Below are 57,038 nucleotides of genomic sequence, written 5' to 3' on the forward strand. Positions count from 1 at the left end.
GACCGCCGTGGAGGGTGCGGTTGACGCGACGCAGGCTGCAGTCGAAGCAAGGAGGAGCGCCGACGAGCTGAAAAAGCGCCTGCGCGAACGGTATTTCGCGGACTACACGGCAGCCTGGGCGACCATGCTCAACAGCTTCCAGTGGCTCGCGGCGACCAGCTTCTCGGGGGTGATCGACCAGCTCACGCGTCTGACCGATGCGCAGACCTCGCCGCTGCTCGCGGTCATGAAGTCGGTGCAGTACCAGGGTGAGGCGGGCCGCCCTTCGCAGGCACTGACCGATACGCTCGTACGTAAGGCGCAGGGGTTGCTCAGTGGGAGCGATAGCGACCAGACCCAGGCTCCCGTTGTGAATCCGCTCGACCGCTCGTTCGGCCCGCTGCTCGCGCTGATGGGGGACACGAGTCCGGCTGCGGCCAGCGGCAGTGCGGGTAAAGCTGCAGGCGCCAATGCCGCCGCGTTCAACGGCGTCAGCCTCTCCCGGGTGCTGACCGCCGATACGACCGTGCGGCTCAAGCTCCAGCAGATCCAGGCGAGTCCGGATGCGCAGGCCATGGCGCGCAGTCTCGCGCAGGCGGTATTCCAGGGCAAGCTCTCGGATCTCTCGCAGGCGCGCGACGACGCGGCGCTGACCGCCGCGAGCCTGGGCGCACAGTGGGCAGGCTTCGGCCAGACGCTGTTCGTGCAACCGCTCGACGCGGCGTGGCAGGCCGTACTCCAGCCCGCCGCCGCGAGCCTGAACGAGGCATGGCGGGCGGGCGTCGCGGCCCCCTTCGCCTCGTCGTTCACCTCGCGCTATCCGTTCTCGCCGACGAGCGCCGACGCGTCCTTTGCCGAGTTTGGCCGTTACGTGCGGCCCGAGACGGGGCTGATCAACCGCTTTATCGAGCTTGAGCTGTCCGGTGTGCTCAAGCGCCAGGGCGACCAGTGGGTCCCGAACGAACTCGCGCCGCAGTCGCTCCAGTTCGATCCGAAGTTCCTCGCCATGCTGCGACTCATCGGGCCGCTCGGCGCGCGTCTCTATGCGCAGGGCGAGGCGGGTTATCACTTCGGGATCATGCCGCAGCCGACGCCGGACGTAACACGCACGGAGCTGACGGTGGATGGCCAGCAGATCGTCTATTTCAACCAGCGCGAAACGTGGACGCCGCTGGCATGGCCGGGCAACGGTCTGAACGGCCATGCGTCGTTGAACTGGCAGACGCTCAACGCAGGAGTGCGGATCGCGTTCGATGCGACAGGCGACTGGGCCCTTCTGCGGATGCTAGAAAAAGCGCAGGTCAAACCGCTCGACGATACGCGCTACGAAATCGTCTGGAATGGAGGAACGGCTGGCGATGCCGCGAAGGCTGCTTCTACGGCCTCCGGTGACGTTACGGACGGCAAGGTAGCGCCCTTGCATTACGTCCTGCGCGCGCAGGCGGGAGCAGGCCCCCTCGATCTCCTCAAGCTGCGCGGCTTCCGCATGCCCGGGCGCATTTTCGTGACGGGCCGCGCCGGACAGATATCCGGGCTGCCATCACTGCCGCCCTTACCCCCGGAGTTGCAACCATGACGGCACCGTGGAAATCCACGCAAGAGGAAGGCGGAAACCCCTTCCTGAGATATTTCGACGCCGAGATGCGTTATCTGCGCGAGGCGGGTCGCGAGTTTGCACGCGATCAGCCCGAAGCGGCGCGACGCCTCGGTATGCAGTACGGCCAGGAGAACGACCAGGTCCGCGCGGTCAACGAAGGCTTTGCGTTCATGATCGCGCGGCTGCGCATGAAGCTCGACGACGGCATGCAGGAGCTGACCGATCCGCTTCTCGACAATATGTTCGAACACATGGCGCGGGCGATTCCGTCGCTGTCGATCATCGAGTGCGCGCCCCTGAACCGGGGCGCGAAGGTGGCGCAGATTCCCGCCGGGGCGGTGGTGCGCTCGGCGCCCGTCGGTCCTGATGCGGTGCAGTGCCCGTTCCGTACGACGCAGGCCGTCGATCTGCTGCCGCTCTCGGTCGAGGACTCGGTCCTCGCGGTACGCCCTGACGGGCGGACGGTCATCCGCCTGATGTTCGGCCTCTGGTTCGGCGACCAGCGCGAGCGTACCGACCTGTCGCGCATCCGCCTGTACCTGCACGGAGACCGCCCCGCTGCCGCCTCGCTATACGCTGCACTGACGCGCCAGATCGCCGCCATTGGCCTGCGCCTGCCCTCGGTACGCGACGGTGCGCTGGTACCGCTCGACGGCGTGCATTTCACGCCTGCGGGGTTCGGTCCGTCGACGCGGCTGTGGCCGGTCCTGGACCCGAAACGAGACCAGGAACTCGACCGCGAACAGACGCTGCTGGAGTATTTCGTATTCCCGCAGAAATTCCACTTCGTTGACCTGTGCGGCTTCGATAGCGCGATGGTGCCGGCGGGCGAAACGCGCATGACCTTCGAGATCGAACTCGAAGGACGCATGCCAGGCGATCAGCCGGTGGGGCGCGAGAGCTTCCGGCTATTCTGCACGCCCGTCATCAACCTGTTCGAAGTCGATGCGCTGCCATTGCAGCCCGCCGACTGGCATGACAAGGAACACCGCGTACGTGTGCAGTCCGCCATGGAGAGGTATGTCCAGCCCTACGACCTGCTTGAGGTGACTGCCGCCGACCCGGAGGGCAGCGCACGGCACGCCTACAAGGCGTTCAAGAGCTTCAAGCATCGCGGCTGGGCACTGTTCTATGAAAAGCCCGAGCGGTACTTTCATACCGCGACCCGCTACGGCGTGGTGGGGCGGGAACTGTGGGCCAACCTGTCGGGGCAGCTCTGGGAAGGGGTGCACCGATACGCGCCGGACGACGAGGAGCGCCCCCCGCACGACCGCCACGTTACGATTCGGGCGCTCGCAAACAACGGACGCCTGCCGCGCATGGCGCTCGCGGAGGCAACGATCAAGGAGACGGTCTCCGGCTTTACCGGTATCGCGTCGGTGCGCAACTTGGCTTCGCCGAGCCTGCCGCAGTATCCACCGCGCTACTACCCGGGCTACGACTGGCGCGTGCTGGGCCACTACGCCGCGAACGGCGCGAACGAACTCAACCGGATGGTCATGGAGGGCGCTCCGGTCCTGCGCGAGGTACTCGAACTCTACGACTGGACGCCGGACGATGCGGTACCGCAGCGCATTGACGCGATCAGGACCGTGCATTTCTCCCAGGACCAGGAAATCCTGCGAAGCGGCTATGTGTTGCGGATTGCATGTATCCACGTTGAGCTTGATCCGGGCGGCTTCGATGGACCCGGCGACGCGGTGCTGTTCGGCGACGTGCTGAGCTATTTCCTCCGGCGCTACGCAAGTATTCAGTGTTCCATGCAACTGGTGCTCACCATCGACGGCAAGCAGACGGTCTATCCGCGCACCGATTTCACAGGGGCGCCATTCTGATGCGTAGCAGGATCATACGGGCCGCGCTCGGCGTCGGCCTCGCGCTCGCCGTCTCGGCGTGCGGCATGTGGCAGTCCGTCAAGGACGGAACGGTCTCGGCGACGCAGGCCGTATTCGAGACGAAGGTCAAACAGATGAACCTCACCGTTGCGGCGCGTACCGCGCTGAATCAGGATACGCGCGGCGTATCGCTGCCGGTCGTGCTGCGCATCTACCAGCTCAAGGACGACAAACCCTTTGCGACAGCGACCTATGCGCAACTGCTGGATGGCAACGATGCCCTCAAGGCCGCGACGCTCTGGAGCCGCGACCTGACGCTCGGACCGGGGCAGACGTTGAAGGTATCCGAGCCGATGGACGACGCGGCGAATTACGTGGGCGTCGCAGCGTTCTTTCGCGATACGGGCAACACTGAGTGGTCGGTCCTGATACCGAAAGCGCAGTGGAAAAAGACCGACCCGGTCAGGCTGGTCGCCGCCGAGCGCAATCTCGAACTCGACACGGAGCGCGGAAAGAAATGAGGAAGCCGTATCAATCTATCGTCGCTTTCGCGTTGCCCGTTCTGTTCGCCGCGCAGCCTGCCGTCGCATCCGGGGTGCCCGATGCCGGTACATCGGTCGACGCGGCGCGTCTCTGCGGGCAACTCCGGGCGACCGGTGCGACCGGCATCGCGAAAGCGGTGGGTGCTCGAGCACGCGTGCCGCCAGGCCGCGCAGTGGCGGTGCCGCTTCGCGCCCGACTTCGTCATGGCGGTCAACTTCTCGCCGCGCCAGATCGCGGACGGCCTGGTCGAACAGGTGGAGGGCTGCCTCGCGCGAACGGGCCTCGCGCCCGACGCGCTCGAAGTGGAGATCACCGAAGGCATTCTCATGAGCGACAGCCAGCGCGTGCTGCCTCTCCTGCACGCGCTGAACGACATTGGCGTACGCATTTCGGTGGACGACTTCGGCACCGGCTATTCGTCGCTTTCGTATCTGCAGCGTTTTCCGCTGCACCACCTGAAGGTCGATCGCACGTTCGTGGCGGGCCTGCCCGACAACCGCGACTCCGTGGCGATCACCCAGGCCGTCGTGGCGATGGCGCATTCGCTCGGCATGCGCGTGACGGCCGAAGGCGTGGAGACGCCCGAGCAGGCGTCGTTTCTGCGCTCGCTACGCTGCGAGCGCCAGCAGGGCTACCTGTTCGGCAGGCCGGTGAGCGCCCAGGCCTGCGCGGCGCTGCTGCGCGGGCATACCGCTGGCCGCGTGCGCGAGGGCGCATGAGTACGGCCTGATCCGGCACGGTCGTGCGGGATCAGCGGGCTCAAAACAGTGGGCTCAAGATTTTCCGCGCCAGGCCGTAGACGAGGGCAGGAAGCGGATGCCGGACGCATCACGCCAGAGGAAAAGGACACGAGAGAATCATGGAAAGCGGCTTCGCAATCGACGAACGAACCCGCCTGACGAGCACAAACCAGTTCGAGCTGCTGCTTTTCCGTCTCGGCGCGGCGCCGGGCAGCGAGGTTGGCGAAGCCTTCGGCATCAACGTTTTCAAGGTACGGGAAATCCTGAGCATGCCGGCGATCACGCCGATCGCGGCGTCGTCCCCCTACGTGCTGGGCGCGGCGAACATCCGCGGGCAGGTGATGCCCGTGATCGATCTGCCGCGGCTCATGGGCTGCGAGCCGGCCACGGGCCTGAATATCCTGCTCGTGACCGAATTCGCGCGCTCCACCCAGGGTTTCGCACTCGAAAGCGTGGACGAGATCGTGCGGCTCGAATGGAGCCAGGTGCTGACCGCCGACGTCACGATGGGCAACCGCGTGACGAGCATCGCGAGGCTCGAAAACGACCCCGAGAGCAAAAAGCTCGTGCAGGTGGTGGACGTGGAGCAGGTGCTGCGCGACGTGTTCCCGGCGCAGCACGGCGCGGTCGTGGCGGAGGACGTGGGCGAGCCCGCGATGATTCCGCCGGGCGCGAAGGTGCTGGCCGCCGACGACTCGGGTTTCGCGCGCGAGCTGATCGGCCAGAGCCTCAAGGCGCTCGGCGTGGAATACACGATGGCGAAGACGGGCCTCGAAGCGTGGAAGCAGCTCGATGCGATTGCGACGGGCGCGGAACGCGACGGCGTGCGCGCGAAAGATCGCATTGCGCTCGTGCTGACCGACCTCGAAATGCCGGAAATGGACGGCTTCACGTTGACGCGCAAGATCAAGGCGGACCCGCGCACCGTGGATATTCCCGTGGTGATTCATTCATCGCTCACGGGCACCGCGAACGAAGCGCACGTGAAGAATGCGGGCGCGAGCGGCTATGTGGCGAAATTCGCCGCTGGCGACCTCGCGGGCGCGATTCGCAGCGCGCTAGCTGGAAAGCCCATTTACGCGTAATTTCATCAGCTGATGTTCGTGCCGGTGCGCAATGTGCCGGCGCGCCGCTGCTCTCTCGCTATTCTCTTATTGCTAGCGCGCGAACAACCGCCCCAACTGCGGCTCGCTATCCTGCACCCCCGCGAGCCGCAGCGCGTGCCACGCCATCGCGAAGTTGCTCGACAGCACGGGCTTTCCGGTCTGCGCTTCGATCTGCGGCACGAGCGCGGCCACGCGCAGGCTGGTGCACGACACGAACACCGCATCGGCATCGTCGTGGCGCGCCAGCGTTTCTATCGCACTGCGAATCGAACTCGCGTCGATGCGCGCCACCTCGTTGTCGTCCGCATGCTCGAACGATGCCATGCGCGTGACGGCCACGCCGCGTGCCTCGATGTAATCGCGCATGAAGTCGTTGATGGTGCGCACGTAGGGCGTAAGCAGCGCCACGCGGCGCACGTCGAGCGCCTTTAACGCGGCGAGCGCCGCCGTGATCGGCGTGGTGCAGGCAATCTCCGGCCGGGCCTCGCGGATGCGCGCCGCGACCTTTTCTTCTCCTATTACCATCGAAGCCGACGTGCAGCCGAACGCCACTACGTCGAGGCGCTCGCCGGGCAGCATCAGGCTCACCGCGGGTGCGATGCGCGCCTCGATTTCCGCGAGGCGGGGCGGCGTGATGTCTGGCGAATTCTCGAGGCGGCTCTCGTAGAACGCCACGCCTGGCTGGCGCAACAGGTCGCGCCATTCGTATTCGATCGTATGATCGGTGGCCAGCACGACGAGGCCGATCGCGGCGCGGCGGGCAATGCCGCCGTCGAGCGCGAAATCGAGCTTTGTGTAGGCATCCTCGTGACTTTGCGACGGTGCGGTAATGGTCATCTCAGCGTCAATCCCGTCATGTCGAGTTCAGGCTCGCGCCCGGCCATGATGTCGGCGAGCAGTTTTGCGGTGCCGCACGACATGGTCCAGCCCATGTGCCCGTGACCCGTGTTCAGAAAGAAGTTGCGATGGCGCGTGCGCCCGATCAGCGGTGTGCCTTCCGGTGTCATCGGGCGCAGCCCGGCCCAGTACGCGGGCTGCGTGTAGTCGGCGCCCTCGGGAAAGAGTTCGTGCGCCGCCTGCATCATGGAAGTGAAATCGGCGGGCGTGTGGCGCGTGTCGTAGCCCGCGAAATCCGCGGTGGCCGTGAAGCGCAGGCGCGCGCCAAAACGCGCCCATGCCACGAGGTGATTCTCGTCTACCCCGCCCAGCTCGGGCGGGCGATGCCCGGGCCCGCAGGGGAACGTGGCCGAATAGCCCTTCACAGGATAGACCGCGATGCGATAGCCGAGTGGCCGCGCGAGGATCGGCGACCAGGAGCCGAGTGCGAGCACGTAGTCGTCGCCCTGGATCACGCCCGCGCTCGTGCGCACGCCGGCAATGCGGTCGCCGGCGGCTTCGATGGCCTCGATGGGGGCGTCGAACACGAAGCGCACGCCCATACGTTCGCAAACTTCCTTAAGCCCACGAGTGAAGCGGTGGGCGTCGCCGCTTGCGTCGCTAGGGCAGTAGATCGCGCCCGCAATGCGCTCGCGCGCGTGGGCGAGCGCGGGCTCGCGTGCCGCGACCGCGGCGGCGTCGAGCGTTTCGAGCGGCAGTCCGTTTTCCACGAGGATCGACATGTGGGCGCGGCCGCGCTCGAACGAGGCGGCGTCGCGATAGAGATAGAGCAGGCCGCGGCTGATGAGGTCGTATTCGAGCTGCTCGCGCGCCGTGACCTCCTGCAGTTGATGCTGCGAATAGCGGCACAGCCTCACCTTGCGCGAGGTGTTTTCGCGCGAGCGCGCCTCGGTGCAGTTGAGCAGGAATTGCGCGCACCATGCCCACATGTGCGGATCGGCTTTCAGGCGCAGGCGCAGCGCCTGGCCCTCGACGAACAGCGATTTGAGCAGGATTATCGGCGCACGGGGCGAGGCCCACGTGTACGAGTGGCCCGGCGCGACGAGCCCCGCGTTGGCGAAACTGGTTTCGAGCGCAACGCCTGCACGTCGCTCGATAACGGTGACGTCGCGGCCGTCGCGCGCGAGGTAATACGCGCTCGTGACGCCTGCTATGCCGCCGCCCAGTACGATGGTCTTCATTCGCGCCCCTCCCTGCGTGTATACAAAGTACCTTCACGCTGCCGCGAGCGCACGCAATTTGTATACGCGCATACCCTATGGCTGCTAAATGGTGGCATGCATCTATCATGGATAAGTCGTTATGCGCCGGTACCCATGCAAGCTGCGCGCCATGAGCGGGCAAGACCTGCTGGGCATCGCACCGGACGAATTATTTCGTTTCGCTAACTGACCGCGCGGGCTCGCCTGCGTTGCGGCATCGCCCGGTCGGGTCCACGCTCAGGAGCCGCTCATATGAATCCTCAGAACAATGGCGCGCTGCACGCAACCCTCGCGCTCACTCTCTTTTCGCTTGCCGCGCTGGCGCCTGGATTCGCACAAGCGCAGACCATCAAGATCGGCGTGCCGGTGCCGCTTTCGGGCAGCAGCGCCGCTGCGGGTACCGATATCCTGAACGGCGCAAAGCTCGCGGCCGCCAAGATCAACGCGGCGGGCGGCGTGCTCGGCAAGCAGATCGAACTCGTGCCCGAAGACGACGCGTGCGACGCACAAACGGCGGTTCAGGCCGCGCAGAAACTCGTGGACGCGGGCGTGGTTGCCGTGGCGGGCGGCTACTGCTCGAGCGCGGCTTTGCCCGAGTTGACCGCCTTCCACCGCGCCGGCATTCCCTACGTGCTCGATGCCTCGACCAATCCGAAGCTCACGGAAATGGGCTACGACAACGTGTTTCGCACGATTGGCCGTGACGACGAGCAAGGGCCATTCGCGGCCAGCTTCATGAAAAATTCGCTGCACGTGAAGCGCGCGGCGGTGATCGACGACAACACGACCTATGCCAAGGGTCTCGCGCAGAACACCGTGGAATCGCTCAAGAAGATGGGCGTGGATGTCGTCTACGCCGACTCGATCACGCCGGGCCAGATGGATTATTCGCCTACGCTCACCAAGGTTTCCTCGCTCAAGCCGGACGTGATCTATTACACGGGCTATTTCTCCGAAGCGGGCCTGCTCGTGAAGGAAGCGCGCCAGGTGGGTCTGAAGATGACCTTCATGGGCGGCGACGGCACCAATGACCCCACGCTCATGAAGACGGCAGGGCCGGCCGCCGACGGCATGATCATCACGACTGCGCCGCTCGCGCAGTTCCTGCCTGGCGCGCACGACTACCTGGATCAGTACAACAAGTCCTATGGCCAGGGGCCGGGGCCGTACTCGGTGTACGAGTACGACGCGGTGGGCGTGACCGCCAAGGCCATCGCCGACGGCAAGTCGGCAAAGCCCGCCGACATCAGCGCCGCGCTGCACAAGATCACGAACTACCAGGGCGCCACGGGGACGATCGGCTTCAATCCGAAGGGCGACCGCAGCCGCGCCGTGTACATCACGGTCGTCGTGCATAACGATCAGTTCGAGCCTTACCAACGCCAGGATGCAAACGGCAAGTGGGTGGCAATGAAGTAAGCGCGCCGGGCCGCTCATGAGCACCTTTTTCCAGTTCGTCATCGAGGGGCTGACGATCGGCTCGTTCTACGCGCTCGTCGCCCTCGGCTACACGATGGTCTACGGCATCATCCGGCTCATCAACTTCGCACACGGGGATCTCTTCATGGTGGGCGCGTTCGTGGGCTGGACCGCGCTCTCCGCGCTCGCGGCCGCTCGCCTGCCGCTCGTGCTCGCGCTGTTCGTGGCCTTCGCGGCGGCCCTGCTCGCGACCGGCGTGCTCGGCGTGGCGATCGCGCGCGTGGCCTATCAGCCGTTGCTGCGCGCGCCGCGCCTGTCCATTCTCATTACGGCGCTGGCCGTTTCACTGCTGCTGGAGAATGGCGTGCTGATCGCTTACGGCGCGGGCTTTCGCACATATCCGCACCTGCTCACGCATACCGGCTTCGACATCGCGCAAGTGCACATCACGTTTGCGCAGATCGGCATAATCGCGGCCAGCTTCGCGCTGATGATCGCGCTGTATTTGTTCGTACACCATACGTTCGTCGGCACGGCCATGCGCGCGCTCGCCATCGACCAGGATGCGGCGCGGCTCATGGGCATCGACGTCGAGCGGCTCATCCAGCTTACGTTCTTCATCGGCTCGGCGCTCGCCGCGGTCGCGGGCGTGATGGAAGGGCTCTTCTACACGCAGATCAACTTCTTCATGGGTTTCGTGCTCGGGCTGCGCGCGTTCACGGCGGCCGTGCTCGGCGGTATCGGCAATATTCCGGGGGCGATGGTGGGCGGCTTCCTGATCGGCTTGCTGGAGGCGTTCGGCGCGGGGTATGTGTCTTCGCAGTGGACCGACGTGTTCGTGTTCGGTGTGCTGATCGCCGTGCTCGTGGTGAAGCCTACCGGGCTGTTCGGCGAACGCGTGGTCGAGAGGATGTGAGATATGCGCGCGCGGGCCACGGACACCTCATGGGTCGTTTCCGGCGTGCTGATCGCGTTGGCGATCGCGCTGCCCAAGTTTGCGAGCGGCTATATCGTCGACGTCGGGCTCACTATCATCACCTACGCGATTCTGGGCCTCGGGTTGAACATCGTCGTGGGCTATGCCGGGTTGCTCGATCTCGGCTACGCGGCCTTTTTCGCCATCGGCGCCTATACCACGGCGCTGCTCGAGACGCTGCTGCATTTCTCGTTCTGGGCGACGCTGCCGTTCAGCCTGGTGTTCGCGGGCGCTTCCGGTGTCGTGATCGGCTATCCCACGCTGCGCCTGCGCAGCGACTATCTCGCCATCGTCACGCTCGGCTTCGGCGAGATCACGCGCATCGTCGCCACCAATCTCGACATTACCGGTGGGCCGAACGGCATCTACGGCATCGAGCCGCCGAACCTGTTCGGCTTCGAGTTCAGCTCGCCGCGCTCGGTGTACGTGCTGGGCATGGCGTTCTTCATCGCCGTGCTGGTGTTCGCGGTGCGGCTCGGACGCTCGCGGCTCGGGCGTGCGTGGACCAGCATCCGCGAGGACGAAGCCGCCGCCGAGGCGGTGGGTGTCGCGACCTTGCGCGTGAAGATGCTCGCGTACGTGATCGGCGCGCTGATCGGCGGCCTCGCGGGCAGTCTGTTCGCCGCACGCTTCGGCACGATCGACCCCACGGCGTTCACGTATCTGCAGTCGGTGACGATCCTTATCGTCGTCGTGATGGGCGGACGCGGCAGCATCCCCGGCGTGATACTCGGCGCGCTGATCGTCGCGGGGCTGCCGGAAATGCTGCGCTTCCTGAACCTGTGGCGTATTTTCGGCTTTGCCGTGGCGCTCGTCGTGCTCATGTTGTTGCGCCCGCAAGGACTGTGGCCCGCGCGCGTGAGGCGTGCCGCGCCGCGGCCCGAAGAAGAGACGGTAGCGCACGAAGCGGAAGCGGCGGAAGCGGCGGGCAAGGAAACCGGGGCGGCCGTTTCTCTCGCCGATAGCGGCGGCCTCGAAGCCGCCGCCGCGCGCGAAACCCTGCTCGAGGTGCATGGCCTCGAGCGCCGCTTTGGCGGCGTGCGCGCGATCGGTGGCATTACCTTCCAGGTGCGCAGCGGCGAGATTCTCGCGTTGATCGGCCCGAACGGCGCGGGCAAGACCACGGTGTTCAACTGCCTGACGGGCGTGATCCGCGCGAGCGGCGGCCGCCTCGTCTGGCGCGGCGAGCCGCTTGGCGGCGGTGCGCCCCATCGCAACGTGCATCGCGGCATTGCGCGCACGTTTCAGGGCATCCGCCTGTTCAACCATATGAGCGCCTTCGAGAACGTGCTGATCGGCATGGATCATCGCCTGCACACGGCCCTCGTGGCGGAACTGGTGGGCACGCGCGCCGCGCGCGCCGAAGCCGCCGAGCATGGCGCGCTCGGGCAGCGCTGGCTCGATCTCGTGGGGCTCGGCGCGCGCGCGAGCGAATATGCCTCGGACCTGCCGTATGGCGATCAGCGCAGGCTGGAAATCGCCCGCGCGCTGGCTAGCCAGCCACGCCTCTTGCTGCTCGACGAGCCCGCCGCCGGCATGAACCCAACCGAAAAGCACGCGTTGATGGCGCAGATCCGCCGCATCCGCGACCTGGGCGTGACGGTGCTGCTGATCGAGCACGACATGGCGCTCGTAATGGGCGTGTCCGACCGCATCATCGTGATGGATCATGGCGAGATCATTGCTGAGGGCACGCCCGCGCAGATCCAGAACGACCCGGTGGTGATCGACGCCTACCTGGGCACGGCCGAGGAAAACGACGGACCCGACGCCACGGACGGGGAGAAGTCGCTATGGAGTTAGACACGACCGGCAAACTCCTCGACGTTCGCGACCTGCGCGTGAATTACGGCAACATCGAAGCGCTGCACGGCGTTTCGCTCGACGTCGGGCCGGGCGAGATCGTCGCGCTGCTCGGGGCCAACGGCGCGGGCAAGACCACGACGCTGCGCACCATCTCTGGACTGCTGCGTCCGCGCGGCGGCAGCATTGCGTTCGAGGGGCAGGCGCTCGCCGGGCTGCCGTCGCATCGCATCGTCGCGCTTGGGATTGGGCACGTGCCGGAAGGGCGGCGCATTTTCGGCGGGTTGACGGTCGAGGAAAACTTGCGCCTGGGCGGCTACCTCTTGCGGCGCGACGCCGGCGCGCTCGACCAGGGCATTGATAAGGCATACGAAACGTTTAGCCGGCTACGCGAGCGCAAGGATCAACTCGCCGGCACGCTGAGCGGCGGCGAGCAGCAAATGCTCGCGATTGCGCGTGCGCTCATGCTCAAGCCAAAGCTCGTGCTGCTCGACGAGCCTTCCATGGGGCTCGCGCCCAAGCTCGTGCGCGCGATCTTCGAAGTGATTGCGCGCATCAGCCACGCGGGCACGGCGGTGCTGCTCGTGGAGCAGAACGCGCGCCAGGCGCTGCGGATCGCGAACCGGGCCTATGTGCTGGAGGGCGGCCGTGTGGCGCTCGCGGGTTCGGCCCACGAACTGGCCGACGACAACCGCGTGCGCGCCACGTATCTCGGCGGCAGTGCCGCGGCGCAGGAGGGAGGGGCCGTCTAGGTCGCCAAATCGGCTCTCTGGAATATCCATTCCTAATATAGAGAATCATTATCGTTTGCATTAGCAATTAATCGCCATTCGATGCAAAATAAGAGACACGGCGACCCGGCGCGCGACGTGCCGGGCATAAATTGCGCAAACAGCTATTTTTCTGGAAAATCAGCGAAGGAATTTCCGATCGTGGATCAGATCTGGCGGCAACGGCCCGAAATCACGCACCGCAAGCGCGAACGGCCAATCATGGCGACAAGCTATGAATACGACGCCGCCCATAGGGGAACGTGGCATTTGCACGATCAGGGGCGGTTCGTCTTCACGATGAGCGGGGTGCTGCGCGTGATGACGCCCATCGGCATGTGGACGCTCGGGCCGCAGCGCGGACTGTGGATCGCGCCGCGCCTGGGCCACGAGTGGATCGCGACGAGCGCGGTGTGCATGCATAGCGTGTCGTTCGAGCCGGAGGCGTCGCCGTGGCCGGAATCCGCGTGCCACGCGGTGCGGGTTTCGCCGCTGTTGCGCGAACTGGTAGCGGCGCTGGTCGAAGACCGCGAGCACGACCCGGAGAGCCGCCACGCGCTCATTACGCCGCTGTTGCTCAGTGAAATGCGCGCTTCGCGCGAGGCCTCGGGCGGCGGGTTGCCGCTGCCGCTCGACCGGCGTTTGCGGCAGATTTGCGATTTCCTGCTGGCGGCGCCGGCCAATGGCGACTCGCTCGCGATCTGGGGCGAGCGCGTGGGGGCGAGCGAGCGCACGCTCGCAAGGCGCTTCAAGGACGAGACCGGGTTGACGTTCGGCCACTGGCGCCAGCAGCTGCGCATCGTCGAGGCCGTGTCGAAGCTCGCCCAGGGCGTGCGCGTGGCGGAGATCGCGGCCGAACTCGGCTATGCGAATTCGAGTGCGTTCATCTCGATGTTCCGCAAGACGATGGGCGAGCCGCCCCAGCGGTATTTGAAGAGCGAGCCGCGTTGAAGGCGTTTGCCGTTGTCGCGGCGCGCGTCACATCTGCTTGAACAGGTGGGCGTATTGGCGGCTCACGTCGAGGGCGCCCGCGTGGCCGCGCAGTCTCAACGTCATCTTCCCGATCGCGCTGACCGAGGCGCATTCCACCTGGTCCACGTTGACCACCGTGCCGCGGTGAACCTGCCAGAAGCGCGCCGGGTCCAGTTGCGCGCATAACTCCCGCAGGCTCGTGCGGATCAGCAGTTCGCCGCTGCGCGTCGTGACCACGACATATTTGTCGGCTGCTTCGAAGTACAAAACATCTTCCACCGGCACCATGCGGATGTCATTGCCGCTGGAGGCGCGCAGATAACGCAGCGGCGTCCCGCGCGGTGCGCTCTCGGGATTGCCCGCTCGCGCACCGGCACGCGCTTCGCGGACGTCCTGGGTGATCGTTTCCAGCTGGCGCAGCACGCGTTGCAGATCGGCCTGCATCTGCGGCGCCTCGGCGTCGTTCGCCGACGATCGCGCGAGCCGGACGCGCAGGCGCTCCACCGTGCGCGCGAGGCGCGCCGTCTCCACGGGCTTGAGCAGATAGTCGATGGCCGCGGCCTCGAAGGCTTCGAGCGCGTAGGCGTCGTAGGCGGTCACGAACACGATCTGCGGCGGCGCGGCGAGATTCGCGCACGCGCGCGCGACATCGAGGCCGGTCGCGCCCGGCATGGCGATGTCGAGGAACGCGATGTCGGGCGCGAGCGCGCCGATGCGCTCGATGGCGTCGTGGCCGTTGCCGGCCGTCGCCACGATGCGCAGTTCCGGCCAGACGGTGGCGAGTTCGCGCTCCAGGGCGGCGGCGATCAGCGGCTCGTCCTCGGCGATCAGCGCGGTCGGGGCGTCGGGCGACCGGTGCGCGGCGTCGCTATGCTGCGCGGTATCGGCGGGCGTGTGGCGTTTCATGATCTGGACTCCTGCACGCTTGCGCCAACGGTATCGCGCAGCGGTAGCCGGACCCGCGCAACGAGGCCATGCGGAACGTTCTCGATCAGCGTGAGCGACGCTTGCTCGCCATAGAGCGCCGCAAGCCGCTCGCGCACGTTCACGAGCCCGACGCCCGCGCCCTGGGTGCCCGGCGTCGCGCCGAAGCCCGGGCCCGTATCGGTCACGCTCAGCTCGACATGCTCACCGTCGCGGCGTGCGAGGACGTCGATTCTGCCGCCCTCGAGCGCACCCTGAATGCCATGCTTGAGCGCGTTCTCCACGAGCGGCTGCAACAGCATGGGCGGCACCGGAAGTTCTGCGCAATCGCGCGGCAGGTCGAGCGCGTAGGCGAGGCGCGGGCCGATGCGCATGGCGTGCACGGCGAGCATCGATTCGAGCACCTTGAACTGCACCGCGAGCGTTTCGCTTTGCGCGCGCGAGGCCTCCAGCGTCGCGCGCAGGAAGCGGTTGAGGCTCGCGAGCAGGTCGCGCGCACGCGGCGGGTCGGACGCGATCAGGCTGTCGAGCGTCGCCAGCGTGTTGAAGAGAAAGTGCGGCTCGATCTGCGCCTGCAGCGCCTGCAGACGCGCGCTGAGCGCCGTGCGCTCGGCGGCTTCCTTTTGCCATGCCGTGTGCGCGACCTGCTCGCTCAGCTCGGCAATGCGCGTGCGCGACCAGCCGTACCAGGTGACGAGCAGCGTGGCGGTCAGCGCGATCCAGCCGGTGAGCGCGAGGTCCTTTGTCGCGAACGCGTTGTGCAAGCCGATCCCGAGCACCACGCTCGCGATGCCGCGCCCGAGCGACGCGCCGAGCACGATGGCGAGCACCATCGCGAGGGCGAGCCGCGGGCCCGTGAGCGCATTGTGGCGTTGCAGGAAAAAGCGACCGACGTCGAGCAGCAGCATGATCGAAAGCCCGATCGCCTGGCTGAAGACGAGGTTGTCGATGAATCGCTCGTGCACGCCCGCCGCGGTGAGCGCGACCGCAATCAGCGCGTTGCCGATCACGACGATCACGCCCTCGCGCGCGAATCCGGCGATCAGGACATTGGCCGCCGGCGCGGGGAGGCGCGCGGCGGCGTTCGGAAACTCGACGTGCATGCCAGGAATCATGCGATCCAGCTCGTGACGATGAGGTTGAGCAACCGGTGCGGCGTCGCAACGGCGGCGAGACCGGCAGCGATGAGACCGAAGAACGAACCGCGCATGGCGAGGCGATGGCCGCGGACGTTGCCGTGGCGGATCGCCCAGATGGCGCGCCCGACGCTCGCGAACGTCAGCAGCGACAGGCCGTGCACCCAGGACAGATGCCCCGGATGCAGCTCGCGGATGTCGAACGAACTGAGCGCGGCGGCGAACATCGTCAGCGCCCAGAGGCGGCCGAGCCACTTGTGACGTGCGCTGCCCTTTTCGGCCAGCATGACGGCGGTTCCGAGTATGACAGAAAGCGTCGCGGCGACGATGTGCGCAGCAATGATGGCAGACATGCTGGCTCTCCTTGGCGGGTCGAGCGGGTGCGATGTCTGCAGTGTGGTGAGCGGGGGCGGGGCGAGCGAGGGGGATGCGACGAAGCGTGCGGATCCGGGCGCGAACGGGGATTGGGTGGCGCGAACGGTGCGCAAGCGGACCGCGCAGCGTCGCTCAACCCGGCGGCGCGCTTTCGATTTCCCGCAGGATCTCGCCGAGCGGCGCTGGCTTGACCAGATGCCGGTCGAAGCCAGCCTCGCTCGCAGCCTGGCGGTCGCGCTCCTGGCCGTAGCCCGTGAGCGCGATCAATTGCACGTGCGCAGTGGCCGGCTCGGCACGCAGCGCCTTCGCCAGCGCGTGCCCATCCATGCCGGGCAAACCGATGTCGAGGATCGCCACGTGAGGCAGGAAGCTCTGCGCGAGCGCGAGCGCGCTCGGGCCGTCGTGCGCCACACGCACCTCGTGGCCTTCGAGTTCCAGCAGCATGAGCAGCGAGGATGCGGAGTCGACGTTGTCGTCGGCGATCAGGACGCGGCGGCGCGCCCGCGCAGTGTGTTCCCCAGCGTCTTGCGTCTGCTCGTGCGGCGCTTCGCACTGCGCCGCCCGCGCGAGCGGCAGACGCACGACGAATTCCGAGCCGTGCCCAAGCCCATCCGAATTCGCGCTCGCCGAGCCGCCATGCAATTCCGCGAGTTCGCGCACGAGTGCGAGGCCGATGCCGAGGCCGCCGTCGGCGCGCTTCACGGCTTCGCGTGACTGCATGAAGAGCTCGAACACGTAGGGCAGTTCGTCGGGCGCGATGCCGATGCCATTGTCGCGCACGCGAATCAGGATCTCGTAGACGTCCGCTTCAAGCCGCAATGCGATCTGGCCGCCCGCGGCCGTGTACTTCGCGGCGTTGGAGAGCAGGTTGCTGATGATCTGCGCCACGCGTATCGCGTCGCCGGTCACATGGCACGGCTCGCAGTCGATCTCGACTGTGAGCGTTTGCGATTTCGCGTCGAGGAAGGGCCGGCTCGTTTCCACGGCGATCTGGACGATCTCGCGCAGGTCGAGCGTGCCCATCTGCAGCGCGATCTTGCCGTGCGAGATGCGCGAGACGTCGAGCAGGTCGTCGACGAGGCGGCCGAGATGCTCGACCTGGCGGCTCGCGATTTGCCGCGCGTCGGCGCGCATGGCGTCGTTCGCGCCGTGGCGCGGATCGAGCAGTTCGATGGCGTTGCGAATCGGCGCGAGCGGATTGCGCAGTTCGTGCGCGAGCGTCGCGAGAAAGCGGTCCTTGCGGCGGTCGGCGTCGCGCAGCGCCTTTTCGGCAGCGTAGAGGCGCAGGAGCGCGCGCACGTTCGCCACCAGCTCGGCGGGCTCGACGGGCTCGGTGAGGTAGCTGTCGGCGCCGCCGTCAAGCGCGAGAATCTTGTCGCGCGTTTGCACCGCGGCGGCGGAGGTTTGCAGCACGAGCGTGGAGTTCGTCTCCGGGTCCGCCTTGATGAGGCGGCACACCTCGATACCGCTGATGTCGGGCAGCTTCACGTCGAGCAGCACGATCGCAGGCGCCTGCGCGCGCACGGCTTCGAGCGCGGCCTGGCCCGTCGCGGCTTCGATCACGGGGTAGCCGGCGTGGCGCAGCACGCGCGACTTCACGTAACGCGCGCCTTCGTTGTCGTCGACGTTGAGGATGAGCGTGGCGTGCGCGTTCATGGCGACGCGTTCCCCAAGGTCTCGGGTTCGTCCTCGATGGACGTCGCGAGGCGCACCGGCACGTTCAGACGGAACGTCGAGCCCACGCCGGGCTCGCTTTCCACGCCCACTTCTCCGCCCAGCAGCGCCGCGAGCTTGCGGCACAGCGGCAGGCCAAGACCCGTTCCCTTCACGCGCTGCTGCAGGCGGTTCTGCACCTGGCTGAACTCCTCGAAAATGATCTGGTGGTGTTCGGGAGCAATTCCGATGCCCGTGTCCGCGACGAAGAAGGTGATGCGTGCCTCGTCGCCGTCGCCGGGCATGCACTGGGCGCCCACGCGAATCTGCCCGCGCTCGGTGTACTTGAGCGCATTCGAAACGAAATTGCGCAGGATCTGCGTGAGTTTGGGCTCGTCGGTGTAAAGCTGCGGCAGGCCTGCCGTGGAGCCGAATTCGAGCGTGACGTCCGGCGTATCGAGCAGCGGCGCGAGCATCGTGCGCAGCGCGGCGAAGAGGTCGGCGGCCGCGAACCACGCGGGCACGACCTCGGTTTTGCCGGCTTCGATCTTCGCGAGGTCGAGCAGGTCGTTGACGGTCTCGCCCAGGCTTTCCGCTGACGAAAGAATCAGCTTGACCTGGCGCTCCTGCTCCACGCTCAGGTCGCCGTCGAGGCGGTTGAGCAGCAGGTTGGCGAGCGCGCGGATCGAACTGAGCGGCGTGCGCAGTTCGTGGCTCATGTTCGAGAGAAAGCGCGTCTTCATCATGTCGGCGCGGCGCAGTTCTTCGGCGCGCTCGTCGAGTTCGGCGTAGAGCGCCACCACGCCGCGGTTGGTCGCCTCCAGTTCCTGCGTGAGGCGCGAGAGTTCTTCCTGGCGTTCGCGCAGTTCGTCGAGCGCGGTGACGAGTTCGCGGTTCTGCTGCTGCAGCTCTTCGAGCGAGTCGCCATGCGCGCCTTCCTGCGGACTGCGTGCGGCCAGTTCGCGCACGATGCGCTCGAGTTCCGGGCCGCTCGCCTCGCTGCGCTCGTGCGGCAGGTCGCGCGCCATGGTGACGGTCGTGCCGCGAGCCGACGAGTGAATTTCGAAGCGGTCCATGAGGCGGCGGCTGCCCGTGATGCCGAGACCCATGCCGCCGGGCGAGCGATAAGTACCGTCGAGCACGGCTTCGAGATCGCGCACTTGCACGGCGAGCGCTTCGCGTGGCCGCTCGCCTTCCAGCGCGAAGGCGACCTCGCCGCCGCCCGCATATTCGAACGCGTTGCGGGCGATTTCGGAGACGGCGCTCGCAATGCGCGTCTGGTCGAGCGGCGAGAAGCCGAGCCCGGCGGCCAGCTCGCGCGCGCGGCGGCGCGCGGCGACGACGTCCTGGGCGGTTTCCAGCCGGATGCGCAGCAGGGGCTTATTCATGGTTCAACTGTACTCCGGGGCGGGCGCGCACGACGACGACGGTGGCGTCGTCGCGTCGGCGCGCGAAGTCTCGGTAGAGGACGGCCGCGATCACGACAGCGGGCTGGTTGGCGAGTCCGGGCCAGGCGGCGAGGTCCCAGCGGGTGCCGATGCCGTCCGAATGCAGGACGAGGAGCGCGTTCTCGCCCCACGTCAGCTCGAACTCCTGGATGCCGCGCATCGTGTGGCCCACGATGCCGTTGCGCGAGACGAGCTGGTAGCACTCGCGCGCGGAAGGTGCGCCTGCACTGGCGGGCCAGTGCGCGCGGCCGGCTGGGCTGCGGCTATCGAGCGTGCGGCTGTCCGGCGGCCGGCGTTGCGCGGGGCGGCCCGCGCCATACGCGACAGCCGAGATGTTGCCCGTGCCGCAGAACGCGAGCGCGCCGCGCGCGAGATCGATGCGCACGAGCGCGAGCGCCGCGCCGCGCGTGTGGCGCAGGGCCGCGTGCGAGAGTTCCATGAGCGCGGCGGGCGCGAGGCCGGCGCGGCGGCGCAGCACGTCGAGCGCGGCCACCGCGGCCACGTGCGCTTCGGCGCCGTGGCCGAGGCCGTCGGCGAGTGCGAGCGTGAGGCCGCTCTGGTCGACCTGCGCCTGCCAGCCGTCGCCGCAGACTTCCTCGCCGGGGTGAGGCACGCAGACCCCGCCGATCTCGGGTCTGGTGAATGCCGCGCGCGCGGCGTTGCCGCCGCTTTTCTGCACGAGCACGCGCAGCACGGTGCCCGCGCCCGGCTGCGAGTAAATGGCGAACTGGTTCGAGAGCCGCCGGATCGCGCCGAGCCCGGTGCCGGGCGTGCCGGTGGTGGAGTGGCCGTCGGCTAGCGCGATGCCCACGTCGGTCATACCGGGGCCGCTGTCGAGCGCGATCAGCTCCACCGCGCCCTCCAGCGCGCCCACGAGCAACTCGCCGTGGCCGGCATGCTTGAGGATGTTGGTGGCCGCTTCCGTGAGCACGATCGCGAGGCGTCCGGCATCGGTCTCGCTGAGCGCGGCAATGCGCGCGGCTTCGGCGGCGCCGCGCCGTGCATAGGCGACGCCGCTGGCGTCGCCTATCTCGAAGGATCGGTGGCTGCCGCCGGCGGAACCGGCCGCGCCGTCTAGCGTATTTTCCATTTCGTGATGGTGACCGTCGTGCCCGCACCCGGAGTCGATTCGATCGTGAATTCGTCGCACAGGCGCCGCGAGCCGCCAAGGCCCAAGCCCAAGCCATTGCCGCTCGTGAAGCCGTCCTGCAGCGCGCGCTCGATGTCAGCAATCCCCGGACCCTGATCGACGAACGAGAGCCGCAGGCCCACGCGCACGCCTCTTTCCAGCACGTCGAGGCGCGCATCGCCGCCGCCGCCATGCTGCAGCGTGTTGCGTGCGAGTTCGCTCGCCGCCGTCACGAACTTGGTCTGCTCGATGAGCGAGAATCCCTGCGCGATGGCGGCGTCGCGCACGATCTGTCGCAGCCGGACGATTTCCTCGTCCGAACGCAGGCTCACCTGGGCCGCAAGCCTTCCGGTCGTGTCGTTGCTATTCATGGCCGAACGCAAGAGACGTGCTAGCTAACGGAATAATGGGACTTAACGGAGCTGGCGCTGCTTGAGCAGCGCCATGCCTTTTTCGACGTTCAGCGCGGTGCGCACGCCCGAAAGCGTGAGGCCGAGCTCGACCAGCGTGATCGCCACGGACGGCTGCATGCCGACCACCACGGTCTGCGCGTCGAGCACCATCGCCATGGCGGCCGTGTTGCTGATCATGCGGCCGATGAACGAGTCGACCACGTCGAGGGTCGAGATGTCGATCAGCACGCCTTTGGCCGACTCCTTCACGATGCGCTCGGTGAGGTCGTCCTGCAGTGTGATCGCGAGGCGGTCGTGCATGTCCACCTGGATCGTGACGATCAGGCAGTCGCCGAGGCGCAGAATCGGAATGCGTTCCATCGTGTGCCGTTCCCGTGCGTCGAGGTTGCTCAGTGGCTCTCAGGCCGTGGCCTTCGGCGAGATGATGGTCGCGCCAATGCGCTGCAGCGCGATGACGAAGGCGTCGGCGAGCGTGGACTTGGTCGTGACGTTGGTGAGATCGACGCCCAGGTGCACAATGGTCTGCGCGATCTGCGGGCGGATGCCGCTGATGATGCAGTCCGCGCCCATCAGGCGCGCGGCGGCTACGGTCTTGAGCAGATGCTGCGCGACGAGCGTGTCGACGGTGGGCACACCCGTGATGTCGATGATCGCGAGGCCCGCGCCCGTGTCGACGATCTTCTGCAGCAGGCTCTCCATGACGACCTGAGTGCGCGCGGAGTCGAGCGTGCCGATGAGCGGCAGCGCAAGGATGCCTTCCCAAAGCTGCACGACCGGCGTGGAAAGCTCCAGCAGCTCTTCCTGCTGGCGCGCGATGATCGCTTCGCGGCTCTTCTGGAAAATGTCGGTGGTGTAGATGCCGAAACCGTCGAGCAGCAGGTTGACCTGCCAGCTCACCTGGGCAAGCTCGGCGGCGTCGCTCGCATACGCCTGGCGCAGCCGCGCGTAGAGCGGTTCCTTGAACGAGAACACGAAGGTGGCCGTCTCGACCGGCGTGTAGCCCTGACGCGCGCGGTGCGCCGACATTTCCGACAGGAACGCGCGTACCGGCTCCCACTCCGGGCGGCCCGAATCGAAGGTTTCGGTATTCGGCAGCGTGTCGAGAAAGACATTGAGGAACCCGGAGAACTGCTCGCGAATTTCCCCTTCCATCGCGAGGCCGCGGCGCAGCGCGATCGGCAGATGCAGGCGCAGCCATTCGGCAAGCAGCGTGTCGCGATGCTGGCCGAGGATGTCCGCAATGCGAACCTGTTCCGGTGTGTTCATGCGATCTCCTGAGCGATGGGGCGCGCCTCGTCATCGAGACGAACCGCTGAACCTTACATCATCGTATCGATTCGATCCCAATCGAACGGTAATTGAACCGATTACGCGGGCAGGCAAGGCGAGCGAACGGGCGGGCGTGCGGCTGCATGCGTTTTTCGTGCCTGCTTGCCCGCGCAACCACTGCTGGGCCGGGTGCGCGCGGGACGCTCCACTTTGCCATGACGCGCTTGTAGTTTTTACAGGGCGGAGATTGCGTGCAGATGCTCGAGCGTTGCTGCGAGCGGGGCTCTCCGTGATGTCATCGCTTGGTATGTGTCTTGCTTCCCAGTAGCGCCAATCACAATCCGGTCCGCACCGAGGAGCACCGCAGCCATGGAGCCCGAAGCCATTTCCCGCCAGCAATCGTCGTTATCGACGACCTCCGTGCCACTGGGAGCCGCGCTCGCTTCTGGCGAGAGCGCGTCGGAGGAAGGCGCCGACGACAGCGAAGGCGACCCGATGCCGGCCATGCTCTCGCGTCTCTCGTTCTTTGTTGCCTGGCTTTTCGGGCTCGAGGCATTCCTCGCGGAGTCCGATGCGCGGGCGCGCACGCCGCGCGCGTGAAGGCATGAGCGCACGAGCGGCACAACGATCCGACCTGTGTGCGCCCGACCCGTTAGACTGAGCGCTGGCGTGCGCTCGCGCGATGCGTGAGGCCTGTTGATTTCGCGCCCGTTCGCCGCTCCCGCCATTGCCCAGAGATATCGATGACCAGGTTATTCCGCATGACCGCGCTGCTTGCGTGGTGTCTGTCGTTCCTGCCCGCTACGGCGGCGTTTGCTCAATCGGTCCCGGTGGACCAGTCGGACCCCCAGGCGCTCATCAAGACCGCCACGCAGCAGATCCTCGACGAAGTCCGCACGAAGGCCATCGCGCCCGACGATATCGCGCGCATCCAGGATATCGTCAACCGCGACATTCTTCCCTACGTCGATTTTCGCCGCACCACGCGCCTCGCCATGGGGCCGCACTGGCGCACCACGACGCCCGGGCAGCAAGCGCAGATCGAGCAGCAGTTCCAGCTGCTGCTGATCCATCTCTACTCGGGCGCCATCGCGCAACTGAAGCCTGACCAGAAGATCGAGTACCCGCCCATGCGCAGCTCGCCGGGCGACACCGACGTCGTCGTGCGCACGCTCGCGCAAACCAGCAGCAATCCGGTTGAAATCGATTACCGGCTGTACAAGACGCCGCAGGGCTGGCGCCTGTACGACCTGAATGTGCTCGGCGCATGGCTGATCCAGACCTATCGCCAGCAGTTCAACGAGAAGATCCAACAGGGTGGCGTGGACGGGCTCATCCAGTTCCTCACCGCGCGCAACCAGGAGCTCGTCACGGGCAAGACGCAGACGCAGTGACGCGTGGTTTTTGCGTCTGCCTCTCGCGACCTGCGAAAATCTGGACGGCTGCGCCTCACGTGTGGAGGCGCTGTACCATTTCGAGGCGCGCCTCGTGCGTATAGATGGGCCGTGCGCCTGCCCGAGCCGGCGCGGCCCCGATGTTTCTTTTTTTGCCGATCCGATCCGACATGAATTTCCCGCTGCCGCCGCAGGGCCGCCGCAACCGGGTGTTTCCGCCAAGCCCGCCGACGCTGCATAGCCTCGCCTCCGTCATTACCGGCGTGGTCGTGGTGTGCGGCCTGTACTTCGGGCGCGCGGTGCTGATTCCCATTACGCTCTCGGTGCTGCTGAGCTTTCTGCTGGCGCCGCTCGTGACCACGCTGCGGCGCTTTCATGTGCCGCAGTTCCTCGCCATTCTCGTTGCGGTGCTCTCCACCGTGCTCGCGCTTGCCGGCGTGGGCGCGCTGATCGCCGCACAGGTGTACCAGCTTTCCGCCTCCCTGCCGCAGTACCAGGAAGAGATCGAGCAGAAAGTGAAAACGGTGCAGGAAAAAACCGTGGGCCGCGCCGATTCGCTGATGTCGCGGGCCGCCACCGCGCTGCAGCGCGTGACGCCCACGCCGCCGCCCGCGCCGCCGCAGCCGCGCGGGCGTGCGGCGCGCAACCAGCCGCAGCAGCCGATGCCCGTGGAGGTCCATACGCCCGCGCCCACGCCGCTTACGCTCGCGCAAAAGGCGCTCGCCCCGGCTATCGCACCGCTCGAAACGACCTTCATCGTGCTCGTGGTGACGATCTTCATCCTGTTCCAGCGCGAGGACCTGCGCGACCGGCTCATCAGCGTGTTCGGCTCCGACGACCTGCACCGCACCACGACCGCCATCAACGACGCCTCACAGCGGCTCTCGCGCTACTTCGTCGCGCAGGTCGGCGTGAACGTCACGGTGGGCGGGGTGATCGCGCTGGGGCTGGCCGGCATCGGCGTACCGGGCGCGCTGCTGTTCGGCGCGGTGGCGGCGCTCATGCGCTTCGTGCCGTACATCGGTATCTGGATCGCTGCGATCATGGCGACGATCGTCGCCGCGGCCACGCAGCCGCAATGGACCATGGGCGTGACGACACTGATCTTCTTCATCGTCGTGGACGTGGTGGCGGGGCAGTTCGCCGAGCCGATGCTCTATGGCAAGCGCTCGGGTCTCTCGCCGCTTGCGGTGGTGGTGGCGGCGATCTTCTGGAGCTGGCTGTGGGGGCCCGTGGGGCTCGTGCTTTCCACCCCGCTCACGTTGTGCATCGTCACGCTGGGCCGCTACGTGGACCGACTGAACTTCCTCACGATCCTGCTTGGTGACCAGCCCGCACTCACGCCCGGGCAAATGTGCTACCAGCGCCTGCTCGCCGACGATCCCCACGAGGCACTGCTGCAGGCGGACCGGCTGCTCACCGGCATGCCGCTCATCGACTATTACGAGCAGGTGGCGTTCGAGGGCCTGCGCTTCGCGCGCAACGACGCCTTGCGCGGCGTGCTGCCCGCCGAGCAGGTCGCACGCATCAACCAGGCGCTGCTCGATATCGTCGAGGACCTCGAATCCGTGGACGATTCGCGTCACGCCGCACCCGAGGGGGAGAGCGCCAAGAAGTCCGTTGAAGGCGCGGACGAAGGCGCGAGGGTGATCGAGTTCACGCTCTCGCCGGACGCGGGCGAGGTGCTGTGCGTGCCCGGACGCGGCGCGTTCGACGACGTGGCGGTGGCGATCGTCGGCCAGTTGCTCATGCGGCGCAATATTCCCTGCACGGCCACCACCTACGACGAAGTGCGCGCCACGCGCGGGGCCATGATCGACGAGCGCTCCCCGGCCATCTGCGTGGTGTCGCTCGATGCGCCCGAGTCGGCGCCGTACCTGCGCAATCTCGTGCGCCGCCTGCGCGAGCGCGCCCCCGACGCGACCATCGTGGTGGGCATCGGCGCGGCGCTGCGCGACGACGGCGCGGGCATTGCCGACGACCCCGGCACGCTCTTCCCGACCTCGCTGCGCAACCTCGTGGAGGAATGCGGCGTGGCGCTCGTACCGGCACAGACGCCGCCGACAGAAAAGAGGGCAGCAACGCCGGATATGCAGGGTCAATATAGTGCGGGAGCGAAATTGTGACAGTCATGCCCGTGTCACATTGAGGCTCGAATATATGCGGCCCTGTGCCCCTGGTTGCGGCATGAAAGTTACTGGGAGACAACGTTGCTGAGCCCGAAAGAATTCGCCACGCTGATGCTGGTCCGCCATTCGCCGGACCAGATCGACATGAACCGTCAGGAACTGGACACGCTGCTCGAGCGTCAGCTGGTTGCGCTCGAGCAATGGACGGAAGGCCACCGCCGGCTGTCGCTCACGATTGCCGGCCGCTCGCTGCTCGAAGCAGTGGGGCGGCTGGAATACGTGACGGGTTTGCCCGAGGGGCATGGCAACGAGCGCCTCGCTGCCGGCCTTTGATGCTTGTTTGATTCTTACGCAGTGAGCCTGCGTGCGGCCCGGTCTCGAATGGAGCCGGGCCGTGTCTTTATGCAAAACACATTTTCCACGCATGCATTTATTGAGGCATGCCAGGTAATTGTGTGCTTTTGCGCACGCCCGAGGGCGTGACCGTCTTGTGTCCCCCAAAGGACGCTGCTACGCTGATCCGGTTTTCCGGCGGCATCGAGCGAAGGCCGGCAGACGCTGTCTTACGGAAGGATTGCGGCAGGCGTTTTCCTGTACGGGTATTTCCCCATCGCCCGGCTTGGTGGCGCTCGTCAAACTGACTCCATCCTCCAGAGTCTTTCCCAACTCACCTACCCCCTAAAGCAAAGGAGGATCTATGGCAAAGCGTATTGCCTACGTGACCGGCGGCATGGGCGGCATCGGAACGGCCATCTGCCAGCGTCTGCACAAGGATGGCTACACGGTGGTCGCGGGCTGCGGCCCGAACTCGCAGCGCAAAACACGCTGGCTCGACGAGCAGAAGGCGCTTGGCTACGAGTTCGTCGCGTCTGAAGGCAACGTGGCCGACTGGGACTCCACGGCTGTCGCGTTCGAGAAGGTGAAGAAGGACGTCGGCGAAATCGACATCCTGGTCAACAACGCCGGCATCACGCGCGACGTCGTCTTCCGCAAGATGACGCACGAAGACTGGATCGCGGTGATCGACACCAACCTCACGAGCCTCTTCAACGTGACCAAGCAGGTGATCGACGGCATGATCGAGCGGGGCTTTGGGCGGGTGATCAACATTTCGTCGGTGAACGGGCAGAAAGGCCAGTTCGGTCAGACGAATTACTCCACGGCCAAGGCCGGCATTCACGGCTTCACCATGGCGCTGGCGCAGGAAGTGGCGACCAAGGGCGTGACCGTCAACACCGTTTCGCCCGGCTATATCGGCACGGACATGGTGAAGGCGGTGAAGCCCGAAGTGCTCTCGAAGATCGTCGACAGCATTCCGGTGCGGCGCCTCGGCGAACCGATGGAGATCGCCTCAATCGTGGCATGGCTCGCGTCCGACGAAGCGGGCTTCTCAACCGGCGCGGACTTCTCGCTCAATGGCGGTCTGCACATGAGTTGAGCTTTGCCGCGGCTTCTTGCGCGGTGCTTGTGAGCACAACGAAGTGATCTGGCGGGAGCGGCGAAATGCCGGCTCCCGCTTTGTATTTTGGGGCGCCGGTTTTGTGTTGGGTCTGGAAGCGGCTGCCGGAAACCGCAGCGCAGGCACATGAGGTTGGCGCGCTCGCGCATTTACGCCACGCGTTCCGTTTGCGACGCACGAGGCGATAGTTCTTCCTAGACTATCGTCATGGCCTCAACCCGCGACCGCAATCCGTCATCACCGCCGCTTTCCCGCTATGGAAAAAAGCGGGACTTCCGGGTCACGCCGGAACCGGCGCCGTCGGCTGCCAGCCCGCCCGTTGAAAATGGACATCTGGGCTTCGTTGTGCAGAAGCACTGGGCGAGCCGACTGCACTACGACTTCCGGCTCGAACTCGACGGGGTGCTTCTGTCCTGGGCCGTACCCAAAGGCCCGTGCTACGACCCGAAGGAAAAGCGGATGGCCATTCACGTGGAGGACCATCCGGTCGACTACGCGGGCTTTGAAGGAACGATTCCGGCAAAACAATACGGCGCCGGCGACGTGATTGCCTGGGACCGTGGCACCTGGGAACCCGTCGGTGATCCGCGGGAGGGAATGACTGCGGGCAAGCTGGTTTTCCGTCTCCACGGCGAAAAGCTTGCCGGGCTCTGGGAGCTGGTTCGCATATCGGAGCCCGACGACAGGCAAGACCAGTGGATGTTGTTCAAGAAGCGCGATGCCTGGGCGCAGCCGCTTGCCGAATACGATGTCATCAAGGCGCTTCCCGACAGCGTTACCGCGAAGCCGCTCGGGCTCATCGAGGAACGCGAGCCACGGCAGACGACCCCTGTACATGGCGCCGCGTCTGAAATAGACCTTTCCGCTGCGGTGGCTGCTCCGTTGCCTGCCAGACTCGAGCCGCAACTCGCGACCCTGGCGCCTTCACTTCCTGCAAGTGGCGACTGGATAACCGAAGCCAAGCTCGACGGCTATCGCATGCTGTCCCGCGTCGCCAAAGGACGAGTGCGACTCATCACACGAGGCGGTCATGACTGGACAGCCAGTTTTCCCGCGCTTGCAGCAGAGGTCGAAGCGCTTGCGCTCAACAGTGCGTGGCTGGATGGCGAAATCACCGTCCTCAAAAATGGCCTTCCCAGTTTCGCTGCGCTGCAAGATGCGATAGACGGCAACGCGAATCAGGACATCGTCTACTTCCTGTTCGACCTGGTGTATCTCAACGGGCAAGACCTCAGGAAGGTGCCGCTGTGGTCGAGGCGCATGCTGCTCGCGCAGCTTCTTGTAAATGCCGGTGAGCACATCCGGTTCAGTCAGGACTTTGAGGCGCCTCCTGCCCAACTGTTCGAGGCCGCCTCCGGCCTGGGCCTGGAAGGCCTCATGCTCAAACGCCGCGACGCGCCTTATGAATCGGGGCGCACGCAGACGTGGCTCAAGGCGAAGTCCCGACTCCGGCAGGAACTGGTCATTTGCGGCTTCACGGGCCGAGGCGGCAAAGACGGGGAGGTCGGCAGCCTGCTGCTTGGTTATTACGCAGCGGGCAAGCTTCACGACGCAGGAAGCGTCGGCACCGGCTGGGACGCCAGGACCGCACGGGACCTTTGGGCCCGGCTGACGCCGCTCGAAGTCGATGCGGCACCATTTGATGTCGACGTCGCCAGGCGGCGCCGCTGGTCCAGGCGCTCGGCCGGCAGCGAACGATGGGTTCGCCCTGAACTCGTCGCAGAGGTCGAATTCGCGGACTGGACGGCCGATGGCGTCATCCGCCAGGCCTCGTTCAGAGGCCTGCGCATCGACAAGCCGCCGACCGGCGTCGTCCGGGAGGGTGGAAAGACGCAGGCGCCGGAGTCGCAACCGAAGCTGAAAATCACGCATCCGGAACGCGTCGTCGACCCATCGACCGGTATGACGAAGGCGGACCTGGTCCGCTACTACGCGAGTATTGCGGAGCGGATGCTGCCTCACCTGAAGGCCCGGCCCATTACGATGGTCCGGGCGCCCGCAGGCATTGCTGAAGAACTGTTCTTTCAGAAGCATGCCGAGAGAACAGGCATGCCCGGATTGACGGCTCACGACCGCAGTCTCTGGCCGAATCATCCGCCCCTGCTGACCGTCGACACGGTCGACGCGCTGCTGTCGGCGGCACAGATGAACACCGTCGAATTTCACACCTGGAATTCGACGGTTCGACGACTCGACAAGCCCGACAGGGTCATCTTCGACCTGGACCCAGGCGAGGGCGTGAAATGGGGGCGCGTTCAGGAAGCGGCGCTCCTGGTTCAGACGTTGTTGTCGGAACTGGGTCTGCAAGCCTGGCTAAAGACGAGCGGCGGAAAGGGCTTGCACGTCGTCGTGCCGCTTGCCCCGCGGCTGGACTACGATGCGGTCAAGTCGTTCTCGCAGGCATTCGTGCGGCATCTGGCGAAGACGATTCCCGAGCGCTTTTCGGCGACTTCCGGGGCTTCGAACCGGGTCGGAAAGGTCTATGTCGACTACCTGCGCAACGGCAAGGCGCAGACCACCGCCGCGGCATTTTCCGCGCGGGCGCGGCCCGGAATGGGCGTCTCGATGCCGGTCTCCTGGGAGCAGTTGAACGACCTCAAGAGCGGGGCGCAGTGGACGGTACAAACGGCCCGCGAGTATCTCAGCTTCCAGCAGCGGGACCCGTGGGCAGATTACTGGTCGGGGGCGCAATCGTTGGCATCGGCGATAAAGCTCCTAAAATGAAACCACCGCTGGTCGGCGGCGGCACGCGCTTTGCGTAGGCGACGTGCCGAACGTGCAAATCCGCGAGGAGAAGTCCATGCCCGCCCGCTCAATCGCTTCCCTGACGCTGTCCTTCGGGCTCGTTTCGATACCGGTGAAGCTTTATACCGCCACCGAGAGCTCGTCTGACGTCCGGTTTCACATGCTGTCGCCCGACGGCTCGCGCGTGAAGCAGCAATACGTCTCCGAGAAGACGGGCGATGTTGTCGAGCGTTCGAGCATGAACAAGGGCTACGAATTCGAAAAGGACCGCTTTGTGGTCTTCACCGCCGACGAGCTAAAAGCGCTGGAAGACGCTGCGAGCCACGTCGTCGAAATCATGGCCTTCATCCCGGGAGAGGCGATTAACCCGGTCTTCTACGACAAGGCCTATTACATTGCGCCCGACAAGCGAGGCGGCAAGCCGTACAGCCTGTTGCAGCAGGCGCTGGTGCAGAGCGGCCGCTGCGCGTTGGCGAAATGGGCGTCAAAAGGACGGACGCGGATCGTGCAGGTGCGCCCCGAAGAAGATGGACTCGTCTTTCAGCAATTGCTGTACGCCGACGAGGTTCGCTCGCTGGCTGACCTGCATGTCGAACGTGTCGACGTATCCGATACCGAGATGAAACTCGCGCTGCAGATTATCGAGCAGGGTGCTGAAGACAACTACGACCCGACTGCGTACGAAGACGAAGAGAAGAAGCGCATCCTTGCCGCCATCGACGAAAAGATCGCAGGCAAGCAGGTCGTCGTTCACGAGGCTCACGAAGAGCTGGCCGGCGGCGGACAGGTTATCGACCTGATGGATGCCTTGCGCGCGAGCTTGAAAGGTGGCGCGAAAGCGAAAGCCGCCCCGGCGCCGAAACGTAGCAAGAGCGCGGAGCCCGTTACTGAGCTTCCTGTCGCGCCCAAGACGCGCAAGCCGCCGGCGCGTGCCGCCAAGGCTCCCGCTGAAGCACCTGCAAAGGTCCGGGCACGCAAGTGACGCCGCAAGTCGACGCGCGCGAGATTTCGATGCGCGAATTGCAGGCCACGCTGGGCGTTTCCCGGAGGGTGGTATCGGGTCTCGTTGCTGCAGGATTCGTGAAGCCGTCACGGGGACCGCGAAACGCATACCGCTTCACGTTCCAGGACGTCGTGCTGCTGCGTACGGCATTGCAGCTACGCGATGCGCGCATTGCGCCGCGCAAGATCATCATGGCGCTCACGCGGCTTAGAGACGAGTTGCCCGATGAGCTGCCGCTTACAGGGATTCGCGTATCGGCAGTCGGCAACGACGTGGCCGTGCGAACCGGCCCTTCGCAATGGGATGCCGCCACCGGTCAGTTCCTGCTGGATTTCGAAGTTGCGCAAATCAAGGGCGATGTCGTTTTTCTCGATTCGGCTCCCGCGCAGAAGAATCTCGCGCATCAGGCGCAGGAGTGGTACGACCTCGGCGAGCAGTTAAGAGTATCCGACGTGAACGGTGCTGAACGGGCGTACAGGAAGGCCATCGCGCTATCGCCACAACCTTTTTATGCTGCCTACGTTGATTTGGGCGCGCTGCTATGTGAACTCGAAGCGCGTTGCGAGGATGCACTTCAACTGTCGGACGAAGCGTTAGCCCACTTCCCCGATGATGCCGTGTTGCACTTCAATCGCGCGATTGCGTTCGAGGAGCTGGGCCGCTTCGAAGATGCTGAGCAAAGCTATACACGCTGCCTCGAACTCGACCCGACGTACGCGGACGCTCACCACAATCTGGCAATGCTGCTCGAAAGACGTGGCGACCCGCAAGGCCTGGTTCGTCATTTGAGCGCGTATCGACGGCTGACTACTTGAACCCGTGCAGAAGGCGGCAAGTTGGCCAGGATGCCGCCGTCGTTGTCCGATGCCGCACCGGGCGTTCAGTCTTTCACCAAACGACGACCCGCAAGTCATCGCACCGCGCGCCCAGCTGGCTGACCGATTCACCGGCCGCGCGCTCGCGGCCGAGTGCGCAAAAAAAACAGCTTTCCGCAAACAGACCACGACAACCCCGCCTCAAACCGTCGCCACAAGAATCGACTCCCCGCTAGCCGGCCTTAGCCCATCGCTTCGTCCTGCGAAGTAACGCGCAGTGAGATCGGCGGTCGAAACATGGCGCGCCTCGCGCAACCCTGCTTCGCTTGCGAGCGCAAGCATCTCGTCCGGCGCAAAAAAGCTCACGAACGGCGTACCCGCCGCCCTCGCGCGTTCATACACGGCGGCATGCTGCGAGCGCTCGGGCTCGTCGATGAGTTCGAGCGGCAAGAGGAAGGTCATGACGAGCATCGAGCCCGGTGCGAGCTGCGCGATCTGCCGCAGCGTCGCAAGGTTCGCTTCGCGCGTGAGATACATGGAGACGCCCGTCGAGGCGATTACCGCGGGACTCGCGCCGTCGAACCCAGCCGCGGCGAGCCGTTCCCACCACGTCTCTCCGGCTTCGAAATCCACCGGCACGAAGCGCAGCCACGCCTGCTCGCGATAGCCCAGCTCCATGAGCCGCTGACGCTTCCAGGCCTGCGTGCCCGGCTTGTCCACCTCGTACACGTGCAGGCGCGAGGCGATTTCGGGGTGGCGCTGGGCGAACGTGTCGAGTCCCGCGCCGAGAATCGCGTACTGCCGCGCGAGCCCTTTCGCGGTCTGCTCGGCCACGAGGTCCTCGACAAAGCGCGCGCGCCCGACGATCGACGCACGATAGCCGCGCGTGCCCGCCGGGTGCATATCGGGCCGCTCCCGCCAGTTCGACTCCGGCGCGGCGATCTGCATGCCGGTTTCGTCTTCGAGCACGTGGGGCGCATCGTCGACCTGGACGTGCAGCGCGCGCCACAGCGCGACGCGAATGGCGGTGCTGTCGGGATGGCTGGCGGGCATGGTTCGGTCCTCTCGCGCGGGTTTCGTCGCACGATTATCGCGCGCCGTGCTCGCCGCTGTGCGTCCCGTAAATGTCGGCGCTTACCTGCCGCAACGCCTCGATCATCACGCTCGCCGCGGGCGTAAGGAGGCCATCCGCGCGCGTGATGATGCCGAAGTCGTCCATCTGGCAATCCATCGGCACGGGCAGGATCGCGACCATGCCGTGCGCCGCGTAGTAGCGCGCCACGTCCTCGGTGAGCACGGCGATCATGTCGCTTTGCTCCAGCACGCGCGTGATGAACAGCAGCGCGGGTGTCTCGACCACGTTCGAAGGGGGCGCGAGGCTCGCGCGCTGGAACATCAGCTCGAAGCGGTGGCGCAGCACGCTGCCGACCGGCGGCACGACCCATGTGGCGCGCGCGATGTCGGCGAGCGCGATCGCCTGGGCCTTGTCCTGCAGTGCCCCAAGCATGGGATGCCCCGGCCGGACCACGGCGCACACGGGCTCGCCCGCGAGCGGTTCGTAACGCAACTGGAGCTTGTCGTGCTCGGCGGAAAGGCGGCCCAGCACCACGTCGAGCTTGTCTTGCGCCAGGTGCTCGAGCAGCACGTTGCTGGCGTCGATCTCCACGGAGACGCGCAGGTTCGCATGCGTGCGCTTGACCGCCGCAACGGCCGCCGGCAGTACGCGCACGCCCGGCGAGGTGATCGCGCCCACCGCCACGTGGCCGAGGCGCCCGGCCTTGAGCGCGTTCAGTTCCTCCTGCGCCTGGTCGAGGCTGCCGAGCACGGCGCGCGCGTGGCGGATCAGCGCGTCGCCGTACAGCGTGGGCCGCATGCCGCGTGGCATGCGCTCGAACAGCACCGCGCCGAGCATGTCTTCGAGCTCCCGCAGGAGCTTCGAGGCGGCGGGCTGCGTCATGTTCAGTGCCGCCGCCGCGCGGTGAATGTTACCTTCCTCCGCCAGTGCCACGACGAGGAGCAGTTGCCGCGTTTTCAGCCGCGTGCGCACGTACCAGGGGCTTGTATCCAGCATGTCTCCGCCTGATTTCCCAAATAGTTTTAGGTGTTTATACTAATGCCGATTTCGATATCGGAAGCGTCCATTATTTCATTAGAAGGTTATCAGACTTCTCCCTAGACTGTGCCGAATCCATCGCTCGAAGCACTCGGCGAACTACCCGCTCCACAAGACGAACACGATGTCGGATACCAAACCCAAACTGCGCTCCCAACAGTGGTTCGGCACCACGGACAAGAACGGCTTCATGTACCGAAGCTGGATGAAGAATCAAGGCATTCCCGATCACGAATTCGATGGTCGCCCGATCATCGGCATCTGCAACACCTGGTCGGAACTCACGCCCTGCAATGCGCATTTCCGCAAGCTCGCGGAGCACGTGAAGCGCGGCATTTATGAAGCGGGCGGCTTCCCGGTCGAATTCCCGGTGTTCTCGAACGGCGAATCGAACCTGCGCCCTTCGGCCATGCTCACGCGCAATCTCGCGTCCATGGACGTGGAAGAGGCGATTCGCGGCAACCCCATCGACGCTGTCGTGCTGCTGTGTGGCTGCGACAAGACCACGCCCGCGCTGCTGATGGGCGCGGCGAGCGTGGACGTCCCCGCCATCGTCGTGACCGGCGGCCCGATGCTCAATGGCAAGCACGAAGGCCGTGACATCGGCTCGGGCACCGTGGTCTGGAGGCTGCACGAGGAGCTGAAGGCGGGCGAAATCAACCTGCATCAGTTCCTTTCGGCCGAAGCGGGCATGTCGCGCTCGGCGGGCACCTGCAACACCATGGGCACCGCCTCGACAATGGCCTGCATGGCCGAATCGCTCGGCGTTTCGCTGCCGCACAACGCGGCGATTCCGGCTGTGGATTCGCGCCGTTACGTGCTCGCGCACATGTCGGGCATACGCATCGTGCAGATGGCGCTAGAAGACCTGAAGCTCTCGAAGGTCCTCACGCGTGAAGCGTTCGAGAACGCCATTCGCACCAACGCAGCCATCGGCGGCTCGACCAACGCCGTGATTCACCTGAAGGCGATTGCCGGCCGCATCGGCGTCGATCTCGAACTGGAAGACTGGCAGCGCATTGGCCGCAACACGCCGACCATCGTCGACCTGCAGCCGTCGGGCCGCTTCCTGATGGAAGAGTTCTACTACGCGGGCGGTCTGCCGGCGGTGCTGCGCCGGCTCGGCGAAGCGAACCTCCTGCCGCATCCCAATGCGCTCACGGTCAACGGCAAGTCCATCTGGGACAACGTGCGCGAAGCGCCCAACTACAACGATGAAGTGATCCGCCCGCTCGACAATCCATTGATCGCAGACGGCGGTATCTGTATCCTGCGCGGCAATCTCGCGCCGCGCGGCGCCGTGCTCAAGCCTTCGGCGGCGACGCCCGAGCTGCTCAAGCATCGTGGCCGCGCCGTGGTGTTCGAAAACTTCGACCACTACAAGGCGACGATCGGCGACGAGTCGCTCGACGTCGACAAGGACTCCATCCTCGTAATGAAGAACTGCGGCCCGCGCGGCTACCCCGGCATGGCCGAGGTCGGCAACATGGGCCTGCCGCCCAAGCTGCTGCGCCAGGGCGTGAAGGACATGGTGCGCATTTCCGATGCGCGCATGAGCGGCACGGCCTACGGCACGGTGGTCCTGCACGTGGCGCCCGAAGCGGCGGCGGGCGGGCCGCTGGCGGCGGTGCGCAACGGCGACTGGATCGAGCTGGACTGCGAATCGGGTCGCCTGCATCTGGACATCAGCGACGAGGAACTCGCGCGGCGGTTGAGCGATGTCGATCCGGCGGCCGCGCCCGGCGTGGCGGAGCAGCTGGGCAAGGGCGGTTATGCGCGCCTTTATGTCGATCACGTGCTGCAGGCCGACGAGGGTTGTGACCTCGACTTCCTGGTGGGCAGGCGCGGGGCGGCGGTGCCGCGGCATTCGCACTGAGCGTTGGCTGCAATGAGTCAGGGCGCGCCGGCGCCCTGAGCGCGGCAAACACGAAGGCCGCACCGCTTAAGAGAAGAAATTAGCCTGGAGACACGATGACGAACCCGCAGGTGCTGCAACACGAAAGCCCCGCTGCATTGGCAAGCGCCAGCAGCGAGGAACAGCACATCGTCGGCCATATCGCGCGCCGGCTGCTGCCTCTTCTCGCGCTGATCTATGTGGTGGCTTACGTCGATCGCACCGTGGTCGGTTTCGCGAAGCTGCACATGAACGCGGCCGTAGGCCTTTCCGACGCCGCCTACGGCCTGGGCGCCGGCCTCTTCTTCATCGGTTATTTCCTCTGCGAAGTGCCGAGCAATCTCGCGCTCGCGCGCTTCGGCGCGCGCGTGTGGTTCGCGCGCATCCTCTTCACGTGGGGCGTGATCACGATGCTGATGGCGCTCGTGAGCGGCCCAAAGAGCTTCTACGCGCTGCGCTTCCTGCTGGGCGCGGCGGAAGCCGGTCTCTATCCGGGCATTCTGTATTTCCTCACGCAGTGGTTTCCCATGCGCCACCGCGCGCGCGTGATCGGCCTGCTCGTGCTCGCGCAGCCCATCGCTGGCATTGTCACGGGCCCGATCGCGGGCGCGCTGCTCGAAACGCACGGCTTTTTCGGCATGTCGAACTGGCAGACGCTCTTCGTCGTGAGCGGCCTGCCCGCCGTGCTGCTGTGCATTCCCACGCTGCGTCTGTTGCCCGAATCGCCCGCGCACGCGCGCTGGCTCGACGACACCGAGCGCCGCTGGATCGCGCGCGAACTCGCCGCCGACCAGCGCGCCTACCAGCTCGACACGCATCGCAACCCGTTTAGCGCGCTCAAGGATCGCCGCGTGCTGCTGCTTGCGCTGCTGTTCCTGCCGTTTCCGCTGTGCATCTATGGTTTGTCGCTCTGGTTGCCTACCATTATCAAGGCGTTCGGCGTGAGCGATTCCACGGCGGGCCTGCTTTCCGCGGTGCCGTATCTGTTCGCGGTAGCGGGCTTGCTGATCGTGCCGCGCCATTCGGACAAGCACCGCGAACGCTATGGCCACATCGTCGTGGTCTCGGCCGTCGCGGCGCTGACGATGGCCGCGAGCGCGTGGTTTCACGCGCCGGCGCTGCAACTGCTGTTCATCTGCCTGACCGCTTTTTCGATCTACTCGATTCAGGCCGTGGTCTGGGCGCTGCCCGGCGAGTTTCTCACCGGCGCGAGCGCGGCCGTGGGGATCGCGACGATCAACTCGCTCGCGAATCTCGGCGGCTATCTCGGCCCCTATGGCATCGGGCTCATCAAGGACGCGACGGGCAGCCTGGCGGCCGGGCTTTACTTTCTCGCGGCCACGCTGGTGTTCGCGGTGCTCGTGACGTTCGCCGTGCGCGCGGTGCTGCGCACGCCTCGGCGCGGCACGGGAGAGCTGGCGAGCGAATCGTGAAGGCGCGGCCTGACACCTTTTCTCAAGCAGGACTGAAGACATGACTACCAGCCGTACGCCCCGCTATCGGGGCATTTTCCCCGTCGTGCCGACCACGTTCACCGAAACGGGCGAACTGGATCTGGCAAGCCAGAAGCGCGCCGTCGATTTCATGATCGACGCGGGCTCGGACGGCCTGTGCATTCTCGCGAACTTCTCGGAGCAGTTCTCGCTCTCCGACGACGAGCGCGAACTCATCACGCGCACCGTGCTCGAGCACGTGGCGGGCCGCGTACCCGTGATCGTGACGACCACGCACTACGGCACGCCGGTTGCCGCCGCGCGCAGCAAGCGGGCACAGGAGCAGGGCGCGGCGATGGTGATGCTCATGCCGCCGTATCACGGTGCGACCTTCCGCGTGCCCGAGCAGCAGATTTACGACTTCTACGCGCGCGTGTCCGACGCGATCGACATTCCGGTCATGATTCAGGACGCGCCCGCGAGCGGCACGGCGCTCTCCGCCGCATTCCTCGCGCGCATGGCCCGCGAGATCGAGCAGGTCTCGTACTTCAAGATCGAAACGCCGGGCGCGGCGAACAAGCTGCGCGAGCTGATCAAGCTGGCAGGCGAGGCAGTCGAAGGCCCGTGGGACGGCGAAGAAGCGATCACCTTGCTCGCGGACCTGAACGCCGGCGCGACCGGCTCGATGACGGGCGGCGGCTTCCCGGACGGTATTCGTCCGATTATCGAAGCCCACCGCGAAGGCCGCGCCGACGACGCATTCGCGCTTTACCAGAAGTGGCTGCCACTCATCAATCACGAAAACCGCCAGGCGGGCCTGCTCGCCTGCAAGTCGCTGATGAAGGAAGGCGGCGTGATCGAGTGCGAACTGCCGCGCCACCCGCTGCCCGCAATGAATGCAGCGACGCGCGCCGAGCTGATCGACATTGCGCGCCGCCTCGATCCGCTCGTGCTGCGCTGGGGTAAATAAATCATTCGTCGTCCAGAATAAAGAATCTCCCTGAAAAGAAGGGGCGGAGATACGTCATGAAAGCGTCCTATACGTTGGGTATCGTCGGCGTCGGCAAGATTGCGCGCGACCAGCATCTGCCCGCGATCGCGGGCAATCCGGGCTTCGAACTCGTCGCGAGCGCGAGCCGCAACGCACAAGTGGAGAGCGTGCGCAACTACAAGGACATCGGTGCGCTGCTGGCCGCCGAGTCCGATCTCGACGCCGTCTCGCTGTGCGCGCCGCCGCAGGTGCGCTACGCGCAGGCGCGCGCCGCGCTCGAAGCGGGCAAGCACGTCATGCTCGAAAAGCCGCCTGGCGCTAGCGTGAGCGAAGTCGAGGCGCTGCGTGAACTTGCGCAAAAGCGTGGGCGCACGCTGTTCACCACGTGGCATTCGCGCTGCGCGAGCGCCGTCGAGCCCGCGCGCGCGTGGCTCGCCGAGCGCACCATTCGCGCCGTGCACGTGCGCTGGAAGGAAGACGTGCGCCGCTGGCATCCGGGTCAGCAGTGGATCTGGGAGCCGGGCGGCCTCGGCGTGTTCGATCCGGGCATCAACGCGCTTTCCATCGTCACGCGCATCCTGCCGCGCGAAGTGCTGCTGCAGGGCGCGACGCTGCATGTGCCAGGCGACTGCGCAACGCCGATCGCGGCGGAACTCGACTGCATCGACACCGATGGCGTGCCCGTGCGCGCCGAGTTCGACTGGCGCCACGGTCCGGTCGAGCAATGGGAAATCGATGTGGAAACCACGGACGGCCTGCTCTCGATCGCGGAAGGCGGCAAGCGCCTCGCGATTGCGGGCGAGCCGGTCGCGCTCGACGCGGAACGGGAATATTCGGCGCTCTATGAGCGTTTTCACTGGTTGATCGCCCACGGTACCGACGACGTGGACGTGCGCCCGCTGCGCCTCGTGGCGGACGCTTTCCTGCTCGGCAGGCACGTCGAAGTCGAGGCCTTCGGCCACTAAAGACGCTTCTTTCAAGCATTACACACGCAGCAAACCACCTGAGGAGACAGGAGCATGACCAGCAAGATCCGCCGTTTGACCCTTCGTGCCGCATTCGCGGCGATGTGCATTGCCCCGCTCGGCATGAACGTGGCGGCGCACGCCGACTCGCCCGTGAAGATCGGCTTCCTCGTGAAGATGCCGGAACAGGCATGGTTCATCAACGAGCAGAAGGCCGCCACGGCGCTCGGCCAGAAGGAGAACTTCTCGGTGGTGAACATCGGCACGCCGGACGGCGAGAAGGTGCTCGCCGCCATCGACAACCTCGGCGCGCAAGGCGCACAGGGCTTCGTGATCTGCGCGCCCGACGTGCGTCTCGGACCGGCGATCCAGGCGCGCGCCAAGCGCTACAACATGAAGTTCGTGACGGTGGACGACCAGCTCGTCGACTCGTCGGGCAAGCCGATCGCCAGCGTGCCGCATCTTGGCATGTCGGCGCTCAAGATCGGCAATCAGGTCGGTCAGGCGATCACCGACGAAATGAAGCGCCGCGGCTGGAAGCCGGAAGAAGTGGGCGCACTGCGTATCACCGACTATGAACTGCCCACGGCGAAGCTGCGCACGGACGGCGCGACGCAATCGCTGCTGGCTGGCGGCTTCAAGAAGGAAAACATCTTCGACGCCCCGCAAAAGACCACCGACGACGAAGGCGGCTTCAATGCGGCATCGCCCGTGCTCGCCCAGCATCCGAACATCAAGAAGTGGGTGGTGTTCGCGCTCAACGAAGAAAGCGTGCTGGGCGCCGTGCGCGCGACCGAACAGCTGCACATCCCTTCGGCTGACGTGATCGGCGTGGGCATCAACGGCGCAGGCGAAGCGTTCGCCGAGTTCCAGAAGAAGCAGCCTACGGGCTTCTACGGCACGATCGCCGTGAGCTCGACGAACCACGGCAAGGAAAGCGCCGAGAACCTCGTCGAGTGGATCCGAGACGGCAAGCAACCGGCCGCCGACACGCAGACCACCGGCAAGCTGATGACGCGCGACAACTGGACGGCCGTGCGCAGCGAGCTGGGTATCTAAGGACCGCGTAGACGACTGAGGCGAAGTAAAGGGCAGGGATGCAATGACTGAAACCATGACTGACGCGAACGCGCAAGCGAACGCGGTGAAGAGCGCTCAACAGGGGAATCGCGCGTATCTGGAGCTCGACGGCATTACCGTGAGCTTCCCGGGCGTGCGCGCGCTCGATCGCGTGGCGCTGGAAGTGCGTGCCGGCGAAGTGCACGGCTTGATGGGCGAGAACGGCGCGGGTAAATCCACGCTGCTCAAGGTGCTCTCGGGTGTGAACCAGCCGCAGGAAGGCACGCTCAAGCTGGTTGGCGTGGAGCACCGCTTCACGACCACGAAGGCGGCGCTCGAAGCGGGTATCGCGATCATCTATCAGGAACTGCATCTCGTGCCCGAGCTGACGGTGGCGGAAAACCTGATGCTCGGGCAGTTGCCCAACCGCCTCGGCGTGCTCGACGAAGGCACGCTCGTCAAGCGCGCGATGGATGAATTGAAGCGCCTTGGCGAGCGCATCGATCCGCGCACGCCGGTGAAGAATCTCTCCATCGGCCAGCGCCAGATGATCGAAATCGGCAAGGCACTTATGCGCGACGCGCGCGTGATCGCCTTCGACGAACCGACCAGCTCGCTCTCGGCGCGCGAGACGGAGAACCTCTTTCGCATCATCAACGCGCTGCGCGCGGATGGCCGCGCGATCATCTACGTCACGCACCGCATGGACGAAGTCTATGAGCTTTGCGACCGGGTGACGGTGTTCCGCGACGGCAAGCGCATCGAAACGTTCGATTCGGTGGCCGATCTCGACCGCAATCGCCTGATTGCGGCGATGGTGGGCCGCTCGATCGAGGACGTGTACGGCTATCGCGCGCGCGAAGCGGGAGACGTGCTGCTCGAAGCGAAGGGCCTGCTAGGTCCTGGGCTGGCCGAGCCGGTGTCGTTCGCGGCGCGGCGCGGCGAGATCGTCGGCTTCTTCGGGCTCGTGGGCGCGGGGCGTTCGGAACTCATGAAGCTGATTTACGGCGCGACGCGCGCCAGCGCGGGCCACGTCGAACTCGACGGCAAGCGCGTCAATTTCGCAAGCCCCCGCGACGCCGTGCGCGCGGGCCTCGCGCTATGCCCCGAGGACCGCAAGCAGGAAGGCATCGTCGCGATCGCCTCGGTGGCCGACAACCTCAACATCAGCGCGCGCCGCCACTTCAGCCCCGCGCGTTTCCTGCTCGACGCGCGGCGCGAGCGCGACCTCGCGCAGGACTACATCAAGAAACTCGCGATCAAGACGCGCAACGGCGACACGGCAATCGGCACGCTGTCGGGCGGCAACCAGCAGAAGGTGATTCTGTCGCGCTGGCTCGCCGAACGCATCGAGGTGTTCCTGATGGACGAGCCCACGCGCGGCATCGACGTGGGCGCGCGCGCCGAGATCTACAACCTGCTGTACGAGCTCGCGGAAGCGGGCAAGACCGTGATCATGGTGTCGAGCGATCTGGCCGAAGTGATCGGCGTATCGGACCGCATCATCGTCATGCGCGAAGGCCGGATTGCGGGCAGCCTGCCGAAGGCCGAAGCCTCGCCCGACGAACTGATCAAGATGGCGCTGCCGCGCTAAAACCTGTTTTTTTGCCTTGCCGGTCGCGTCTGAAGCGTCTTCAAGTGACGCTCGCGACCGATCCGAAACGATGAACCAGAAATGAGTGAAGCCATGCAGCCACAGGGCACGCCTACCGTCAACGAAGCCGCCGCGCCGATTACCCCCCAGCGCGCGCGGGCCTGGGACATGATCAACAAATCGGGCATCGCGGTGGTGTTCGTGGTGCTGTTCGCGGTGCTATCCGCAACGGTGCCCGACTTCCTCACGACCCGCAACATTCAGGGCCTGCTGCTCTCCGTCACGCTGATCGGCTCGATCGCCGTCACGATGATGTTCGTGCTCGCGCTCGGCGAGGTCGATCTTTCGGTCGCCTCGATCGTGGCGTTCGCGGGTGTCGTGGCCTCCACGGTCATCACGCAGTCGCATAGCGTGCTGCTGGGCATTGCGGCGGGCGTGCTCGCGGGCGGCGCGGTGGGGCTCGTCAATGGCGTGCTGATCGCGCGCTTCAAGATCAACTCGCTGATCGCCACGCTGGCGATGATGGAAGCGGTGCGCGGCCTCGCTTTCCTCACGTCCAACGGCGACGCCGTGATGATCTCCGAAGAGCGCTTCTTCGATCTGGGCGGCGGCTCGTTCCTCGGCATTTCGTTCCCGATCTGGAGCAACATCATCGGCTTCGTGGTGTTTGGCTTCCTGCTCAAGAAAACCGTGTTCGGCAAGAACGTGCTCGCGGTGGGCGGCAATAGCGAAGCGGCGCGCCTGGCAGGCCTCCCGGTCACACGCATCAAGATCACGGTGTTCGTGCTGCAAGGGCTCATTACGGGCTTTGCGGGCGTGATGCTGGCCTCGCGCATGAGTCTCGGCGACCCGAAGACTTCGGTGGGTCTCGAACTCGGCGTGATCTCGGCTTGCGTGCTGGGCGGCGTGTCGCTCACGGGCGGCGTGGCGACGATCTCGGGCGTGCTCGTGGGCGTGCTGATCATGGGCTCGGTGCAAGACGCCATGAGCCTCATGAACGTACCGACGTTCTATCAGTACCTGATTCGCGGCGGCATTCTGCTGCTCGCGGTGCTGTTCGACCAGTACCGCCGCAGCAAGCGCGCAGTGTGAGGGAAGGGCACGTCGATGCGCCGCAATGCGTCGCTGGCGCGGCGGCGCTTCAGTAGTCGGTGGGCCTCAAGTTTCCAGCCCGGCCCCGCCCAGAATCGATTTGGCGTCGGCGCGCGCATTGTCGAGCTGCACGACGCTCGCTTGCCGCGCCGCGAGCGCGTCGCCGTGCTCGATCGCCGTGAGAATCGCCTTGTGGCGCGGCAGCGAAAGCGCATGCGTGTTGGGATGGCGGCTCGTGAGCTTGATCGACTCGGAAAGCGCGAGCGAGAGCATGTTGCCGATGTACGCGAGCATGTTGTTATGCGTGGCCGCCATGATCGCGCGGTGAAATTCCAGGTCGGGCTCGAGCAGGTCGGCGGCGGTTTGCGCCTGCTCCATGCGGGCGTAGGCGGCGGTAATGCGGGCGCGGTCTTCGTCGTTCGCTGAAATCGCGGCTAGCGCCGCGGCGGCGGGTTCGATGATCTGCCGCACGGTCATGAGCGAGCGGAAGAACTCGCCTTCGGGAATGCTGTTGACGGTCCAGTACAGCACGTCGGGGTCGAGCATGTGCCATTCTTCGCGCGGCCGCACGACACTGCCCACGCGCGGCTTCGAAACCACCAGGCCCTTGGCGACCAGCACGCGCGTGGCCTCGCGCAACACGGGGCGGCTCACGCCGTAGGTCTCGCACAGTGTGGGTTCGGCGGGCAGGCGCTGCCCGGGGGGGAGCGTGCCGCCCACGATCTGCATGCCGAGCTCCTGCACGATGCGCGCGTGCATGCTCTTGCGTTTCTCTAGATTGCGGTAATCCATGATTGTCCGGCCGGGGGCTACCCGATCGGAGCGTCCCCCTTTGTTATTGGGTCACTACGCGCTGGTGGCGCGCATGGCCCGGTATTCCCGCCGCACGATATCCATCAGTTCAGCCACCGATGTATTGGCGCTGTGCTGCTCGTATGTCACGCGGCCTCGCTGCATCAACATGATGCGATCCGCAATATCGAGCGTCTGCGCATAGTTGTGCATGATCATGATAATCGATAGCCCGCCTTTTTCCTTCAAACGCATGATGAGATCGATGATCAGACCCGCTTCGCGCGCGCCCATCGCGGCGAGCGGCTCGTCGAGCAGCAGGATCTTTGCGTTCGAATGCACGGCGCGCGCCACCGCGATCGCCTGACGCTGACCGCCCGAAAGCCGCTCCACAGGCAGGTCCACCGAGGGCACGTGCACGCCGATGTCGTCGAGCAGTTGCGCCGCGCGCTGGCGCATCTGCTTGTGATCGAGCAGTCTGAAGGGCCCGCGCCGCACAATCTCGCGGTTCAGGAACATATTGTGGTAAATGCTCAGCGAATTGGCAAGCGCGAGGTCCTGATAAACGCATTCGATGCCGAGCGAGCGTGCATGGTCCACCGAGCGCAGCAGCGTTTCGCTGCCGTCGATCTGCAGCGTGCCGCTCGTTTGCTGGTGAAAACCCGTGAGGATTTTGACGAGCGTGGACTTGCCCGCGCCGTTGTCGCCGAGAATGCCGAGGATTTCGCCGCGGCCGAGCGTGAGCGAAACGCCGTCGAGCGCCGTGACCGCACCGAAGCGCTTGACGATGTTGTCGCCCCGCACCGCGAGCGGGGCGTTGGCCGTGGTGCTCGCGCCGCCGGGGGAAGCTTGCGATTCGTCCATCATCGGCTCCCTTTGCGGCGCAGGCGCCCAACGTGGATGTTGAAGACCATGGCGGCGAGAATTGCGGCGCCGAGGATGATGTTGAAGGTGAATGCGTTGATACCGATGAGCGTGAAGCCGTCGTTGAGAATGCCGAGCACCGCCGCGCCGATCAGGCCGCCCACGATCGTGCCCGAGCCGCCCGTGAGCGGCGTGCCGCCGATCACGGCCGAAGCCACGGCGAGGAACATGATCTGGTTGCCGCCCGCCTGCGGGTCGATCGAGGTGATGCGAAAGCCTTCCAGAATGCCGGTGAAGCCCGCGAGCACGGCGGCAATGATGAAGTTGCCGAGGCGCAGCCGGTTCACATGAATACCGGCCTCGCTCGCACCGAGCGGATTCGCACCCGCCGCCTGCGTATGCAGGCCCCAGCGCGTATGCCGCAACAGCACGTGCATCGCGAACGCGATCACGATAGTCCAGAGGATCTCGCTATAGCCCCAAGCGCCCATGAAGGCCGCGAATTCGGGCGAGCCCGGCGCCTGCACCGGCGTGCCGCGCGAGATCGTGAGCGTGATGCCGTTGATGAGGAAAAGCGTGCCGAGCGTCGTGACGAACGAGGGCAGGCGCAGCCACACGGTCACGGCCCCGTTCACGAAGCCGACGATGCCCGCGGCCAGGAGCCCCGCGATTACGGCGAGCCACATGGGCGCGCCCGCGTCGTTGGCGAACACCATCATGAACGGCGCGAAGGCGAACACCATGCCTGCCGAAAGATCGATGTCGCCGCCGATCATCAGCATGATTTCGCCGAACGCAATGATCGCCACCGGCGCGATGAACTGCGAGAGGTTGACGAGACTCGCGTTGGTGAGCAGGAAATCCCGGTTGGAAAATTCGAAGTACGCCGCGAGGATCACCGCCACGAGCAGAATGCGCAACTCGGGCGCCCACGCGGAGAGCCATTGCCCGCGCGGGCGGGCAGCAGCCCGCGCGGTGACTTCAGCCTTGCCAGTTTCGTTCACAGAGTTCATCACTCGTAGTTCATCACGACTTGATTGCGCCGTTCATCGGAACGATTTGCGGCTTGGTGGTCTTGCCTTCGTAACGCGTCGAGGTGTTCAGGTACGGCTCGACGGTGTCCTTCGTCACGAACTTCAGGCCCGTGTTGGTATCGGCCGGGCCGACCAGTCCGCCCGAGGCGAGGGTCACGAACGCCTGCATCACCGTATAGAAGCCCTGCACGTACGGCTGCTGGTCGATCGTGAAGTCGAGGAAGCCTTCGTGAATGAGCTGGACCGTGGTGGGCAACAGGTCGAAGCCGCCGCCGTGCACACCCTTCGAAGGCAGGTTCGACTCTTTCATCACCTGCGCCACGCCCTGGGTGCTGCCCGCGTCCACGGCGAACATGCCCTTCACGTCCTGGTGGCCCAGATAGAACGACTTGATCTTCGAAAGCTCTTCGTTGACGGTCGCGCCCGTTGCCACGGTCTGGATGTCGATTTTCTTGCCCGACTTCTTGATGGCGTCGCTCGCGCCGTCCAGACGCGGCTGGATATTGAGCTGGCCCGGCGTGGCGATGAAGAGCGCGACCATGCCGCTGTCGATCAGGCTCACGATACGCTCGCCCATCTGATAGCCCGAGAGATACAGGTCCTGGCCGATATAGGCGAGGCGCGGATTCTTCTTGCCGCGCGGCGCATCGGCGTTATAGGCGAATACCGGAATGCCCGCGTCGAGCGCCGCTTGAATGGGCTTGTCGAAGGCGGTGGGGTCGACGATCGGCACCGCGATCGCGTCGGCCTTCGCGGCGATGGCCGAATTCACGGCGCGCACCATTTCGCCCGCGTCGGACGTGGCCGAACCGGTCCACTGGTAGTCCATGTTGAGCAGCGAACATGCGTCCTGAATGCCGTATTGCGTCGGCACGAAGAACGGATTCGTGGTGACGTGATTCACGAACACGATCTTCCACTTCTTGTGCGAAGGGAATCCCGATTCGGCGGCCTGTGCCGTGGAAATGAATCCGCCGCCGCCCACCGCACCGAGCAGCGAAAGCGCCGCACTTAAGCCCGCACCCTGCATCAGGCCGCGTCGGCCCGTGTCGATCAAGCTCTTACCGTCTTTTGCGTCATCCCGATCTTGCGCCATGTTTTCCTCCGGTCTTGTCATCGTGGTCGATGTAGTCGACTTTTCGTCGAAAAGCGTGCAGATACTGGCCAGTACCGGGGGAACGCGCGAGACATCCGCAGCGAACGTGAGTTCGCCAGGCGCCGACGGTACCGCAAAAATCTTAGTGCAGCGTGATGAGGCCTCCTAATCCATGTATACCCGTAACTACTCCATAGGCCCTGCCATGGCGACGATCGTCCATGACAAGCGGTTTACGCACCGCCTTTCGCCTCCTGCATGTGCGGCGGTGGGCTGGCGAGCTTGGCCTGATCCATCGGCACGGCGGCTTGCGGCCGCCTGGTGCGCGGGGCGCCGCGTCCCGTGCCGGTGGACTTGCGGCGCGCGGCGTGGCGCTCGGTCGCGCGCTGCATGAGGCAGAACGCGCAGAGCAGCGCGCCGATCACGATGCGCGTCCACCATGAACTCAGCGTGCCGTCGAAGGTAATGAGCGTCTGGATCGTGCCCAGAATGCCGACGCCGAACACCGAGCCGATCACATAGCCCACCCCGCCCGTGAGCAGCGTGCCGCCGATCACGGTCGCGGCGATGGCGTCGAGTTCCATGCCTTGCGCCTGCAGCCCGTAGCCCGAGAGCACGTAGAGCGTAAACACCACGCCGCCGAGCGCCGAGCAAAAGCCCGAGAGCGCGTACACGCCGATCTTGGTGCGCGCCACCGGCAGGCCCATGAGCAGCGCGGAGCGCTCGTTGCCTCCGATCGCGTAGACGTTGCGCCCAAAGCGCGTGAAGTGCGCGATGACGATGCCCGCGGCGAGCATGGCGATGGCCGTGAGCGAACCCGTGGTGAGCGAGCCGCTGCCCACCGGAATGTTGAATTCGGAGAGCGCGTGAAAACCGGGGTCGTTGATCTGGATGGATTCGGTGGTGATGAGAAAGCAGGTGCCGCGCGCGAGGAACATGCCCGCGAGCGTGATGATGAAGGGCTGCAGCCGGAAGAAGTGGATCAGCGCGCCCATTGCCGCGCCATAGAGCGCGCCGCAGAGCAACACGAGCGGCACGACCACGAGCACGGGCCAGTGCAGCTTTTCGGTGCCCACGGCGCAGAGAATCGTGGTGAGCGCGACCACGGCGCCCACCGAAAGATCGATGCCGCCCGAGATGATCACGAACGTCATGCCGATGGCGACGATCAGCAGGAACGCGTTATCGACCAACAGCCCGAAGGCCACCTGAAGCGAGAAGAACCCGGTATACATGACCGAGCCGAAGCCGAACAGCACGGCAAACAGCACGACGGTCACGACGATGGGCAGCACGCGCGGATCGACGAAGCGGGTGGCGCCGCGCCGGCACGCTGCGAGCGTGTTCGAAAAGGACAGGGCAGGGCGGTTCATGCTCGGCTTCCCCCGAATGGGTGCATGGCGACTCAGGCGCGCGCGCGGCGCGCGAGAGCGATGCGTTTGAGTTGTTGAAAAGCGAAGGTGCGCGCCGCGGGCGACTGGATCAGGCACACGAGCAGCACGACTACCGCCTTCACGACGAGCGTGGCCTCGGGCGGCACGCCGATCGAATAGGTGGTGTAGGTGAGCGTCTGGATGATGAGCGCGCCGAGCACCGTGCCCGCGAGACTGAAGCGCCCGCCCAGCAGCGACGTGCCGCCGAGCGTCACGGCGAGAATGGCGTCGAGTTCGAGCAGCAGGCCGGCGTTGTTGCCGTCCGCGCTGCGCACGTTCGAGCTGATGAGAATGCCGGCAATCGCGGCGGTCACGCCGCAGAACGCGTACGCGCCGAACACCACGGCCCGCGACGACAGGCCCGCAAGCCGCGCGGCCACCGGATTCACGCCGATCGAGCGAATGAAGAGCCCGAGCGCCGTGCGGTTGACGATGAGGGCGGTGAGCACGGTCACGGCAATCGCGACCCACACGGCGCACGGGATGAGCGCGAAATAGCCGCCGCCCGCGAAGAGATAACCGGGCGCGCCGATGGGGATGATCTGGCCGCCGGTGAGCAACTGCGCCACGCCGCGGCCCGCCACCATCAGGATAAGCGTGGCGATGATCGGCTGCATGCCGACGAACGCGACGAGCAGCCCGTTCCAGATGCCGGCGAGCAGGCCCACCGCGAGCGCCGCGCCGAACGCCAGGCCCACGCGCGAAGGATCGGCGGCGAGCACCGTGGCGGCCGCCGCGCCAGCGATTGCCACGACGGCGCCCACGGAAATGTCGATGCCGCGCGTGGCGATCACGAGCGTCATGCCGAGCGACACCACGACGAGCGGCGCGGCGCGCATGAGGATGTCGATGGGCGCGCCGAACAGGTGGCCCCCCAGCATCGTGATCGAGAGGAAATTGCCGCGATGCACGACGTCGACGACGAACAGCGCGATGAGCGTCACCGCGGGCCACACCAGCGGATGCCGGATGACGAGCGAAAGCCAGGCGGGGAGGGCGGGGCGCGTCATCGACGGTCTCCGGCAATGAGGTCGTAGACTTCGTGCTCCGAGCGCGCCGCGCCCGAAAGCTCGGCCACCTTACGCCGGTCGCGCAGCACGGCGATGCGGTCGCTCACACGCACCACCTCGCTGATCTCCGACGAAATGAAGAGAATGCCGAGGCCCTTTGCGCAGAGCGCGCGCACGCGGTCCATGATTTCGAACTTGGCGGCCACGTCGATGCCGCGCGTGGGTTCGTCGAGTATCAGCAAACGCGGATTCGTCGCGAGCCAGCGCGCGAGCAGCACCTTCTGCTGATTGCCGCCCGAAAGCAGCCCAATAGGCTGCTCGGCGTCGCGCGCCTTGATGCCGAGCCGGTCGATATATTCGTTGGCCAGTTCGCGCTGGCGCGAGCGCCGGATCATGCGCCACCAGCCCAGTTGCGCCTGCAGCGCGAGCACGATGTTTTCGCGTATCGACAGATCGGCGACAATGCCTTCTTTCTTGCGGTCTTCGGGACAATAGGCCATGCCGTGACGCACGGCGTCGCGCGGCGAGGAAAGCTTTACCGCTTTGCCGTTGATGTGCACTGTGCCCGCATCGGCTTTGTCCGCGCCGAAGAGCAGCCGCGCGGTTTCCGTGCGGCCCGAGCCGAGCAGGCCAGCCAGGCCCAGGATCTGGCCCGGCTGCACTTCCAGATCGAGCGGATTGAGCACGCCGCGGCGCGCCACGCCTTGCGCCGCAAGATAGGGTTCGGCGTTCGTTGCCGCCGTTTCGCCGTGTGCGGCTTCGGCCTGCGTAAGCCGCTCGCCGGCGTTCTGCAGGCCTACCATCTTCGCGACCAGCGTTTGCACCGGCAGATCGGCGGCGAGATATTCGCCTTCACGCTCACCGTTGCGCATCACCGTGATGCGATCGGAGATCGCATAGGTCTGCTCGAGAAAATGCGTGACGAACAGGATCGCGATGCCCGACGCTTTCAGCTTGCGCAGCACCTCGAACAGGCGCGCGACTTCGCCTTCGTCGAGGCTGGAAGTCGGTTCGTCGAGAATGAGAATGCGCGCATCCACGGACACCGCGCGCGCAATCGCCACCATCTGCTGCATGGCGATGGGGTAGGTGTCGAGCGACTGTGTGACGTCGAGCGAAAGATTCAGTTCCGCGAGCGCTGCGTCCGCGCGGCGATGAATCGTCTTCCAGTCGATCAGGCCGAGGCCGCGCTTGCGCGGCTGGCGGCCCGCGAAAATGTTCTCCGCAACCGAGAGGTTCGGGCAGAGATTGACTTCCTGGTAGAGCGTCTGGATGCCGGCGGCCTCCGCCATCTGCGGCGTCGGAAAGTGCACCGCCTCGCCCGCGAGGCGTATCTCGCCCGCCTCGGGCTGGTGCACGCCGGTCAACACATTGATGAGCGTGGACTTGCCGGCGCCGTTCTGCCCCATCAGCGTATGGATTTCGCCGGGGTACAGACGAAAATCGACCCGGTCGAGCGCACGCACGCCGGGGAAGGTTCGGGTAAGACCGACGGTTTCGAGTATCGGGGAAACGCTCATGGGCAACCGTGAAAGAGGCCAGAGCGCGCGACGTGCTCCGTAAGTCCTTAAAGATTGCTAAGGGATACGAAGCACACCGCGCCGCTTGCAGCGAAGTTTAGTACTTGCGCGACGGGAGCACCTGCGCCGCCACGTCCTCCGGGAACACCGTTTCGTTCGTCACGATGCGCTTGGGCAACTGCTTGCCCGCCACGACGTCCTTCACGGCGCTCATGAGCTGCGGCCCGAGCAGCGGGCTGCACTCCACGTCGACATTCATCTTGCCGGCGATCATCGCCTGGAAGCCGCCCTTGGTGGCGTCGAACGAGACGACGCTGATGTCCTTGCCCGGCTTCATGCCGGCTTCTTCCATCGCCTGGATCGCGCCGAGCGCCATGTCGTCGTTATGCGCGTAGACCACGTTGATCTTGTTTCCATACGTCTTCGCGAACGCTTCCATGACCTGCTTGCCGCCGGCCAGCGTGAAGTCGCCGCTTTGCGACGCGATGATCTTGAACTTCGGATCGTTCTTGATCACTTCCATGAGGCCCGAGTGACGGTCGTTGGCCGGCGCGGAACCCACGGTGCCCTGCAGCTCGACGATATTGATCGGGCCGGGGTTGTCCTTGTAGTGATCTTCAAGCCACTTGCCCGCGCGGCGGCCTTCTTCCATGAAGTCCGAACCAATCATCGTCACGTAGAGCGACTGGTCCTTCACGTCGATGTTGCGGTCCGTGAGGATCACGGGAATCCTGGCGCGCTTCGCTTCCTGCAGCACCGGCTCCCAGCCCGATTCCACCACGGGGGAGAACGCGATCACGTCCACCTTCTGGGCGATATACGAGCGGATCGCCTTGATCTGGTTTTCCTGCTTCTGCTGGGCGTCCGAGAACTTGAGGTTGATGCCGGCGTCTTTCGCGGCCTGTTTGACCGACACCGTGTTCGCCGTGCGCCAGGCGCTTTCCGCACCGACCTGCGCAAAACCTAGCGTAATCTGCTTGTCTTCGGCGTGCGCGACGCCCGCCGCCAACGAGAAAGCGGCCGCCGCAGCGACCCACCCGCTTACCATGCGTGTTGCCAGTTTCATGCGTGTCTCCGATGTAGCTCTGCGCGTTGTATTTCTTTAATTCATGGCGCTACACCCGCGTCCATCACGGCCGGACAGTATCACGAGAAGTATCGCGCCATCCCTGGCCTCCGGTTATATCCTCTCGGTATACCGTTGGCCGCCCCTGCTGACCACAATAGACAAACTATATGCAACGGCCGGAACGGTTTCGATTAGCGTTTTCCCGATAATCGCGGTCCATATAGTCATGCTATTTATAGGACTTTCTCACTAAGTGGGCAAAGCCATGAACACCCGTAAGCCCAAGCTTCGCTCGGCCGCGTGGTTCGGCACCACGGACAAAAACGGCTTCATGTACCGGAGCTGGATGAAGAATCAAGGAATACCGGATCACGAATTCGCCGGCAAGCCGATTATCGGCATCTGCAATACGTGGTCGGAACTCACGCCCTGTAATGCGCATTTTCGCAAGCTCGCTGAGCACGTCAAGCGAGGCATCTACGAAGCCGGCGGATTTCCTGTCGAGTTTCCCGTGTTTTCGAACGGCGAGTCGAACCTGCGCCCCACGGCCATGTTCACACGCAACCTCGCTTCGATGGATGTTGAGGAATCCATACGAGGCAATCCGGTCGATGCCGTCGTGCTGCTGGTGGGCTGCGACAAGACCACGCCCGCGCTGCTGATGGGCGCGGCGAGCTGCGATGTGCCTGCGATTGCCGTGACCGGCGGCCCGATGCTCAACGGCAAGCACGAAGGGCGCGATATCGGTTCGGGCACGGTGGTGTGGCAACTGAGCGAGCAGGTGAAGGCGGGCAAGATCTCGATCCATGAGTTCATGTCGGCGGAGTCGGGCATGTCGCGCTCGGCGGGCACCTGCAACACCATGGGCACGGCGTCGACCATGGCGTGCATGGCCGAAGCGCTTGGCGTCACGCTGCCGCACAACGCGGCGATTCCGGCTGTGGACGCGCGCCGCTACGTGCTCGCGCATATGTCGGGCATGCGCATCGTGGAGATGGCGCTCGAAGACCTGCGCCTCTCGAAGCTGCTCACGCGCGCGGCGTTCGAGAACGCCATTCGCACGAACGCGGCGATCGGCGGCTCGACCAATGCGGCGATCCACCTGAAGGCGATCGCGGGACGCGTCGGCGTGCCGCTCGAACTCGACGACTGGACGCGCATCGGACGAGGTACGCCGACCCTCGTCGACCTGCAGCCTTCGGGCCGCTTTCTGATGGAGGAGTTCTATTACGCGGGCGGCTTGCCCGCGGTGCTGCGGCGCCTCGGTGAAGCGAACCTGCTACCGCATCCCGATGCGCTCACGGCCAACGGCAAAACGCTGTGGGAAAACGTGCGCGAAGCGCCCATTCACAACGCCGAAGTCATTCGTCCGCTCGACAATCCGCTCGTGAAAGACGGCGCGTTGTGCGTGTTGCGCGGCAATCTCGCGCCGAACGGCGCGGTGTTGAAGCCGTCGGCGGCCACGCAGAAGCTGTTGAAGCATCGCGGGCCCGCCGTGGTGTTCGAGAACTTCGACGACTACAAGGCGCGCATTGGCGACCCCGATCTCAATGTCACGGCCGATTCCGTGCTCGTCATGAAGAACTGCGGGCCCAAGGGGTATCCGGGCATGGCCGAGGTGGGCAACATGGGCCTGCCGCCCAAGCTGCTCGCGCAGGGCGTGACCGACATGGTGCGCGTGTCGGACGCGCGCATGAGCGGCACGGCGTATGGCACGGTGGTGCTGCACGTGGCGCCCGAGGCGCGCGCGGGCGGCCCGCTCGCGATCGTGCGCGACGGCGACTGGATCGAACTGGACTGCGAGAAGGGCGTGCTGCGCGTGGATATCAGCGACGAGGCGATCGTCGCGCGGCTCGACGAATGGGCCGCGAATCAGCATCCCATCCCCGCTGATCGCAGCGGGTATCGCAAGCTTTATGTCGAGCACGTGTTGCAGGCCGACGAGGGCTGCGATTTCGACTTCCTGGTGGGTTGCCGCGGCTCGGACGTGCCGAGCCACTCGCATTGACATTCGGAATCCATATCAAATCGCGCGGCGCGTAAAAGCGTAACCTTCAAGCCGCCTTTGGCGCCCGCTCGTCGGCGCCGAGGCAGTTCAGGCCCATGAGCGTCGCCTCGACGGCTTCGTCGAGCGGCGTATGCGGCTCGCGCCCGAGTTCGCGGACGAGGCGGGCATTGTCGAGCTGCAACGGCTCGCTCCACAAATAGCGCATCTCCATCAGTTCGCGCAGCGTCGTCACGAAGGGCGAGATGGCGCGCATGAGGGCCCAGGCGAAGGGCTTGCTTTGCGGCTTCATTCCGTGGCGCCGGGCGACGCGGCAGATCGCTTCGACGAACTGCGAGCCATCGGCATCCCAGTGGCCGGCCATGTGGAACACCGCGAGCGCGGGCAGCGTGTCGCGCCGTTCGATCAGCGCGAGCATCGTGCGCGCGACGTCGGGCACGTATGACCACGCGTGGCCCACGCCGCGGGTACCCGGCTGGCGCACGACCTGCACCGGCTCGTCACGCTTCACGATTCCTTGCGCAAACCAGCTATTGCCCACGTGCGGCCCGAAAAAGTCGCCCGCGCGCACGACGATCGAGCGCACGCCATGCTCGCTCGCGGCCTGCATGCGCCGCTCCAGTTCCACGCGAATCGCGCCCTTGCGCGTGAGCGGCCGCTGGGGCGAATCTTCACGCAGCACCGGGAAGGTGTCGGGCCCGAAGTTGTAGACGGTGCCCGGCAGCACGACAGTCGCGCCCACGGCGGCCGCGGCGGCGAGCGTGTTGTCGATCATCGGCAGCACGACCTGCGCCCAGCGCCGGTAGCCCGGCGGGTTCACGGCGTGCACGATCACCGCGCAACCCTGCGCGGCGCGTACCACTGCTTCGCGCGAGAGCACGTCGCCGTCGAGCCACTCGATGGCGCCGGCCGCCGCCGTGCCCGGCGCACCGCCGCGCCGCAACGCGCGGACTTGCCAGCCGGCGTCGAGCAACTGGCGCGCGACTTCGCTGCCGATTCCGCCGCTTGCGCCAAGCACGAGGGCGCGGTTCTGTCGATTGATGGGGCTGGCGTTCATGCGGGTTCTCCTTACGGGTGAGCTGTGATGAGGAGCATTCTGCGCCGTTTGCCGTCAATAAAAAATTGCCGAAAATCGACCATAGGCTATACATTTATGCATAGACCGCGATCTGACTTGGGGACGATGCATGGCCGAAAAGGAACCGAACTGGGAGTGGTACAGGAGCTTTCTGCAGGTCCTGGAGAGCGGCTCGCTGTCGGCGGCCGCCCGCGCGCTGGGCATCACGCAGCCGACCGTTGGCCGCCATATCGAAAGTCTGGAAGCGGCGCTGGGACTCACGCTGTTTACGCGCTCGTCCGATGGGTTCTCGCCAACCGAGGCGGCGAACGAGTTGCGGCCCTACGCCGTCGGCCTTGCGATGACCACGGCAGCCTTGCGCCGCGCGGCGAGCAGTCACGGATCGGGCGTGCGCGGGACGGTGCGGCTGACGGCGAGCGAAGTCATCGGCGTCGAGGTCCTGCCGCCGATACTGGCGGGCCTGCGCCACGACTATCCGGAGCTGACGATCGAACTTGTGCTGTCAAACAGGGCGGGCGACCTGCTGCGTCGTGAAGCGGACATTGCGATACGCATGTTCCGGCCAGTGCAGGAGGCGCTGGTCGCTAAACGTGTTGGCGCGATCGAAGTCGGCTTGCATGCCCACGAACGATATCTGGCGCTTCATGGTGTGCCGAAGTCGATGAAAGAGTTGTCGCGCCATTCGATCATCGGCTTCGATCACGAGAACGCGTTCATTCGTTCGGTTCAGCCCAGGTTCGCCGCCTACAGCCGCAATAACTTTGCATTTCGCGCCGACAGCGACCTTGCCCAACTGGGCGCGATACGCGCTGGATTCGGCATCGGCGGGTGCCAGTCGCCGTTGGCGGCAAGAGACCCGAAGCTGGTTCGCGTTCTGCGCGACGAGTTCTCGCTGAGTCTGGATACGTGGGTGGCCATGCATGAGGATTTGCGCACGAGCGCGCGCTGCGCCGTGACCTTTGCGGCGCTGGCGTCGGGGCTGGCTGCTTATATCCAGGGACAAGGCGCGTAAATACCGCCTCAACGCGGCGCACGGCCTGCCCGCGCATACGAAGCCAGCATCGTCGCGAGTTCCTGAGCGGCAGGCGTGAGGGGCACGGCCGCGCGCTGCAGCAAACAGACCTGCTGCGCCGCGGGCCGCTCGGCGATCCTGATGCGCGCGAGCCGTTCGGCAAACGGGCCGCGCGTGGCGACCACCGACGACTCCAGCGCGAGGCAATCCGTCTCGCTGACCCAATGCAGGGTTTCGAAGAGCCCCTCCACCGTCGCGACGATGCGAGGCGGCGGCAAGCCGTGGTCGGTGAAGAACGTCGTGAGCCGGCTCGAAGCGAAGGCGTCCGCGATATTGGGCGAGCGCGTCGCGAGCCAGTCGCAGTGCGTGAGCGAGCGCAGCGTGCGCGCCCCCGCCTTCGGATGATCGCGGCGGCAGACGACTACCGGGTCCGACGGGTAAAGCTCCGTCACCGAAAGATCGGTCGTATCGGTCTGGTCCGAAACGAGTGCGAGTGCGAAATCGAGCGTGCCTTCGCGTATCCACGAAATCATCATGCGCGACGTTCCCGTGCGCAGACGCAGCGCCACGCGCGGAAACCGCTTGCTGTACTGCCCGAGCACGGGCACGAGCGCGTCCATCAGCGGGTCGGTCGTCAGGCCGAACGCCACTTCGCCCGCGTAGTCGCCGCGCAGTTGCTGCGCCTCTTCGCTCGCGCGCTCGCACTCGTCGAGAATCGATGCCGCGCGCACCAAGAGGCGCTGCCCGAGCACCGTGAGCGTCACGCCGCGATTCGTGCGGGTGAGCAGCGCGCCGCCCAGTTCGGCTTCGAGATTCTGCAACTGCTGCGTCACGCCGCTCTGCGCCACGCCGAGCGCGCGCGAGGCCGCCCGCACGCTGCCGCGCTGGGCGACGGCGACGAAGACGCGCAACTGGGAGAGCGTGAGACTCATGGGCGACGTCTGGCTGCGATCGGTATAAGTGATCATGATAGACGAATTCGAGCTTTTCCAGAACGCAGCGTCGTCCTACCATCGGTCGCACAGGAGACTCCCCCGTTCACTGATCGCTCATCATGAAAATAATCCCGTCGATCCTGCTCTTCCTCGCGCTGGCCCTGAGCAGCAGTGCCTTCGCGCGCGAGGGCGACGTCGTGCGCCTCGGCATCGATCCGACCTATCCGCCCATGGACGCCAAGGCGCCCGACGGCTCGCTCAAAGGTTTCGACGTCGATCTCGGCAACGAAATCTGCCGCCGTATTCACGCGCATTGCC

The 57,038-nt window shown here is 65.6% G+C and carries 50 protein-coding genes and 1 pseudogene (1 of these 51 running past the window's edge); 28 read left to right on the plus strand and 23 right to left on the minus strand.

The genetic code is table 11. From position 1 onward, the window contains the following. The 5 genes and pseudogenes from M3I56_RS27225 to M3I56_RS27245 form a co-directional block, all read left to right on the plus strand. Window positions 1–1,555: type VI secretion IcmF C-terminal domain-containing protein (locus M3I56_RS27225; protein ID WP_302057021.1), on the plus strand; the 1,555-nt coding region annotated here is incomplete at its 5' end. Then, window positions 1,552–3,411, plus strand: a complete 1,860-nt coding sequence (gene tssF, locus M3I56_RS27230) for a type VI secretion system baseplate subunit TssF (protein WP_254345719.1) — start codon at window positions 1,552–1,554, stop codon at window positions 3,409–3,411. The genes M3I56_RS27225 and tssF, both read left to right, overlap by 4 nt. Next, the gene (gene tssJ, locus M3I56_RS27235) at window positions 3,411–3,932 is read left to right on the plus strand and encodes a type VI secretion system lipoprotein TssJ (protein ID WP_254345721.1); all 522 of its coding nucleotides are present in this window, start codon (window positions 3,411–3,413) and stop codon (window positions 3,930–3,932) included. Before tssF ends, tssJ begins: the two co-directional genes overlap by 1 nt. 159 nt (window positions 3,933–4,091) lie before the next feature. Beyond that, window positions 4,092–4,673, plus strand: a pseudogene (locus M3I56_RS27240) (EAL domain-containing protein); the annotation flags it as partial. A gap of 140 nt (window positions 4,674–4,813) precedes the next feature. Next, the gene (locus tag M3I56_RS27245) at window positions 4,814–5,779 is read left to right on the plus strand and encodes a chemotaxis protein (protein WP_254356599.1); all 966 of its coding nucleotides are present in this window, start codon (window positions 4,814–4,816) and stop codon (window positions 5,777–5,779) included. A gap of 72 nt (window positions 5,780–5,851) precedes the next feature. On the opposite strand, the gene M3I56_RS27250 is transcribed toward M3I56_RS27245, so the two are convergent. Both M3I56_RS27250 and M3I56_RS27255 read right to left on the minus strand, forming a co-directional pair. Beyond that, window positions 5,852–6,637 carry an aspartate/glutamate racemase family protein gene (locus M3I56_RS27250; RefSeq protein ID WP_254356600.1) on the minus strand — a complete coding sequence of 262 codons (786 nt, stop codon included), beginning with the start codon at window positions 6,635–6,637 and terminating at the stop codon, window positions 5,852–5,854. Then, complete coding sequence (locus tag M3I56_RS27255) at window positions 6,634–7,878, minus strand: D-amino acid dehydrogenase (RefSeq protein WP_254356601.1); 1,245 nt, start codon at window positions 7,876–7,878, stop codon at window positions 6,634–6,636. The genes M3I56_RS27250 and M3I56_RS27255 overlap by 4 nt, the downstream gene beginning before the upstream one ends. A 273-nt stretch (window positions 7,879–8,151) precedes the next feature. Here M3I56_RS27255 and M3I56_RS27260 point away from each other — a divergent pair, with 273 nt between their 5' ends. The 5 genes from M3I56_RS27260 to M3I56_RS41420 all read left to right on the plus strand — a co-directional run bounded on the left by M3I56_RS27260 (window position 8,152) and on the right by M3I56_RS41420 (window position 13,818). After that, complete coding sequence (locus M3I56_RS27260) at window positions 8,152–9,318, plus strand: branched-chain amino acid ABC transporter substrate-binding protein (protein WP_254356602.1); 1,167 nt, start codon at window positions 8,152–8,154, stop codon at window positions 9,316–9,318. Window positions 9,319–9,334: 16 nt separating this feature from the next. Next, window positions 9,335–10,234, plus strand: a complete 900-nt coding sequence (locus M3I56_RS27265; protein WP_254356603.1) for a branched-chain amino acid ABC transporter permease — start codon at window positions 9,335–9,337, stop codon at window positions 10,232–10,234. A gap of 3 nt (window positions 10,235–10,237) precedes the next feature. Next, complete coding sequence (locus M3I56_RS27270; protein WP_254356604.1) at window positions 10,238–12,097, plus strand: ATP-binding cassette domain-containing protein; 1,860 nt, start codon at window positions 10,238–10,240, stop codon at window positions 12,095–12,097. Further along, window positions 12,088–12,849, plus strand: a complete 762-nt coding sequence (locus tag M3I56_RS27275; RefSeq protein WP_254356605.1) for an ABC transporter ATP-binding protein — start codon at window positions 12,088–12,090, stop codon at window positions 12,847–12,849. Before M3I56_RS27270 ends, M3I56_RS27275 begins: the two co-directional genes overlap by 10 nt. A gap of 180 nt (window positions 12,850–13,029) precedes the next feature. Then, complete coding sequence (locus tag M3I56_RS41420) at window positions 13,030–13,818, plus strand: helix-turn-helix domain-containing protein (RefSeq protein ID WP_254356606.1); 789 nt, start codon at window positions 13,030–13,032, stop codon at window positions 13,816–13,818. Between the two features lie 27 nt (window positions 13,819–13,845). Here M3I56_RS41420 and M3I56_RS27285 read toward each other — a convergent pair whose 3' ends face one another. The 9 genes from M3I56_RS27285 to M3I56_RS27325 all read right to left on the minus strand — a co-directional run bounded on the left by M3I56_RS27285 (window position 13,846) and on the right by M3I56_RS27325 (window position 22,183). Further along, window positions 13,846–14,745 (minus strand): LytTR family DNA-binding domain-containing protein, encoded by a 900-nt coding sequence (locus tag M3I56_RS27285; RefSeq protein ID WP_254356607.1) that lies wholly within the window; start codon window positions 14,743–14,745, stop codon window positions 13,846–13,848. Continuing rightward, window positions 14,742–15,878, minus strand: a complete 1,137-nt coding sequence (locus M3I56_RS27290; RefSeq protein WP_051481211.1) for a sensor histidine kinase — start codon at window positions 15,876–15,878, stop codon at window positions 14,742–14,744. The genes M3I56_RS27285 and M3I56_RS27290 overlap by 4 nt, the downstream gene beginning before the upstream one ends. After that, complete coding sequence (locus tag M3I56_RS27295; RefSeq protein WP_254356608.1) at window positions 15,875–16,252, minus strand: DUF2306 domain-containing protein; 378 nt, start codon at window positions 16,250–16,252, stop codon at window positions 15,875–15,877. Before M3I56_RS27295 ends, M3I56_RS27290 begins: the two co-directional genes overlap by 4 nt. Before the next feature lie 154 nt (window positions 16,253–16,406). Next, entirely contained in the window at window positions 16,407–17,930 is a 1,524-nt protein-coding gene (locus tag M3I56_RS27300; protein ID WP_254356609.1) for a response regulator, read from the minus strand. Next, window positions 17,927–19,315, minus strand: coding sequence for an ATP-binding protein (locus tag M3I56_RS27305; protein ID WP_254356610.1), 1,389 nt, complete (start codon window positions 19,313–19,315; stop codon window positions 17,927–17,929). Before M3I56_RS27305 ends, M3I56_RS27300 begins: the two co-directional genes overlap by 4 nt. Beyond that, window positions 19,308–20,465 (minus strand): ATP-binding protein, encoded by a 1,158-nt coding sequence (locus M3I56_RS27310; protein ID WP_254356611.1) that lies wholly within the window; start codon window positions 20,463–20,465, stop codon window positions 19,308–19,310. The genes M3I56_RS27305 and M3I56_RS27310 overlap by 8 nt, the downstream gene beginning before the upstream one ends. Continuing rightward, window positions 20,450–20,875, minus strand: a complete 426-nt coding sequence (locus M3I56_RS27315) for an ATP-binding protein (protein ID WP_254315938.1) — start codon at window positions 20,873–20,875, stop codon at window positions 20,450–20,452. Before M3I56_RS27315 ends, M3I56_RS27310 begins: the two co-directional genes overlap by 16 nt. Before the next feature lie 42 nt (window positions 20,876–20,917). After that, complete coding sequence (locus tag M3I56_RS27320) at window positions 20,918–21,277, minus strand: STAS domain-containing protein (RefSeq protein WP_028202410.1); 360 nt, start codon at window positions 21,275–21,277, stop codon at window positions 20,918–20,920. Between the two features lie 39 nt (window positions 21,278–21,316). Next, window positions 21,317–22,183, minus strand: coding sequence for an STAS domain-containing protein (locus tag M3I56_RS27325; RefSeq protein WP_254356612.1), 867 nt, complete (start codon window positions 22,181–22,183; stop codon window positions 21,317–21,319). A 372-nt stretch (window positions 22,184–22,555) separates the two neighbouring features. On the opposite strand from M3I56_RS27325, the gene M3I56_RS27330 reads away from it, so the two are divergent. The 8 genes from M3I56_RS27330 to M3I56_RS27365 all read left to right on the plus strand — a co-directional run bounded on the left by M3I56_RS27330 (window position 22,556) and on the right by M3I56_RS27365 (window position 31,731). Continuing rightward, window positions 22,556–22,786 (plus strand): hypothetical protein, encoded by a 231-nt coding sequence (locus M3I56_RS27330; protein WP_254356613.1) that lies wholly within the window; start codon window positions 22,556–22,558, stop codon window positions 22,784–22,786. 143 nt (window positions 22,787–22,929) lie between these two features. Next, window positions 22,930–23,580: a phospholipid-binding protein MlaC gene (locus tag M3I56_RS27335; protein WP_254356614.1), complete on the plus strand. Its 651-nt coding sequence runs from the start codon at window positions 22,930–22,932 to the stop codon at window positions 23,578–23,580. A gap of 170 nt (window positions 23,581–23,750) precedes the next feature. Beyond that, complete coding sequence (locus tag M3I56_RS27340) at window positions 23,751–25,706, plus strand: AI-2E family transporter (protein WP_254356615.1); 1,956 nt, start codon at window positions 23,751–23,753, stop codon at window positions 25,704–25,706. 84 nt (window positions 25,707–25,790) lie between these two features. Then, window positions 25,791–26,042 (plus strand): hypothetical protein, encoded by a 252-nt coding sequence (locus M3I56_RS27345; protein ID WP_051481208.1) that lies wholly within the window; start codon window positions 25,791–25,793, stop codon window positions 26,040–26,042. 364 nt (window positions 26,043–26,406) lie between these two features. Next, window positions 26,407–27,147 (plus strand): 3-ketoacyl-ACP reductase, encoded by a 741-nt coding sequence (locus M3I56_RS27350; protein ID WP_028202406.1) that lies wholly within the window; start codon window positions 26,407–26,409, stop codon window positions 27,145–27,147. 228 nt (window positions 27,148–27,375) lie between these two features. Next, window positions 27,376–29,892, plus strand: a complete 2,517-nt coding sequence (gene ligD / locus M3I56_RS27355) for a DNA ligase D (RefSeq protein ID WP_254356616.1) — start codon at window positions 27,376–27,378, stop codon at window positions 29,890–29,892. A gap of 76 nt (window positions 29,893–29,968) precedes the next feature. After that, window positions 29,969–30,895, plus strand: coding sequence for a Ku protein (locus M3I56_RS27360; protein ID WP_028202400.1), 927 nt, complete (start codon window positions 29,969–29,971; stop codon window positions 30,893–30,895). 29 nt (window positions 30,896–30,924) lie between these two features. Then, entirely contained in the window at window positions 30,925–31,731 is an 807-nt protein-coding gene (locus tag M3I56_RS27365; protein ID WP_254356651.1) for a tetratricopeptide repeat protein, read from the plus strand. Window positions 31,732–31,932: 201 nt separating this feature from the next. Here the strand turns inward: M3I56_RS27365 and M3I56_RS27370 are convergent, their stop codons facing one another. Further along, complete coding sequence (locus M3I56_RS27370; RefSeq protein ID WP_254356617.1) at window positions 31,933–32,784, minus strand: class I SAM-dependent methyltransferase; 852 nt, start codon at window positions 32,782–32,784, stop codon at window positions 31,933–31,935. Window positions 32,785–32,818: 34 nt separating this feature from the next. Next, window positions 32,819–33,802 carry a LysR substrate-binding domain-containing protein gene (locus M3I56_RS27375; protein ID WP_254356618.1) on the minus strand — a complete coding sequence of 328 codons (984 nt, stop codon included), beginning with the start codon at window positions 33,800–33,802 and terminating at the stop codon, window positions 32,819–32,821. A gap of 166 nt (window positions 33,803–33,968) precedes the next feature. Between M3I56_RS27375 and M3I56_RS27380 the strand changes: the two genes are divergently transcribed. The 7 genes from M3I56_RS27380 (at window position 33,969) to araH (ending at window position 42,872) form a co-directional block, all read left to right on the plus strand. Further along, complete coding sequence (locus M3I56_RS27380; protein WP_254356619.1) at window positions 33,969–35,720, plus strand: IlvD/Edd family dehydratase; 1,752 nt, start codon at window positions 33,969–33,971, stop codon at window positions 35,718–35,720. A 95-nt stretch (window positions 35,721–35,815) separates the two neighbouring features. Continuing rightward, window positions 35,816–37,171: an MFS transporter gene (locus M3I56_RS27385; protein WP_254356620.1), complete on the plus strand. Its 1,356-nt coding sequence runs from the start codon at window positions 35,816–35,818 to the stop codon at window positions 37,169–37,171. 40 nt (window positions 37,172–37,211) lie between these two features. Then, on the plus strand, window positions 37,212–38,141 hold the full coding sequence (locus tag M3I56_RS27390; RefSeq protein ID WP_254356621.1) for a dihydrodipicolinate synthase family protein: 930 nt from the start codon (window positions 37,212–37,214) through the stop codon (window positions 38,139–38,141). Window positions 38,142–38,197: 56 nt separating this feature from the next. Continuing rightward, window positions 38,198–39,127, plus strand: coding sequence for a Gfo/Idh/MocA family protein (locus M3I56_RS27395; RefSeq protein WP_254356622.1), 930 nt, complete (start codon window positions 38,198–38,200; stop codon window positions 39,125–39,127). A gap of 54 nt (window positions 39,128–39,181) precedes the next feature. Next, complete coding sequence (locus tag M3I56_RS27400) at window positions 39,182–40,186, plus strand: arabinose ABC transporter substrate-binding protein (RefSeq protein ID WP_069265832.1); 1,005 nt, start codon at window positions 39,182–39,184, stop codon at window positions 40,184–40,186. Window positions 40,187–40,241: 55 nt separating this feature from the next. Continuing rightward, window positions 40,242–41,780: an L-arabinose ABC transporter ATP-binding protein AraG gene (gene araG, locus M3I56_RS27405; protein WP_254356623.1), complete on the plus strand. Its 1,539-nt coding sequence runs from the start codon at window positions 40,242–40,244 to the stop codon at window positions 41,778–41,780. A gap of 81 nt (window positions 41,781–41,861) precedes the next feature. Next, entirely contained in the window at window positions 41,862–42,872 is a 1,011-nt protein-coding gene (gene araH / locus M3I56_RS27410) for an L-arabinose ABC transporter permease AraH (RefSeq protein WP_028202386.1), read from the plus strand. A gap of 66 nt (window positions 42,873–42,938) precedes the next feature. Here the strand turns inward: araH and M3I56_RS27415 are convergent, their stop codons facing one another. The 8 genes from M3I56_RS27415 to M3I56_RS27450 all read right to left on the minus strand — a co-directional run bounded on the left by M3I56_RS27415 (window position 42,939) and on the right by M3I56_RS27450 (window position 51,669). Next, window positions 42,939–43,664: a FadR/GntR family transcriptional regulator gene (locus M3I56_RS27415; protein ID WP_028202385.1), complete on the minus strand. Its 726-nt coding sequence runs from the start codon at window positions 43,662–43,664 to the stop codon at window positions 42,939–42,941. Between the two features lie 54 nt (window positions 43,665–43,718). Beyond that, a complete protein-coding gene (locus tag M3I56_RS27420; RefSeq protein ID WP_254356652.1) occupies window positions 43,719–44,528 on the minus strand; it encodes an ATP-binding cassette domain-containing protein in 810 nt (269 codons plus the stop codon). Then, window positions 44,528–45,541: an ABC transporter permease gene (locus M3I56_RS27425; RefSeq protein ID WP_254356624.1), complete on the minus strand. Its 1,014-nt coding sequence runs from the start codon at window positions 45,539–45,541 to the stop codon at window positions 44,528–44,530. The genes M3I56_RS27420 and M3I56_RS27425 overlap by 1 nt, the downstream gene beginning before the upstream one ends. Window positions 45,542–45,554: 13 nt before the next feature. After that, window positions 45,555–46,658, minus strand: coding sequence for a sugar ABC transporter substrate-binding protein (locus M3I56_RS27430; protein ID WP_254356625.1), 1,104 nt, complete (start codon window positions 46,656–46,658; stop codon window positions 45,555–45,557). Window positions 46,659–46,891: 233 nt separating this feature from the next. Then, window positions 46,892–48,031: a galactofuranose ABC transporter, permease protein YjfF gene (gene yjfF, locus M3I56_RS27435; RefSeq protein WP_254356626.1), complete on the minus strand. Its 1,140-nt coding sequence runs from the start codon at window positions 48,029–48,031 to the stop codon at window positions 46,892–46,894. Between the two features lie 32 nt (window positions 48,032–48,063). Further along, window positions 48,064–49,101: an ABC transporter permease gene (locus tag M3I56_RS27440; protein ID WP_309249190.1), complete on the minus strand. Its 1,038-nt coding sequence runs from the start codon at window positions 49,099–49,101 to the stop codon at window positions 48,064–48,066. After that, window positions 49,098–50,621 (minus strand): sugar ABC transporter ATP-binding protein, encoded by a 1,524-nt coding sequence (locus tag M3I56_RS27445; RefSeq protein WP_254356627.1) that lies wholly within the window; start codon window positions 50,619–50,621, stop codon window positions 49,098–49,100. The genes M3I56_RS27440 and M3I56_RS27445 overlap by 4 nt, the downstream gene beginning before the upstream one ends. A 97-nt stretch (window positions 50,622–50,718) precedes the next feature. Beyond that, the gene (locus M3I56_RS27450) at window positions 50,719–51,669 is read right to left on the minus strand and encodes an ABC transporter substrate-binding protein (protein ID WP_254356653.1); all 951 of its coding nucleotides are present in this window, start codon (window positions 51,667–51,669) and stop codon (window positions 50,719–50,721) included. A 286-nt stretch (window positions 51,670–51,955) separates the two neighbouring features. Between M3I56_RS27450 and M3I56_RS27455 the strand changes: the two genes are divergently transcribed. Next, the gene (locus M3I56_RS27455) at window positions 51,956–53,698 is read left to right on the plus strand and encodes an IlvD/Edd family dehydratase (RefSeq protein ID WP_254356628.1); all 1,743 of its coding nucleotides are present in this window, start codon (window positions 51,956–51,958) and stop codon (window positions 53,696–53,698) included. Window positions 53,699–53,744: 46 nt separating this feature from the next. On the opposite strand, the gene M3I56_RS27460 is transcribed toward M3I56_RS27455, so the two are convergent. Beyond that, complete coding sequence (locus M3I56_RS27460; RefSeq protein ID WP_254356629.1) at window positions 53,745–54,752, minus strand: NAD-dependent epimerase/dehydratase family protein; 1,008 nt, start codon at window positions 54,750–54,752, stop codon at window positions 53,745–53,747. Window positions 54,753–54,882: 130 nt separating this feature from the next. Here M3I56_RS27460 and M3I56_RS27465 point away from each other — a divergent pair, with 130 nt between their 5' ends. Beyond that, entirely contained in the window at window positions 54,883–55,785 is a 903-nt protein-coding gene (locus tag M3I56_RS27465; protein ID WP_254356630.1) for a LysR family transcriptional regulator, read from the plus strand. Window positions 55,786–55,793: 8 nt separating this feature from the next. Here the strand turns inward: M3I56_RS27465 and M3I56_RS27470 are convergent, their stop codons facing one another. Beyond that, entirely contained in the window at window positions 55,794–56,717 is a 924-nt protein-coding gene (locus tag M3I56_RS27470; RefSeq protein ID WP_254356654.1) for a LysR family transcriptional regulator, read from the minus strand. A 122-nt stretch (window positions 56,718–56,839) separates the two neighbouring features. Here M3I56_RS27470 and M3I56_RS27475 point away from each other — a divergent pair, with 122 nt between their 5' ends. Beyond that, window positions 56,840–57,038, plus strand: partial view of a transporter substrate-binding domain-containing protein gene (locus M3I56_RS27475; RefSeq protein ID WP_254356631.1) — the 5' end (the start) only. The gene runs 572 nt beyond the window's last position; 199 of the gene's 771 nt are visible here — the first part of the coding sequence; the start codon lies at window positions 56,840–56,842; its stop codon lies beyond the right edge, outside the window.

It is taken from the genome of Paraburkholderia sp. CNPSo 3281, assembly GCF_024206515.1.
Lineage (GTDB): Bacteria > Pseudomonadota > Gammaproteobacteria > Burkholderiales > Burkholderiaceae > Paraburkholderia > Paraburkholderia nodosa.

Coding starts and splice junctions, on each gene's coding strand:
- M3I56_RS27465 (WP_254356630.1), top strand. CDS start 54,883: ATGGCCGAAAAGGAACCGAACTGGGAGTGGTACAGGAGCTTTCTGCAG.
- M3I56_RS27365 (WP_254356651.1), top strand. CDS start 30,925: ATGCGCGAATTGCAGGCCACGCTGGGCGTTTCCCGGAGGGTGGTATCG.
- M3I56_RS27325 (WP_254356612.1), bottom strand. CDS start 22,183: ATGAACACACCGGAACAGGTTCGCATTGCGGACATCCTCGGCCAGCAT.
- M3I56_RS27245 (WP_254356599.1), top strand. CDS start 4,814: ATGGAAAGCGGCTTCGCAATCGACGAACGAACCCGCCTGACGAGCACA.
- M3I56_RS27285 (WP_254356607.1), bottom strand. CDS start 14,745: ATGAAACGCCACACGCCCGCCGATACCGCGCAGCATAGCGACGCCGCG.
- M3I56_RS27360 (WP_028202400.1), top strand. CDS start 29,969: ATGCCCGCCCGCTCAATCGCTTCCCTGACGCTGTCCTTCGGGCTCGTT.
- M3I56_RS27305 (WP_254356610.1), bottom strand. CDS start 19,315: ATGAATAAGCCCCTGCTGCGCATCCGGCTGGAAACCGCCCAGGACGTC.
- M3I56_RS27420 (WP_254356652.1), bottom strand. CDS start 44,528: ATGGACGAATCGCAAGCTTCCCCCGGCGGCGCGAGCACCACGGCCAAC.
- M3I56_RS27255 (WP_254356601.1), bottom strand. CDS start 7,878: ATGAAGACCATCGTACTGGGCGGCGGCATAGCAGGCGTCACGAGCGCG.
- M3I56_RS27295 (WP_254356608.1), bottom strand. CDS start 16,252: ATGTCTGCCATCATTGCTGCGCACATCGTCGCCGCGACGCTTTCTGTC.
- ligD (WP_254356616.1), top strand. CDS start 27,376: ATGGCCTCAACCCGCGACCGCAATCCGTCATCACCGCCGCTTTCCCGC.
- M3I56_RS27455 (WP_254356628.1), top strand. CDS start 51,956: ATGAACACCCGTAAGCCCAAGCTTCGCTCGGCCGCGTGGTTCGGCACC.
- M3I56_RS27380 (WP_254356619.1), top strand. CDS start 33,969: ATGTCGGATACCAAACCCAAACTGCGCTCCCAACAGTGGTTCGGCACC.
- M3I56_RS27385 (WP_254356620.1), top strand. CDS start 35,816: ATGACGAACCCGCAGGTGCTGCAACACGAAAGCCCCGCTGCATTGGCA.
- M3I56_RS27430 (WP_254356625.1), bottom strand. CDS start 46,658: ATGGCGCAAGATCGGGATGACGCAAAAGACGGTAAGAGCTTGATCGAC.
- M3I56_RS27425 (WP_254356624.1), bottom strand. CDS start 45,541: ATGAACTCTGTGAACGAAACTGGCAAGGCTGAAGTCACCGCGCGGGCT.
- M3I56_RS27415 (WP_028202385.1), bottom strand. CDS start 43,664: ATGGATTACCGCAATCTAGAGAAACGCAAGAGCATGCACGCGCGCATC.
- yjfF (WP_254356626.1), bottom strand. CDS start 48,031: ATGAACCGCCCTGCCCTGTCCTTTTCGAACACGCTCGCAGCGTGCCGG.
- M3I56_RS27310 (WP_254356611.1), bottom strand. CDS start 20,465: ATGGAAAATACGCTAGACGGCGCGGCCGGTTCCGCCGGCGGCAGCCAC.
- M3I56_RS27300 (WP_254356609.1), bottom strand. CDS start 17,930: ATGAACGCGCACGCCACGCTCATCCTCAACGTCGACGACAACGAAGGC.
- M3I56_RS27350 (WP_028202406.1), top strand. CDS start 26,407: ATGGCAAAGCGTATTGCCTACGTGACCGGCGGCATGGGCGGCATCGGA.
- M3I56_RS27445 (WP_254356627.1), bottom strand. CDS start 50,621: ATGAGCGTTTCCCCGATACTCGAAACCGTCGGTCTTACCCGAACCTTC.
- M3I56_RS27320 (WP_028202410.1), bottom strand. CDS start 21,277: ATGGAACGCATTCCGATTCTGCGCCTCGGCGACTGCCTGATCGTCACG.
- M3I56_RS27470 (WP_254356654.1), bottom strand. CDS start 56,717: ATGAGTCTCACGCTCTCCCAGTTGCGCGTCTTCGTCGCCGTCGCCCAG.
- araG (WP_254356623.1), top strand. CDS start 40,242: ATGACTGACGCGAACGCGCAAGCGAACGCGGTGAAGAGCGCTCAACAG.
- M3I56_RS27390 (WP_254356621.1), top strand. CDS start 37,212: ATGACTACCAGCCGTACGCCCCGCTATCGGGGCATTTTCCCCGTCGTG.
- M3I56_RS27260 (WP_254356602.1), top strand. CDS start 8,152: ATGAATCCTCAGAACAATGGCGCGCTGCACGCAACCCTCGCGCTCACT.
- M3I56_RS27335 (WP_254356614.1), top strand. CDS start 22,930: ATGACCAGGTTATTCCGCATGACCGCGCTGCTTGCGTGGTGTCTGTCG.
- M3I56_RS27375 (WP_254356618.1), bottom strand. CDS start 33,802: ATGCTGGATACAAGCCCCTGGTACGTGCGCACGCGGCTGAAAACGCGG.
- M3I56_RS27250 (WP_254356600.1), bottom strand. CDS start 6,637: ATGACCATTACCGCACCGTCGCAAAGTCACGAGGATGCCTACACAAAG.
- M3I56_RS27315 (WP_254315938.1), bottom strand. CDS start 20,875: ATGAATAGCAACGACACGACCGGAAGGCTTGCGGCCCAGGTGAGCCTG.
- M3I56_RS27460 (WP_254356629.1), bottom strand. CDS start 54,752: ATGAACGCCAGCCCCATCAATCGACAGAACCGCGCCCTCGTGCTTGGC.
- M3I56_RS27340 (WP_254356615.1), top strand. CDS start 23,751: ATGAATTTCCCGCTGCCGCCGCAGGGCCGCCGCAACCGGGTGTTTCCG.
- M3I56_RS27400 (WP_069265832.1), top strand. CDS start 39,182: ATGACCAGCAAGATCCGCCGTTTGACCCTTCGTGCCGCATTCGCGGCG.
- tssF (WP_254345719.1), top strand. CDS start 1,552: ATGACGGCACCGTGGAAATCCACGCAAGAGGAAGGCGGAAACCCCTTC.
- araH (WP_028202386.1), top strand. CDS start 41,862: ATGAGTGAAGCCATGCAGCCACAGGGCACGCCTACCGTCAACGAAGCC.
- M3I56_RS27440 (WP_309249190.1), bottom strand. CDS start 49,101: ATGACGCGCCCCGCCCTCCCCGCCTGGCTTTCGCTCGTCATCCGGCAT.
- M3I56_RS27275 (WP_254356605.1), top strand. CDS start 12,088: ATGGAGTTAGACACGACCGGCAAACTCCTCGACGTTCGCGACCTGCGC.
- M3I56_RS27450 (WP_254356653.1), bottom strand. CDS start 51,669: ATGGTAAGCGGGTGGGTCGCTGCGGCGGCCGCTTTCTCGTTGGCGGCG.
- M3I56_RS27370 (WP_254356617.1), bottom strand. CDS start 32,784: ATGCCCGCCAGCCATCCCGACAGCACCGCCATTCGCGTCGCGCTGTGG.
- M3I56_RS27265 (WP_254356603.1), top strand. CDS start 9,335: ATGAGCACCTTTTTCCAGTTCGTCATCGAGGGGCTGACGATCGGCTCG.
- M3I56_RS27290 (WP_051481211.1), bottom strand. CDS start 15,878: ATGATTCCTGGCATGCACGTCGAGTTTCCGAACGCCGCCGCGCGCCTC.
- M3I56_RS27330 (WP_254356613.1), top strand. CDS start 22,556: ATGGAGCCCGAAGCCATTTCCCGCCAGCAATCGTCGTTATCGACGACC.
- tssJ (WP_254345721.1), top strand. CDS start 3,411: ATGCGTAGCAGGATCATACGGGCCGCGCTCGGCGTCGGCCTCGCGCTC.
- M3I56_RS27270 (WP_254356604.1), top strand. CDS start 10,238: ATGCGCGCGCGGGCCACGGACACCTCATGGGTCGTTTCCGGCGTGCTG.
- M3I56_RS27395 (WP_254356622.1), top strand. CDS start 38,198: ATGAAAGCGTCCTATACGTTGGGTATCGTCGGCGTCGGCAAGATTGCG.